Here is a 56,358-nt window from a genome sequence, read left to right as displayed (position 1 = left end):
CCTAAAAGATGCGGTCGAGCGGGGCGACTTTCGCGCCGACCTGTTCTACCGCCTCAATGTGATCCCGGTGAATGTTCCCCCTTTGCGCGAAAGGCGTTCCGATATCATCCATTTGGCGGATTACTTCCTGGCCAAATTCGGCGGTCGGGAGACACGCAAGATCGGTTCGGAGGTCAAACATCTCTTGCTGGATTATCCCTGGCCCGGCAATGTGCGCGAGCTGCGCAACATCATGGAATACGCCAGTATCTGCGCCAACGGAAGCGAGATCGAGTTGGCGGATCTTCCCCAGGATTTTGTCGAGCGGGTGCAAAAGCGCTCCTCCACCGCCGCAGGCAGCGAGCAAAACGGCGACGAAGAAAAGGATCTGCTCATCAACCTGCTGCAAAAGCACGGCAACAACCGGAGTGCGGTAGCCCGCGAGCTGGGCATCGACCGGGTCACGCTGTGGCGACGCATGACCCGACTGGGACTCAGCAACGTCAGTGAGGTCTAGTTCATTCAGGTTGAATCGCCGGATTCGGCGATCTTTTCGTCCGCGACAAAGGGATTGAGATCCTGAGGACAAGTTTCGCCGTACATCACATGGGCGCGACTCACGATGAGATTATCGACTCGACCGATCGTCTCCAACTCTTTGTTCTCATAGGGAACGGTGTGCAGCAAATGGCGCATGGCGTTGAGGCGCGCACGCTTTTTGTCGTCGGACTTGACCACAGTCCACGGAGCATAAGCCGTATCGGTATGAAAGAACATGGTCTCTTTGGCGCGCGTATAATCTTCCCAGCGATCCAGGGAGGCCAGATCCATGGGCGACAGTTTCCATTGCTTCAGGGGATGATGACGACGCTCTTCAAAACGGCGACGTTGCTCCTCCCGTGTGACGGAAAACCAGAACTTCACCAGATAGATGCCACTGTAGACTAGGTGGCGCTCAAACTCCGGAGCCTGCCGCATGAATTCCTGATACTCCTGCTCGTTGCAAAAGCCCATAACCCGTTCAACACCGGCGCGGTTGTACCAGGAGCGGTCGAGAAAGACCATCTCGCCCGCTGTGGGGAGCTGTTCGACATAACGCTGAAAGTACCACTGCCCCTTTTCTCTTTCCGAGGGCTTTTCCAGGGCCACCACGCGAGCACCGCGCGGATTCAGATGCTCCATGAAACGTTTGATGGTCCCGCCTTTACCGGCGGCATCGCGTCCCTCGAAGACGATAACCAGGCGTTGCCCGGTGTTTTTGATCCAAGCCTGCAGCTTGAGCAATTCGACCTGTCAACCCAAAGCTGAAATATCCTCTTTTCTCCCAGACTGAAATGTCCCCTTTCTCATGCCTGTCGTGGTGTCAGACGGCGGCGGAGGGTGAAGAAATGGCGCCTCGTCTCCACGGATGGTCGGGTGCGGGTTTATAGGTTTTGCGGTGGATCTGGATGGTCTTGGCTTGCTCGACGGTGGCATGGATGCTCTTCTCGTCGTCTACGGGACGGGGATGGGCGGCTCGCCTTCGTTGAGGATGCGATAAGGCAGGGCCTTCCCTAGGTAAAGCAAGGTCACCGTGCCATCGAAGGCCTCACAGACAGTGATCTGTGCCTCTTATGTCTTGGAGCCAGTCCGTGAGGATAGGTACCTTTCGGCTGATCACCTGAGCTAGGCAAGCAAGATTACGTGACCCTTAGGACTTGATCCTGTGTCTCAGATTAGTCGCCTGCCAGGGAAGGGGATGCATGCATCCTCTTCCCTGGAGAATCAGCCCTTGACCTGTGTCGTGGTGGTATAGCTGTTGATCAGGTTGCGGTAATCAGGGATGTGGTTGGCAAACAGTGCCCCCAGCCCGGCAACGTCGTTGCGCCAGTCGCGGTGCAGTTCGCAGGCCACCCCGAACCAGGTCATCAGCTGCGCACCAGCGGCCGACATACGATCCCAGGCGGAATACCGGGTTACCTCGTTAAAGGTGCCAGAGGCGTCAGTGACGACAAAAACTTCGTAGCCCTCTTCAAGCGCCGACAGTGTTGGAAAGGCCACGCAGACTTCGGTGACGATGCCGGCGACGATCAGTTGCTTCTTGCCGGTAGCCTTGACCGCCTTGACGAAATCCTCGTTGTCCCAAGCATTGATCTGGCCGGGCCGGGCGATGTATGGCGCATCCGGGAAGGTCTCTTTCAACTCCGTCATCAACGGACCATTGGGGCCATTCTCGAAGCTGGTGGTCAGAACGGTCGGCAGATTGAAGTACTTGGCCAGATCCGCTAGAGCCAGCACATTGTTGCGAAACTTGTCGGGATCGATATCGCGGACCAGAGAGGACAGGCCGGCCTGGTGATCGACCAGCAGGACAGCAGCGTTGTTCTTGTCCAGTTTGACGTAGGGATTACTCATGGTTTCTCCTTCGGATGGTGGGCGGTGAGGTTCAGTGTCCGATCTGCCCAAAGCGGCCACTGTTGAAATCGTTGATCGCCTGCGCAATTTCTTCCCGAGTGTTCATCACGAAGGGACCGTGGCCGACAATGGGTTCGTTCAAAGGAGCGCCATTGAGCAGCAGCAAGGTGGTGTCTTCCTCGGCATCAAAGACCATCTGGCTGCCGGTGCGCTCCATCACCGCCAGTTCGGCAGTGCGCACCGTGTGTTCCCCACCGATGCGAATAGCACCCCTGAGTACAAATAGCGCGGTGGTATGATTCTCGGGTAGATCGATGGCAACGCGATGGTGGGCGGTCAGGCGCAGATCCCAGACGTTCATGGGGGTGAAGGTGCGCGCCGGGCCTTGCTTACCCTCGTAGTCGCCAGCGATGATACGCACTTTGCCCGAGTTATCCGGCAACGCGACTTCGGGGATCTGGTCGCTTGTGATGCCCTGATAGCCGGGAGCTGCCATCTTGTCGCGGGCAGGCAAGTTGACCCAGAGTTGCACCATCTCGAACGCGCCGCCTTTCGCTGCGAAGTCCGGGCTGTGGTACTCCTCATGGATCAGGCCAGAGGCGGCGGTCATCCACTGCACGTCACCGCGGCCGATGGTGCCACCGCCGCCCGACGAATCATAGTGCGAGACGCCGCCCTCATAGACGATGGTCACAGTCTCAAAACCACGATGAGGATGTTGGCCGACACCGAGCTTGCGCGCGGTTGGTGGAAAATTCGTGGGACCAGCGTAGTCCATCAGCAGGAAGGGGGACATTTCCTCAGCGATGTCGATGTAGGAAAAGATGCTCTTGACCGGGAAACCATCGCCGACCCAGTGGCTGCCGTTGCTGCGCTTGATGAATGCCAGTTGTTTCATGACTGCTCTCCTATGAGTCGATAGCGTCATCATAGAAAGTAGCCGTTTCGCGCACTAGATGCTTAAATGCAAAAAAACTTTCTATTGGATTGGAAAAATGGATTTCAACCAAGTCGCTGCTTTCATCAAGGTAGTACAAGCGGGCAGCTTCAGTGCCGCGGCCCGCCTGCTCGGCTTGCCGACCTCAACGGTCAGCAACCGCGTCGCCATGCTCGAAAAGCGCTTAGGGGTCACGCTCTTGCAGCGGACGACGCGCCGCCTGCACCTGACGGATTCCGGCCAGATCTATTTCGATCACGCGTCAGCCGGGTTACTGCACATACTCGATGCCGAGGCTGCGGTGACCGAGGCTGCCGCAGAGCCTTGCGGTTTGTTGCGAGTCACGGCCCCCGTTGATGTTGGCGACGAGATTCTTTCCTCTATCTTGTGCAAGATGCGTATGCAATGGCCCAAGGTTCAGATCGAACTGATCTTGACGAACCGCTATGCGGATCTCGTAGCCGAAGGGATCGATGTAGCAATTCGCACCGGTCCATTGAAGGATTCGACGCTGGTTGCCAAGAACGTCGGCATTGCGCATTGGGCCGCGTTTGCTAGCCCGGACTATCTTTCCAGCGCGGCCCCTCTCGATTCACCACAGGCGTTGCGGCATCACAGTTGCCTGCAATTCACCCCGCTAGGCAAGGAGAACTGGACGCTCCACGATGCTGCCAGCAGTTTCACCGTACCCATGCTCGGGCAGGTGCTGGCCAACGATATCGGGTTGATTGCCACCATGGCACTGGCGGGCAATGGCTTGGCGCTACTGCCAGTGTATCTCTGCCGACAAGCCTGCGCGGAGGGACGGTTGGTGCGCGTCCTTCCGGAATGGCATGCGAAGGCAGATCCCATTTATATCGTTTATCCGCGGCAACGCTTCATGCCGCCTAGGTTGCGGGCGTTTATCAACATTGCGGTCGAAGATCTACATTCCTGGTTGAAGGGGTAACAATCTCGCATAAGACACTTGTCAGAGAAGTCATTGACGTAACATTTGTCCATAAAGGCGCGAAATGGGCGAAACAGTTCCCTTATCGTGACCTCATCTCATCCGATACATACATCGTATGCAGTCGACTCTTGATATTCTGTGCGCTCGCCTTCTGAAAATGACACAAGGCGTTCGATATGCTGCGCGATGGCGATACGCTTGTCGTCTGGAAACTCGACCGTTTGAGGTGGTCCCCCTGGATTGGACAGCCTGCTGTGGTGATTAAGCTCTGAACCTGTTTCCATGGCAGGTCAGGCCACCAGCCTTTGTAAACCTTCTGCATAGACCACATCGGGTGTTCTGTCTCCCAGAGAGGAGTGCGGTCTTTCGGCATTATACCAGTCGAAGTAGGTCCTGAGGCCAGCTTTCAACTCGGTTCCTGTTTCTGCTGGCCGTAGGTAGACGTGCTCGTATTTGACGGTGCGCCAAAGCCATTCGACAAAGACGTTATCCAGGGCCCGGCCTTTGCCGTCCATACTGATTCGAATGCCGTGCTGGCGGAGTACAGAGAGGAAGGACTCCGCGGTGAACTGAGCACCCTGATCCGTGTTGAAGATCTCGGGGGTGCCATAGCGGCGTATGGCCTCTTTCAGGGCCTCTACGCAGAAACCCGCATCAAGACTGTTGGAAACCCGCCAGGACAACACCTTACGACTGAACCAGTCCACTACGGCTACGAGGTATTGAACCGCCCCGGCATTCGCGGAGGCTGTTGTGTTGAAGTTAAGCGGCAACGGACTTCCGACATGCTGCTCTCCTTGGCTGATCGGTAGCGATACTATAGCGAATCAATATGAACCTTTTGTGACACTGTGGCAGGTCCAGTAAAATTTCCGCCGCAACTGTGATATACTAGAGTCCTAGAGAGTTTCGATTATTGGAACTCCAGATCGACTTGGAGGGATCACCGTGCATACATCCGCAAAACTGGGATTGGCCTCGCTCTTTGCCCTGAGCCTCGGCAGCCTGCCCTTGGTGGCCGACGCCAGTACTACTGCCGCGCCCATGAACGGGCAGGCACAGATGTCGCCAAATGGCGCGCAGAGGGGCGAAGGGAACTGCTCCCGCATGATGGGGGAAGGCAACTGCTCGCGCAGTATGGGAGAGGGAAATTGCTCGCGCAGCATGGGCAAGATGGCGGAATCCCACTGTACCAGCAAAGCCCAGATTCGCGCCCATGACGGTAAGTGCGGCAAAGCACAGATGAAAAAGATGGAATCGGCAAAGTAATAGACCGCTCGACGATGTCCTGGGGGCTCGGACTGCGACGGGAGTTCCTGCCGGAATTCGCCGAGCGTTGCGCGACGCTGCCCGTCGACTTCGTGGAAATTGCGCCGGAAAACTGGCTGGATTTTGGGGGTCCGCCTGCCAAGGATTTGCAGCGGGTACTGGAGCACAAGTCACTTTTTTGCCATGGCCTGTCACTGTCGATCGCCGGCCCCGAGCCTCTCAATCAAGCTTTCCTCCAGCGGCTGCGTGACTTTTTGCGCGGGCATGGTGCGGTCGTCTACAGCGAGCACTTGGCGTATTGTCAGGACGCTCAGGGCTATCTCCACGATCTGCTTCCCATCCCCTTCCACGAGCAGAGCCTGCGCTGGACCGTCGAGCGTATCGGGCGCGTGCAAGATTTTCTCGGACAGCCGCTGGTTCTGGAAAATACCGCTTTCTATGGCTGCTTTCCCGAATCGGACCGCAGTGAGCTCGATTTCCTGCTGGCGGTACTGCAAGAAAGTGGCTGCGAGCTCTTGCTCGATCTCAATAACCTTTTCGTCAACAGCCAAAACCATCACTACTCCGCCGGCGATTTCCTTGCTGCTTTACCGGCAGAACGCATCCGCTATTATCACGTCGCGGGCTTCTATGCCCATCCGAAAGGTTGGTTGATCGACACCCACGACAGCGGCGTAAGCCCCGAAGTCAGTGCTTTGTTGCGAGAAGCATGGCAGCGTTTTGGTCCGCGCCCTACCCTGCTGGAGTGGGATAATGATATTCCCCCTCTGGAAATCCTTCTCGACGAACTGCAGCGCCTACGTCATGAGATCGACGACGCTGCCTAGCTACCCGGAGCGCCTGCGTGACCTATCCAGATGCGTGCGCCAGGCGGATGGACCCGTGCCAGAGGGATGGTCCCCGGAGATTTTTGCACTGTATCGGGAGATGTTTCGCGCGAGTTTTGCGGCGAATCTCCAGGATGCCTTTCCCGAGAGCCAGCGTCATGTCGGAAACGAATGCTGGGAAACACTGCTCAACGATTTTCTTACCCGGTGCGACTGCCCCAGCCCCAGCTTTCATGCCGTACCCAGCGCCTTCTGCCAGTTCGTATTGGAGCATTCGAGCGACTATCCGACACTGCCGGAATTCCTGCCCGCGCTGCTGCACTGGGAATGGCTCACCCTCAATCTTGCCATTGCCGAGAATCCGGCAGAATTAGGCGAAAGCAATCTTGCCGATCGATGGGTCCAACTCGCCCCCAGCGCAAGCCTGCAACACTATCCCTTTGCCGTGCACTGCAGCACCGCCGAATCTCAGCAGCCGGCCAAACGCGACTGCTATCTGCTGATCCATCGGGACGGCCAAGGCCAGGTTTTCAGCCGCGAACTGGAGCTGCAGGAGGCGCGTCTTGCCGCCGCATTGGTCGACGCTCCGCGCGCTCCATCCGAGGCTCATGCCTTGGCCTTCCCCGCGGACGAATGTCCCTTCGACTGGTCGCGAGAACTCCTGGAGGCCTGGGCTGCCGCTGGGATTGTCTGCGTTACGAACCCGAATCCTTCGCTGGCTGGGACTTCGCCATCTCCGCCTTGAGCCGCGCCAAGTCATCATCGACGCCGCTTTGCTCGCGTAGTTGCGCCATCTCTTTATCGGTCTTGCTGCGATGATCGAGGGGATCATCGATGGCGCCCGAGTCCATCAGCGCTTCCATTGCCTCGGCCTTGCTCTGCGATTGCCCCAGGCGATCCTGTACCCGCTGCATCGCTTCGCCGGCATCGTTCATGCCCTTACCCAGTCCCGAGAGCGAATTTTCCGCTTGGATCTCGGCCTGCGAAGCCGCCAACTCGCCTTTCATCACCTCTTTCTGGGTACGAAAGGACTCGATCCTGTCCTGCAGTTTGGTCTCGAATTCCGTCAGTTTGTCGACTTGGGCAGCAATTTTGTCGTGCGCCTCCTGCAGCGACTGCAGCTTGGCCAACGCAGCCTGCTTCTGGGTGAGCTCCGCCTTGGCGAGGTCTTCCCGGTTGGCTTGCAACGCCGTGCGGGCATCGGCATCGGCCTGGTCCGCAGCCTTTTTGGCATCGGCCATCTGATGCTCCAGACTGAGCTTTTCGGTGGCAACGTCGGCCAGATGACGTTTGGTATCCTGCAGATTGCTCATCATCTTTTCGTACGAAAGATCCAAGGTCTCCGACGGATCCTCGGCGTTGTCCAAAAAATGATTGATGCGCGCCTGCACGATTTCCGATGCGTGCTTGAATAATGACATAGTCGCTCTCCTGCAAATTTAATCGTTGACGGGCAATACGAGCTGCGGACGCAGGGCATCCACCCGCGTATCTGCATCCTCCATTGCCTTCACGGCGGTACCTACCGCAAAAAACTCGATGACGTGCGGCTTCCAGTTATGGCTTCCTTCATGCAACTGGACGCCGGTGATGCCATCCGCCTGGGCATCCGCCGCTTCCTGTTGCATGCGCTCCATGGCGAGTTCGCGGGCGTCGTACATGGCTTGAGTAAACTGCTCCAGCTCGGTATTGCGCCCGATATTCCCCATACTCCGCAGCACGCCCTGGTGGGCAACGTGGTACACGCAGGAACCCATCACCATTTCCATCGGTCGATACCCTGCCTCCAGCAACATCCAGAAGTCCTGCCCGGAGAGATCGCTGGTAAACGGTTTGCCGCCCACACCCTTGAACCCGGGGACGCCGGAGCGGTGAGCAATCGCCGTACCGATAGCCATAAATTCCAGAATATCCTGGTCCCATTCCATACGCTTCACTTCCAGGCGCACGCCCACCACGCCGTCGGCCTGCAGGATGATGGCTTCCTGTTCCATACGGCTCATGGCCAGCTCACGGGCCTGATACATCGCCTGCGAAAGTACATCCATCTCCATGTTTTGATTCCAACTGCCGTACTGAATACCCATGTGATAGATGCACGAGCCGACCACCAGACCCAGGGGCTCGAACTCCGCCTTGCGTACCATGACAAATTCGTTCACAGAGAGGTCGGAGGTAAAGATGCCCTCGTGACTCCCTTGGGAGCGGAGGCCCTTCAGACGTTCTACGGCGTGGGGAGCAATCACTTCTTTAGTCATAGGAGATCCTTGCGATGAGGACGGAAAGAACGCAACGGGCCACCCAGGGAAACCGTGGGGAGCAATTCGTGCTGCGGCGCGCGGGAAGGCTCGTAGCTGACGGCGGTGCCAATGGCAATGTGCCGGCAGAGAAAACCCTCCCCTTGTTCGTTATTGACGCGGAACACCTGGGAATACTGGGTATGGGCGAGGACCCCCGCCCCCAGCTTGCGGCCGTCTTCGCGCAGGTTATAGAGCGCGCGGCGGCGGACGTTTTCCTGAAAGCTCGAGAGATCGGGGATCTCCATGTTCCAGTAGCGCGCGGCAAAGGGTGCCGCCTGGTTGGCCTGATCCAGCATCGTCCCACCCCAGGGCTGATACCAGTCATACTCGGCACCAATGGCAATGCCTACCGGCACTACCCCCTCTTCCAGCAGGCGCACGAACTCCAGCGACGACACTGTCGCCACGGCGGGCTCCCAAGCCGGGGGCAGGTCCTGGATACGCACTGCGGTACCCATCAGGGCATAATCCATGTCTTCGCCATCGCCGTGACGCACGCGCATATCGACGTTGAGGACGGCGTTGGCGCCCATCGCCACGGCCTCCAGGCGCAGGCGATCGATGGCCTGGTGCCACCCATCGTAATGTCCCTGGGTCCAGGAAAAACCGAAGTGATACCAACAATTGCCCCCCACCATCCCGAGCGGGTGGATACCGTGACTGCGTTCCATCAGCAGGGCAGCGACCGGCCCGCTCTGGATCCAGGGCCGTTGTCCGGCTGCCGTAGCGCGCAGACGTTCTTGCACAAAACTCGGCAAACGGCGCTGTTGCAGGGCCACCTGCCACTCTGCGGCACGCTGCTGCGCCGCCGCACTGGGAGCCACATTCACTGCACCTACTTGGCTCGCAACATTGGCAACCGTCTTTTCCAGGTCTTCGGTAACTTCGTGTAGTCCTTTCTGAATCTTGTCCCACAGCGACATAGGCACCTCGCTTTACTGCAGCAAAAAATCGTGCAGGGTCTGGCTGGCTGCCTGCATTTCCGTAGAGATCGCTGCCGTGTCCTGCAACAGCGACTTCAGCCAGTCTGCCAAAGGGAGAATCTCGCGTTTCAGCACGACGTTGCGCACCACCCGAGCGCGCAGGGTTTCGACATGGGTGCCGTTGAAATTCAGGTGGTAATCGAACTCGCCGGCATGCACCACCAGGTGCTCGAGATGCTGATGATGGGAGAAGAGCCCATCCTTTTTGCGATCCACCTCGACAAAACCCGGCATACCCTGCTCCAGCCGCTCGGCCAGAGCCTCCAGAAATGCCTTCATATCCGTCTGGGAGCGGCGAATCCAGGCCGCACTGTCATCAAAACTGATATCCACCGCATCTCCTCGCAGAACCGCGTTACCTTTACAGACCACGTGATTAGATTGTAGTTCGCTTTATGGCTGTCCGCGTTCCCGAACTAGATATTTCTACTAGACTGATGGACAGCATGGGAAAACACAGGAGTAGTCAATGCCAGAAAGCAAAGCGAAAGATTCCTTTTTGACCCCCACCTATGGCGCGCGGCGCATGGACGCTCCCATTCCGAAGGAGTACCTGCCGGAAGGGGATCTGGAACCGCAGGTCGCCTACCAGCTCATTCACGACGAGCTGATGATGGACGGTAACGCCCGCCTGAATCTGGCGACCTTCGTCACTACCTGGATGGACCCAGAAGCGCGCACCCTGATGGCGGAAACCTTCGACAAGAACATGATCGACAAGGATGAATATCCGCAGACAGCGGAAATCGAACGCCGCTGCGTGCAGATCATCGCCCATCTCTTTCACGCCAAAGACAAGGAGGAGCCTATTGGCGTTTCGGCCATTGGCTCCAGCGAAGCGGTGATGCTGGCGGGCATGGCAATGAAATGGCGCTGGCGCGAGTGGCGACACAAGCAGGGCAAGGACAGCAGTCGGCCCAACCTGATTTTGGGCAGCAACGTGCAGGTCGTATGGGAAAAATTTTGCCGCTATTGGGATGTAGAGCCGCGCTATATCCCTATCCACGAGGATCGCTATGTCATCAGTGCCGAGGAAGTCACGGCGCGCATGGACGAAAATACCATCGGCGCGGTTGCCATTTTGGGGACCACCTTTACTGGCGAATTTGAGCCGGTGCGCAGTATCCACGATGCCATGGTCAAGGAGAACAAAAAACGTGGACTACAGGTACCTCTACACATTGATGCTGCCAGCGGCGGCTTCGTCGCGCCCTTTTTGCATCCCGATCTGGAGTGGGATTTTCGCCTGCCCAACGTGGTTTCCATCAATGTCTCTGGACACAAATACGGGCTGGTATATCCGGGTATCGGCTGGGCGATCTGGCGGGGCAAGGTCTACCTGCCCGAAGATCTGATTTTTCATGTCAATTATCTGGGCGGCGACATGCCCACCTTCACCCTGAATTTTTCCCGGCCTGGCAACCAGGTGGTGGGTCAATATTATAATTTTTTGCGGCTGGGACGCGCCGGGTACACTCGGGTCATGAAAAACCTGCAGGACATTGCGCTATGGCTCAGTGGCGAAATCGCCAAAATCGGCCCATTTGCTCTATTGAGCACGGGCGAAAGTATCCCGGTTTTTGCCTTTCGCTTACGCGATAGCCAACGCTATTCTGTGTACGACGTTTCCGATCGATTGAAGATGCAGGGCTGGCAAGTACCTGCCTATACCCTGCCCAAGGACGCCGAACAGCTCGCGGTGTTGCGCATCGTTTTACGCGAGGGTTTCTCTCGTGACATGGGCGAAATCCTCTTGCGCGATCTGCGCGCTGCTGTCGACGATCTGGAAAAGGATCCCCCCAGTCACCCCAAAGAGCCGGGAAAAGAGTCCTTTCATCACTGACCGTTATCGGGGCAGAGGCTCGCCTTTCGCCAGCGGGTGGCGACCAATGCCCAGCCATAGCCAGGCGCCGGGTAAGCTGGTCAGCAATACCGTCGTCCCTGCCAGCAGGGACAGGGCGAGGGCTTGATCGTGGCCCATCTGCAGGGACCCCATGTAGAGCACCAAGAGCCCCTCCCGCAGGCCCCATCCGGCGAGGGATATGGGTAACGCCAAAAATAGGCTGACCACCGGCCAGACGACCCAGAATGCTACGGCGTCGGGATGCTCTCCCAAGGAATGTGCCAAGGCCCAGAACATGAAAATGGAGCAAAGTTGCACAAAAATCGACAGCAACAAGGTGGATAATAAAGCGCTGGGATTACGCAAGAGCATTCCCATTCCTGCGCGAATATCGTGCAGTTTGTGCCCCAATTTGCCGATACGATGTTCGAGAAAGCCGAGCCCCGGACTGAGAATCAAGGTAATGATTACGGCATAGCCGGCACTCAGGATCGCGACAGTCTCACCCATGCCGGGCAATAGATGTAATGCGTGCCCAGCGAACAAGTACCCCAGCAGTGCAATGCCGACCAAGGCCCCCATACCAATGAAACGATCGGCAAATACCGCGGCGAGAGCCAGAGTCGTGGAACCCGTTTGTGGTCGGGTATACCAGGCCCGTAGCACATCTCCGGATACCGAACCGGGCAACACCTGATTGAAATACGCACCTACCCAGTTCAGGCGCAGCAGCCAGGCTGCCGGGGCGTGCTTTTTGGCCGCGCGCAGGATGACCCCCCAACGCAGGGAAGACGCCGAAAGATTTACCGCATAGGCAAACATGGCCAGCAAAAACCAGGGAATACGAATCTGCAGAAAGCGTTGCGTGAGGGCAGTCCAATCGGTCTTGTGAAAGAGCCAGACAAAGATTGAAATGGTGACAACGATCTGCAGCAGCAGGCTCCAGGGAATCTTGCGATGTTTTTCTGCCTTCATCGGACGAGATTGTGGTTCAACAGGCATTGGCTAAGGGCTCCAAATCAGCGCGCCACTGTAGCGCAGGTCGCGTCCTGCGGCAAAAACGCCTCCAGCGTCTCACGAATCATCGCCACCTTGTCGAGGCTTTCGGCATATTCCGCCGCACAGTCGGAGTCGGCGACAATGGCACCACCGCCGAAAAAGCGTAATCCCCCCTTGCTATCCAGTTCCAGACTGCGAATGAGAATATTCCAGTCCATCTCCCCGCCCGCTGTGACATAGCCAAAACTTCCACAATAGATGCCGCGCGCTCCAGCCTCCAGCTCGGCAATAATTTCCATCGCCCGCCGTTTTGGCGCGCCGGTGATCGAGCCCCCGGGAAAAGCCGCCGCCAACGCATCCCAGGCATCGAAGCCAGGGGCCAAATCCGCCTCGATACTGCTGACCAAGTGATGTACCTGATCATAAGACTCCAACGAGAATAGTTCTGGTACCTGCACCGAGCCCAGTGCCGCCACCTTGCCAAGATCATTACGCAACAGATCGACAATCATCAGATTTTCTGCGCGATCTTTGTGGCTGAGCAGCAGCTCCTCGGCACGTTCTCGGTCACGGCGCGGGTCCGGGTGGCGCGGGCGCGTACCCTTGATAGGTCGCGCCTGCAAGCGCCCGCCCCCAAGACGCAGCAGGCGCTCGGGCGAAACGCTGAGCAGCGTGCCCCAGGGATGGCGAAAAAATGCAGAAAAAGGTGCCCGGCTTACGCTGCGCAAGCGCTGGTACAGAATCCAGGGGTCGCCTTCCCAGCTGGCGGAAAAGCCCTGCGCCAGATTGATCTGGTAACAGTCACCGGCCAGGATATATTCCTGCGCGCGCGCATAGGCAGCGGCATACTCTGCATAGCTCCAGTGTGGACGAATACCAGCGGGAGACAGCTGAAATGGCAGAGATTCAGGAAGCGGACGCGCCAATACAGCGGTCCAGGCATCCTCGGCGCCTGGGCTAGAAATGATCCATGCGCGTCGTTGCTGATGATCCTGCAGCAAGGCTTGATCATAGAGCGCGAATACCGCGACGGGCTGATCGTCTTCATTTTTATCCCGACTTCTGTTCCCGCCGACCGCCCAGTCGTATGCCAAAAGTCCGCATACCAAAGGCACAGTCACCCCGTTCCCTAGCTCTGGGCCACCCGCTTGCTTTTCCACCAGCCGGCGAAGAACGGAGAAAAGAGTACCCGTCTGACGCTGCGTTTTGCCGCCTCGGTCTTGCCGCCAGACGCCACCGGCATCTTCCCAGATCCAGGTCAGCGGCTGCCGTAGCAAGAGATCCTGTCGCCGATGGGGTCCAGAAGCGGTACCACTGTCCAGGAAAACTGCGCCAATTTCCATTGCGCAGCGGGCAAAAAGCTCTCCGCTATCCTCTCGATACTCGATTTCACAAAGTCGCATTCCAACCCCAGTAGCGCATGTACCCTAGCGAAAGTCTCCCTGTGTCACGCTTTGCTGTCCACTAGCCCGATGGCGGCGCAGGTCGGCGGCCCTGATCTCTCTGCAGAGATGTCACCGAGATCTCACCGCAGGTCGGATCTGGCAGAAAACCACCGTAGGGGCGTAGCGAGATCCGCAAAGGCACGGGACCTGTGACGCCCGTCAAGTGGATCATGATCTGCTCTGCCCACGGACACTCGGCATTCCCATAGCCAGTCTGGGTAGCGTAATGAATGCGAAAACTGGCGGACCGTCCCGGATGCAGGAAAATTTCTTCGTGTTTGACCGGCGCTGCCCCCGGAACCGAATATTTCTGCTGATGAGTCGCGATCGGTTCCCTGCCATCGCCGAGCAATTGTATTTCCGGCACTTCCGTCGCCAGCAGACAGATACGTTGGGATATATTTTTGATGTATATGCGACGGCTGCTATGCCCCATGCCCGCACTCGCCATACCGGACTCGGCCCGTAGTTGTTTTGCTTGGCAACGTGCAGGTGGCCCATCCTGCAGAGAGGAGAGCGCACATGCCCCAAGAAGGATCATTAAAGGCAGGGTTAATAGCCGACGCCAGGAATAGAACCTGTCTGCATCGGTCATGCCTTTCGCCAACAAGACGGAACGTAAATATGCTTTCGCGATCTTACATATCCCAGCGCTTGCCGCCGATTCTTTTGAGATGAACATTGTGCGCCAAACGAATCGTTGGGCGAATCAATAGCTGGGCGCTACCGATCACAAAAAGCCAAACACCCGCGTTTTCCGTCGATGCATAAAAGAAAAAAACGCTTCCCACAAGAAACAATACACCGATCAGGAAATCATTGACGATACTCAGAGTTTCGTAGCGTTGATTGATGACCAGCTCATCATTTTTTCCTAAATGCAGATCCAATTCGTTCTCTTCCGACTTACCACTTGCAGTCATTTATCTGAGCCTCCAGGAAAAGGGGAGATAATATCAGAATCTTCATTCACGGCGCAGCGTCTGATAGTTGCGCCGACAAGGTACTACATCCCAACGAAATTTGTCAAAATGATACCATGATTTCTTTTCGCCAAAGTCTGCGATTCGCAAATACAAGCGGAGCAATTACTAACGCCATCAGCAAGGCGCAGGATGAAATTGAGACATAGCGTAGGCAAACCACCCAGCGTTATGAGCGCCTTGATTTTGCATCTGGGCGCACATACATTACCTTCTGCAATTGAGAGGTGAAATCTGATGCAGATTCGCGGCGCACAGAAACAGGATCTATCCAGCATACTGCAACTTTACGCGCAACCAGGAATGGATAATGGCGTTTTCCTTGATATAGCGACTGCGGAGGCAATTTTTGCGCGGATGGCGCACTACCCCAGCTATCGTCTGTTTGTGGTAGAGACCGAAGATGCAATCGTCGGCAGCTATGCCCTTTTGATCATGGACAACTTGGCCCATCTCGGTACTCCTTCTGCCATCGTCGAAGATGTCGTGGTTCATCCCCAGTGGCAGGGACAAGGGATTGGTAAGCACATGATGGCCCACGCCATGGATCTGGCGAGAAAGGCGCGTTGCTACAAGCTGATGTTATCTTCCAATGCCAAGCGCGAGGCTGCCCATGCGTTTTACGAATCCCTCGGCTTTGCGCGTCACGGCTACAGCTTTCGTATGGACCTGTCAAGGCACATTAGAAATGTCCGGTGTTGGGCAAGATAGAGATGTCCGGTTTCCTGGGTGTTGGTTTCTTTCAAGGACAATCTGAGGTGGGGTAACGACGCCAAGGGTGGTCGGCAGCAGGTCGGGATTTTTCGGACCAGCGGCGGGACGCCAGGATCGTGTCGACACGTGCGTTGAGGCCTTTGTCATCGACAGGACGAGGGATTTCCTGGGCGGGATCGAAGACCTTGTAGGGCAAGACTGCCTGGGCGGCTACTAGTTCTACTTGCCCGTTGGCATGGACCACGACATCGACTTTCCGTCCGCGCAGTGCATAACGTGGGGCACCACCGGTCTGGATGATGTAGCGTTGTCTCTGGAAAGACAGCACCAAGTCTTTGGATAGGGTACGGCGGTGGTGGATGGCGCAGATCCGGGCGAGAGTTTCTGGACTTCCATCATAGGGTTGGTGGGCGTCCTCGTCGTCGCATGCCGCCACGGCAAAGCGCGCATTGTGTTGCTGCAGGTACTGGGGGAGCCAAGCGTTGGCGGTATCCTGATCGCTGATACCCTTCAGGCGCAAGGCCTTGACCAGGCGATCCTGAAGCGTTTGGAACAGGCGTTCTACCCGACCTTTGGCCTGTGGGCTCAAGGCCTGGATGGTGGCAATTCCCAAGGCTTCGGTGGCACGCTGAAACTGCGTGGGTTCGTTGTCTTCTGGGTTGTGTTTGGTGAAGATGCTGTGCCGATCGCTGTAGAGCGCCACGGGGCAGCCATGAGTCGTGACGTAGGTCTGTAGGGCGGACAGGTAGGCCTGACTGCTTTCTACCGGCGCAAAACGGGCATACAAGACCCGACTGGTGGCATCGTCAATGAAGGCGATCAGGGTGCAGCGCGGCCCACGGCCTTCGAACCAATCGTGGGGACTGCCATCGATCTGGATCAATTCCCCCAGTCGCGCTCGGCGCGGCCTGGGTGGGTGCAGGCGCGTGCGCCGCTTGCGCTGGGCTTGCCACAGGCCCGCAGTGATCATCCAGCGACGCAGCGTCTCCTTGGATACGGTATAGCCATCTGCGCGCAGATATTCCGCTGCCAGGGTGGGACCAAAGTCCGCATAGCGTGCCCGCAGCCGCGCCAGGATGGCCTCCCGGGTCGTCGTCTCCGTGCTTCGGTTGGAGGGTCTGCCGCGGCGTCGGCTGATCAATGCCGGTGCCCCCTCCCGCTCCATTCCGCGCTGCAAGCGTCGAATCTGCCGCTGCGACAAACCCAATACCTGCGCCGCCTGCCTCTGGCTTCGGCTCCCATCGATCACCTGCTGCAGCACCGCAAACCGCTTGAGTTCCCGCTCGCTCATCTCTATCCGCTCCTGCATCACTCGTCCTTGCCTCTCTTCTCTTCCAGGCGGACATTTGTAACGTGCCGAAAGCGGACATTACTAATTTGCTGCTACACAGCTTTCGTATGGACCTTGTAAACTGACCGGACGGTCAGTACACTTGCAGCAGACTTCGACGGAGCTACTTGCCCATGTCCGCTTTGCGTCGTGCCATCATCACTGGCTTTGCCTTGTTTCTCACCAGCCCCGCGATCTTTGCGGAGGACCTGCTCAGCGTCTATCAGCAGGCGATACAGACCGACCCGCAGTTGGCAGAGGCCCGCGCGAACCTGCAAGCCGCTGAGCAGGATAAACCCCTTGCACGCTCGGCCTATCTGCCGCACCTGGGCTTAGGTGCCAGCGTCGGTTTCAACACTGGCCACTTCTCCGGCTTCGCTGGCCTCGATATCAGCAAGGCCTATCTCTCTAATAGTTACAGCGTCAGCCTGACCCAGGCGGTGTTCAATGGCCCGGCCCTTTCCGCAATAAAGCAGGCGGGTAGTCAAATCCAGGCAGCCGCAATGGGTCTTGCCTACACCGAGCAGGATCTGGCATTGCGGGTCGCCAAGGCCTACTTCGCGGTGCTCGAGGCAGAGGCGCAGGAAGCCATCGCGAAAAAGCAAACTAACCTGCTGGACAGCATCTACAAGCAGACGGAAGCGCAGCTGCAGATTGGCACTGGTGACATCATCTCGGTGCGCGAAGCCCGGGCACGACTGGACTCCGCCAAGGCCGACCAGATTCAGGCGGAAAACGCCACGCAGGTCGCCCTTCGGCAATTGCAGCGACTCACCCATGCGCCGGTCGGTCAACTGGCACCGCTCCACCAATTCCAGGCCCTTGGACCACAACCCGACAACATGCAGGACTGGGTGGCAACTGCCATGAAATCCTCGCCGCAGATCCTGCAGGCCGAGGCACAGACACAGAGCGCCCAGGATGCCGTTGAGGTACAACGCCGCGCGCGCTGGCCGAAGCTGGATTTGCAGGGGATTGCGCAGCACGTGCATGGCAATCCCTTCCCCGGCTTTACCGAGAATCAGGCGGGAGTGAGCTTGAACCTGTCCATGCCCATCTTCGAGGGTGGCCAGATCTCCAGTCAGGTGCAGAAGGCGCAGGCGCAGAGCATGGCGTCGAGCGATCATCTAGGGAGCGTACGTGATGCCGTCAAACTCAATGTTGAGAGCTCCTTTCTCGATCTTCAGAACAGCGTCGCGCAGCTGCAGGCAGCGAAAGAGTCGGCTCAGTCGGCCAAGGTATCCCTGGCAGGCACCCGCAAAGGCTACGAGGTCGGCACCCGCTCCATCATCGATCTGCTACAAACCGCTACCGACTATATTCGCGCGGAACAACACTATAATGTCGCTCTCTACCGTCAGGTCACCGCCCGCGTCGCCCTCAAGGCCGCCGCTGGACAGTTGAACATCGGCGATCTCACCTCGATCAACGCCCTCCTGCAACCGTAATGACGGCTGCGCGAGCCGATCGTTCGGCGTATAGTGTCTGCTTGCAGTGCAGATGACAAACGAGGAGATGACGATGGCGGAACTGAGCAACCTGGCCCTGGATCTGCGCGGGCTTCCCGATGCCAAGGCCGGTCCTTTGCTTTTCAGCGCGGCTCAGCGCCTGGGACTGGGACAGAAAATATCGGTGCAGATCGATCGCGATCCCCATGCCCTGCTACGCGCCACGGCCTTCCAGTTACGTGATGCGATTTCCTGGACGGTTACGGGTGCGGAGCACGACTGGCAAGCCGAAGTGCGGCCGCGCAAGGAAGCCGAGGCAAAGGATGTTGTCGACCTCCTCACCTGGGATCATTATCGCCTTGATCGTCAATTTGCCGACGTCCTCGCCGCTGCCAATGCGAACAGGGTAGAAGAGGCAGAGACTATTTTCCAGGACTACTGGATTGGTCTGCGCCGTCATGTGCACATGGAAAACTATATCCTTGGGCCCGTGCTGGGCGGTGGCGAGAAGAAAGGGCCACTGGCGGACATGCTCTTTGAGCACGACAGCATCATTCAGCAGTCGCGGATTGTGGACGAAACCTTCCAGGAAAAGGACTACGGCATGCTGCCGGCCATCTGCGCCGTTCTTTCGGGGTCGCTGGCCAAGCACGAGAACCGCGAGGAGAACACGCTGTTCCCAATCTGGCAGGCAGCCAACAATCAGGACAAGCTGCGGGCGGAGGAATTTCTCGTGCAGACTAGGGCGCTCTTGGCCGGCGCCGACGACGCGGTCGTCAAGGAACGTTTCCCCGACTAAAATTCAGTGCAGCGATTTGCCCGGCGCAAAGAGCGCTGCGACGTCCGTAGAATCGAGCAGGTAGACTTTTTGGCAATACTCGCAAGTCACCTGCACCTTACCCTCGGCTGCCAAGGTCTCTTCTACCTCTTTCTCCCCCAAGGCAACGAGCATGCGCTCGACCCGTTCCTGCGAGCAGCTGCACTGAAAGTGTAGCCCTTGGGCATCGCGCAGGCGCACGCCGACACTGGGAAAGATTTCCGGCAGAAACTGCTCCGGTCGTGCCTGCAACAGGGATTGATCCGAACCCACGGCAAAGAAGCCCGTAGCGATTTCCCATTCCTCGGCGGTGAGCACCCCGGGCAGGCGTTGTAGAAAATAGCCACCAGCGATCCCGCTGGTAGCGTCCACTAGCAGACGAAAATAGGCCGGAGCCTGCACCGACTCGGTAAAATATGCCTGTAGAGACTCCGTCAGAGTGTTGCGCAGCTGGATCAGCCCCTGATAGCGGTCGCGGTCCATACCCATATCCACGGTCAGGGCGAGCAAGGCCTCAGGCAGTGCCGCAAGGTCTAGATTTTCCTCTGCCCCACGCCAACGGGCATAGGCGCGCATGCCACCACCAGCCATCATCTCGGCGACCAGGAGTTGCAGACTGCCCTGACTCTGGGCCTGGAGAATCAGTCGTTCGAAGTGCTTCTGGGTGCTGGAGATCAGGGCCAGGCCAACGAGAATTTCGCCGATGAGCTGGCGCAGCTCCGCTGGCCCCTCGAGACCCTGGATTACCCGCGCAAAGATGCCGTCGACCCGGCAACGGGCACCCCGTAACGGTAGGCTCTCCCAATAAAAGCTCTGCAGAAAATCCGCCGAATCGCTACTCATGCAGGCACCTCCCGCGCCATCAAAGGTTCCATTGCCCGCAATAACTGCTTGAAAAGCCGCGGATCCCGTTCCTCTTGCGCGGCGAGCAGCTCCTTCATGCGCTGGCGTTCGGTGGGATGGCGAAAGCAGGCGGGACAATTCTCGACGATGATCGGTAGGCCTTTATCCTCGGCATAGGCGCGAGTCTGCCGTTCGCGACAGTAGACCAGGGGACGGATGACGCGCAGGTCGCCTTCGCGTACGGCGTAATGGGCCTTCATGGTGCGCAGTTCGCCATTGTAAAACATCGACATGAAAAAACTTTCCGCGAAGTCGTCGAGATGCTGGCCGAGGGCGATGACGTTGTAGCCCTCACGGCGCGCGCAGGCATACAGTACACCCCGCCGCATTCGCGCACAAAAGCTGCAATAGGATGGGCGCCCTAGGTGTTTCTGGGCACGACCAAAGATATCCTGCCGCTCCCAGAACCACGGCAGCCCGAGTGCATGAACATGGAGTCCAAGCGGCTCGGGATCAAAATCCGAGCTCTGCGGGTCGACGGTTGCCACCCCCAGTTCGAAGGAGAGAGGGCTGTGCCGTTGCATTTCTGCGAGCAAGGCCAGCATGCTGAGGGAATCCTTGCCACCCGAAAGTGCCAGCAGCACCCGGTCTCCTGGGCGAATCATGCGGAAATCATGGATGGCCTTGCCCATGCGTCGCGCCAGGAGGCGAGGCACAGGCAATCGATGCCCCTCCCGCGCCTCTGCGTCTGGCAACGTGGCCAGTTCAGCCATGAACCGCCTCGAAACTGGCGGCGAGCTCTAGCGGGGATACGGTCGCCGCCCCGAGCTTGCCAACCACGATACCCGCAGCACGATTACCCAACTCCACTGCCCGATCCAGAGGCCAGCCGGCCGCCACCGCCGTGGCAATGGTGGCAATCACGGTATCTCCAGCACCGGTCACATCGAATACCTCGCGCGCCTGGGCCGGATGATGATGCATCCCATCGGCAAGAAAGAGGGTCATGCCCTCCTCTCCCCGGGTCACCAATAAACCCTCCAGCTGCCACGCCGCGCGCCAGTGCCGCGCCAGCGCGTGAAACTCCTCTTCCGTTTTCCAGCCACCCGCAACCGCCTGGAATTCGCTCTTGTTGGGCGTCAAGAGGGTCGCCCCGGCATAGCGGGCAAAATCGCGCCCCTTAGGATCGACGAGAACGGGTATCTGGCGTTCGCGCGCCAAGCGAATCCACGCCTGCGGATCGTGTACCGCGCCTTTGCCATAATCCGATAGCAACAAGGCGGCCATGCCGACAAAAAAATCTTCATCGTCGAGCAACAGGCCGTGCAAATGCTCCTCATCGGGACGTTCCTCAAAATCGAGGCGAAGCAACTGCTGCTGCTGTCCAATTACCCGCAACTTGACGGTGGTAGGAAGCCCCTCGAGCGCCACGAGGTGGGTCTCCACGCCCGCCCTGCGGAGCAAGGAGTCGAGACTGTCTGCTGCGGCATCCCTGCCCACCGGCGCCCGCAAACGACAGCTCGCACCCAGGGCAGCGATATTGAGGGCGACATTGGCAGCGCCACCGGGCCGCTCTTCTTCGCGCCCAACCTGCACCACTGGCACTGGTGCCTCGGGCGAGATGCGCTCGACTCTGCCGAACCAGTAGCGGTCGAGCATCACGTCGCCGAGCACGGCAACGTGGGCCCGGCGTAATTGGTTCAGGGAATCAGGGGCGGCCGATGGCACGGTATTGCAGTCCTGCAGCTTTAAGTAAACGGGGATCGTAGAGGTTACGACCGTCAATGATCAAGGGATGCCGCAGGCGGCGCTTCAAATCGGCAAAATCCGGGCTGCGAAAGATCTGCCATTCGGTACAGATCATGAGGGCATCGGCGCCGTCGCAGGCTGCATAAGGATCCTCGCAAAAAGAGATCTCCGGCATCTTGGCGTAGATCCGCTTTGCTTCTGTCATGGAAACGGGATCGTAGGCGCGGATGGTGGCACCACGCCGCCGTAATCCATCGATCAGGGTGCGACTGGGGGCCTCGCGCATGTCGTCGGTATTGGGCTTGAAGGCCAGTCCCCACACGGCGATCTCTTTGCCCTGCAGATCCGCGCCCAGTTCTTCCACCAGCTTGCGCTCCAGCACCTGCTTTTGCGCATTGTTGACGCTTTCCACCGCACGGATCAGGGGGGCATCATAGCCAAGCTCCCTCGCCGTGTGCTCCAAAGCGCGCACATCCTTGGGAAAACAGGAACCACCATAACCACAACCGGGGTAGATGAAGTCAAAGCCGATGCGGGGATCTGAGCCGATTCCGATGCGCACATGCTCGATGTCTGCGCCCAGACGCTCGGCCAGACCGGCCAGCTCGTTCATGAAGGAGATCTTGGTCGCCAAGAGGACGTTGGCGGCATACTTCGTAAGCTCCGCCGAGGGAATGTCCATGACCAAAACCCGGTCGTGATTGCGGTTGAAGGGCGCGTACAGGTCCCGCATGCGCTGCGCCACGGCTTCCTCGTCGGTACCGACGATGATCCGGTCCGGCTTCATGAAGTCGCCGACCGCTGCCCCCTCCTTCAGAAACTCTGGATTGGAAACCACGGAAAAGGCGATTTTCGCGCCGCGGGCATCCAGCTCTGCCTGGATTGTGGCACGCACCTTTTCTGCCGTCCCCACCGGGACGGTGGACTTATTGATGACGATGCGCGGCTGGTCGAGATGTTTCCCGATGTCGGAAGCCACCTGCAATACATAGCGCAAATCCGCCGAGCCATCCTCCTCTGGCGGGGTACCAACGGCGATGAAGAGAAATTCACCATGGGCCACGCCCTCGGCAATGTCGGTGCTGAAGTGCAGACGCCCGCCGTCGATGCCACTGCGCACGATCTCCGGCAGATCCGGCTCATGGATGGGGATTTCGCCAGCCCGCAGACGCGCCACCTTTTCGGCATCGATATCGATGCAGAGCACCTGATTTCCCACCTGCGCCAGGCAGGCGCCAGTGACCAGCCCTACATAGCCCGTACCCACTACTGTTATCCGCATACTTCCGTCCCCATCACTTCCGGCGCCAGCTCTTCGATCACTACCGTGGCCATGGCGTATCGATGTTCATCCGTCAGACTCAACCACAGGCGCGGCTGGCGCGCACAATGCAGAAGTTGCCTTTGCGCGGCACCGCGCAGAGAAAGCGTTGGACGTCCAAGAGGATCATGACGAACCTGGATATCCTCCAGACAGATACCATTGCGAAATCCGGTACCCAGAGCCTTGACCGTGGCTTCCTTGGCGGCAAAGCGGCGCGCCAAAAAGGCGGCAATCCCCTGCCCCGCTGGCAGCTCAGCGTATTCCTGTTCGCCAAGAACACGAGACAAAAGGCGATCGCCCCAACGATCAAGCAAGGATGCCATGCGCTCGACCGAAACCAGGTCCGTACCCAACCCAACGATCACCGACGCGCCTGCCGCATCAGCCGTTTCATCTCCCGGACGGCATGGTCCAGACCATGAAAGATGGCATGCGCAACGATGGCATGCCCGATGTTCAACTCTGCAATTTCCGGGATGGCGGCGATCGCTTCCACATTGCTGTAATCGAGGCCATGGCCGGCATTGACCTGCAGGCCCAGGCTGCTCGCCAGCCGTGCAGCGCTGCGTAGTGACTCCAGCTCCCGGCTGGCTTCGACGCGGTTGCGCGCATTGGCATAGCTGCCGGTGTGCAGTTCGATGACCGGCGCACCCGTAGCCGCTGCGGCCTCAATCTGTCGCGGATCGGGGTCGATGAACAGCGAGACCCGCACCTCCGCCGCTGCCAGACGCTCGCAGGCCCCTTGTACCCGCGCCTGCTGTCCGGCAACATCCAAGCCCCCCTCGGTGGTCAGCTCGGCGCGCCGCTCGGGCACCAGGCAGCAGTCGCTCGGACGCAGACGCTCGGCTATCGCCAGGACCTCTTCAGTAACCGCCATTTCCAGATTCAGACGGGTCCGCAAGGTTTGCTGCAGGAGTTCGACGTCGCGTTCCTGGATGTGACGACGATCTTCCCGCAAATGTGCGGTAATGGCATCGGCGCCGGCGCGTTCCGCAACAAAGGCCGCCTCCAGAGGATCCGGGTAGCGGGTTCCCCGCGCCTGGCGCAGCGTCGCGACATGATCGATATTCACACCTAGAGCTATCATCTGCTTTCTACGCCTCCACTGCGCCTGCGCCGCAAGTATGCCGCAAGTAGGCGCCGACTCTCCAGTGTTCGCCCACCAAGAAGCTGGTCGAGTTCCATGGCCAAATAAGCGCGCAATTCGCCCCACACGCTCCGCTCCGGCGGCAACTGCAGGTCCCCCGCCAGCCAGGTCAACGCCGCCCGGGAAACGGGCTGCGCCAGGGCCGGGGCATGCCGGGAACAGAACAACCCCTCTCCAGGGCGGGCGTAGGCGCTGTCCTCCAAAAGGGCGCCGCATTGCGCGCAACGGGCAACATCTGCAGCCCAGCCAAGGGTTTCGAGCAGACGCCGCTCAAAACGTCGCAGCAACCAAAAATCCTCAGGCCTGGAGGCGAGCGCTTCCAAGATCTGGGAATATTCGACAAATAGTTCGTCCTGCGGATCCGCTCGCCCGGTCAGACGCAAGAGAAGCTCGTTGAGGTAGAACAGCAGCAACGCCGGCACCGGCTGTTGCACGAGCCGGCTCGGAAGCTCTTCGGCACCCTGCAGGGCTGGAAGATCGCCGCGACCGGCCCAGCGCACCCAATAGGGACGCCCGGCTTCCAGGCGACCCCGTCGCCGCTTGCCCCGCGCCAGGATCCCCAGACGCCCGTGGTGTTCCGTAAACAGTTCGAGTATCAGACTGCCATCGCCAAACGGGTGAGAATGCAGTACCCAGGCCCGCTCTCCCTGGTTACGCTCCATATCCCATTTCGCGCAGAATACCCGGCTGCCGGTCCCAGTCTTCGCGTTCCTTCACCCACAGCCCCAGCCGCACCCGCGCACCGGTCTGCTGTTGGATACTTTCCCGTGCCCGCGTGCCAATGTGCTTGAGGCGCTGTCCTTTTTCTCCCAGCAGAATTGCCTTTTGCCCCGGACGCCGACAGTAGATGGTTGCCTCGATTTCATGTCTGCCTTCCGGACTGATCGTGTATTTTTCGATGGCGACCGCGGTCTCATACGGGAGTTCGGCACTGAGCTGGCGAAAGATCTGCTCGCGCACAGCTTCCGCCGCCAGAAAACGCATCTGCCGATCCGTCACCTCATCTTCGTCATATTGTGCTGGCCCCTCCGGTAGAAGAGGAAGAATGACTCCTGCCAAACGCTCGACGTCATCCGGCCGCCGCGCACTCATCGGCAGGATCTGTGCAAAGCGCGCATGCCCGCTGAGTTCGTGTAGATACGGCAGCAGACGCTCTTTCTGCGGCACGCGATCGACCTTGTTGGCGACCAAAATCAGGGGTAGATCCCGTTGCTGCAGCCAGCGCAGGGCCTCAGCATCGCCCGCCGTCCACAGCGGCGCCTCGACCACCAGAACGCCCAGGTTTGCGGCATCCAGGGCCGAACGCGTGGCACGCAGGATATGCCGATTGAGACTGCGGTATCCTTGATGCACACCAGGCGTATCGAGGAACAGAATCTGCCCGTTGGGGCGGGTGTAGATACCGAGAATCTGATCGCGGGTGGTCTGCGGACGCGGGGCGGTGATGCTGATTTTCTGGCCGATCAGGTGATTGAGCAGGGTGGATTTGCCAACATTCGGCCGGCCGATCAACGCTACGCTACCACAGCGATGCGCTACGGGGGGGCTCTCAGACGGCATGACGTTGCTCATGCAGCCGGCCCTGCAGCTGTTCCAGCATCAGTTGTGCCGCCTGCTGTTCGGCCTTGCGCCGACTGCTGTCCTCGGCTTCCGTGGGCGGCATCCCTGCGACAGTACAGCGGGCCACGAAACGACGCTCATGCGCCTGCCCTTTTTCTTCCACCAGTTCATAGAAGGGCAACGCCCGCCCCTTGCCCTGCAAGAACTCCTGCAATCGGGTCTTGGGATCACGCAGTTCCTCCGCACCCAAGGTATCGGTAATCAGGGGCACGATGACGTGATCGACGATGGCTTCCGCGGCGCCAAAACCGCCATCCAGATAGGCAGCACCAATGATAGCCTCCACCGCGTCGGCACGAATGGAGGCGCGACGCGCACCACCACTACGCATTTCTCCTGCCCCGAGAATCAGGGCATCAGCAACACTGATGGTTTCCGCTACCTGTGCCAGGGTTTCCTCCCGCACCAAACGTGCCCGCATGCGCGAGAGATCTCCCTCACTCACCTTGGCAAAACGCTTGTAGAGTCGCGCCGCAACGATAAAATTCAGCGCCGCATCGCCCAAAAACTCCAGGCGCTCATTGTGAATGGCCGCGGCACTGCGATGCGTCAGCGCCTGACGCAATAGAGCGAGGTTCTGGAAGCGATAGGCAATACGGTCTTGCAGTCGATCTAGCGTATTCATGTGCCAAGTATACCTGCAGCTTCATAAAAGCGGGAGATAGGAATGCAACATCGTTATGTGGGGTGTCTTTTCTCTACTACGACTGAACAGATCATCCCTGCCGTCAACGGTAAATCCCGAGGCTTTTGCAGCAAGCGGATACGGACCGGGATACGGGCCGGCAAACGGACCCAATTGAAACTCGCCCGCACGTCTGCCTGCAGACGCTCGCCGGTGTGACTTTCGCGATCGGCGATGGCGGGGGCGATACCTTCTACTATCGCCGGCAGACTTTGCCGTGCCCCCAACAGGGTGACCCGCGCCTTGTCGCCGACATGGACCCCGGCCAGGCGGGTCTGCTCCATGTAGGCATCCACCCAGTAGCTATCAGACTCCACCAGCGCGAGCAACGGCTTGCCAGTTTGCGCATAATCTCCGGTCCGCAAACGCAGATGGGTAATGGTTCCCGCTACTGGCGCCCGCACCAACGTCCGCGACAGGTCATATTCCGCCAGATTCAGGCGGGCGCGGGCAGCCGCCAATTGCGCCTGCGCGGTGCGCACCGCGAGCAGGGCATCGGTGCGCGCCTCTGCGGATACGACATCCGCTGGCAAGTCGGCACGTCGCGCCGCCTGTTCCTGGCGAAGAGCGAGTTGCGCGCTGGCTTCGGCCAATGCCGCCCGCGCCTTGGCCACGGCGAGCCGGTAACGTCGGGGATCGATGCGAAACAGTACCTGTCCGGCTCGTACCGGCGCATTATCCGCAACCTCAAGATCCACCACGCGGCCACTGACATCGGCATTCACTTCAATGATCTGCGCTTGCACGACGGCATCCCGGGTCCACGGACGATCCATATAGGCATGCCAAAGACGCCAGCCAAGCCATCCCGCCAGGAGCAGCACTACCAAAGTCAGCAAGACACGCAACAGACGCCGGATCACCCGTATACTCCCAGTCCCAACAGAGAAAAGAGACAAACAAATAGCGCAAGGCGGAACAGTGCCGGATGCCAGACCCAGCGATCGAGATTCCAGCGACTCGTCAGTTTATCGGCAATCAGATACAAAATGACCGTCAGCGCAAAAATTGGCAAAAGAGTCGGTACGACTGCACCAAAAAGAACGATGTCAACCGGCATCTTGCGGCTCCAGCGCCTGGGAAAGGCGTCGGGATACGCTGGCGATGACGTGTACATAAACGCGAAACAAGGCGTCCGGCGGCAAGATCGGATGTAGCGCAGGGTCAAGCCTTTCCTCGGGAAGATGCTGTACCGCATCCAGTGTGGCGCGTAGACGCTGCCGATCCTCTTCGCTCATGGCTTCGGAACGGCGCTGCCGGATACTTTGCAGGAGTGGCTCGACATAGTCCTGGTCATATAGTTGCAAGGGATGCTCTCCTGCCTCCTCGCCACGCGCGTGCAATAAAATCCGTAGCTGCAGAATACCCTCTGCGAGTTCGTCCAGGCGCATGGCCTCGCGTAGCACCTCAGCATCGCCCTGTTGTTGCGGTGTGAGAGTAGCGGCAAGCAGACGCAGATATTCCCGACTCTCGGCGGCATAGCGATTGCGCAGATTGGTCAAAGGCGCACTCGCCACAGTGCGTACCAGGGTACGAAAGCGCTCGAGCAAACGGCTACGCTCCCAGCGATTTCCCAGCGGAAAGATCAGGAAAAAGGCGATGCCCACCAGGAACACAGCAATCAGCTCAGCAAATCCGGTATTGAGCATGTTGACATAGGAGAATGGCTGATCATTGTCCGGGACCGCCAACTGCGGGAAGAAAATGCCAAAACCGGCGGCGGTTCCCGCCCAGCGGCTTTGCGTCAGCAGCCACGGTGAAACCAGAAAAAATGGGAATAGCGCAAGCGCAAGCAGGAGAAATCCTTGCAGACGCGGCAGAAATTCCAGGGAAAAGAGCATGGCCGCGAGAAAGGCGAGGAGAATGCCAAACCCCATCTGTCGCGTTGAGGCTACCGGATTGGGAAAGGTGGAGAAGAGTGCGACCAGCACCACCGCAATGATCAACGCCGATGGACCAGAAGGCCAGGCCGTCCACAGCCAAAAGCAGGAGACCAGCGCCACCACCATGAGACTGCGCGCTGCCGCAGTGAGAGGTTGAATGATCTCAGTGGGCGGGCGATCAAAAGATACTCGCCAGCGCTTATCGTGCACTTCGTCGATGGTCATGGGTAGCGGTAGGGAAGCCGTCTTCTGCTCTGGGTACAGTAGACGATGATAGCTTTCCAGATAGCGCCGAAATTCCGCCAGGTAACGAGTGAGTAGCAAAATCAGACTATCCAGAGCCAAGGCCTGCGCCGCATCGAGACGAGTATGCAAGTCCTCGCGTAGCCGCGAAAGCTGATCTATGACCCTTTCCTGCACGCCTTGGAGATGCGTGCGGGCCAGCGCACTGTCACCAGCCTGAATGGTCTGTCGCAGCCCTTCCAAGTCCTTGCGCAGTTGCTCCAGTAGCTCTCGGCTGGCTTCCTGCACCGGACTGAGAGCGACCCGGCGCAGACGCCGGATATGACTGTTTAGTAGATGGAGGGTACCCGAAGCAAACATCATATCGGCAATCATCTCCCCAACCAGCTCATTGTGGAGACGACCCGCTGCGCTCTCAAAAAAGGAACCTGAGCGATAATTGTCGAGTTGCAAAGTTTCCTGGGTGGCGGCGAGATGCAAAACGATCCAATCCGCGCGCGCAACTCCGCCATTTAACACCCGCAGAGAATTCCCCAGAAAATGTTCCAATCTGCTTTTGGCAGTGCTCTCCAGCAGCTCACGCAGGGATTGCGGAAAGACCACCGCACTCACAATCGATGCCACCAGGATACCCAACATAACATCACTGAGGCGCGCAATGCCAATATCCACCGCATGTCCAGGATCAAGGGCAGCAGGTAGTCCGACCAAGGCCGCAGTGTAGCCGGCGAGTACAAAGGCGTAGGCTTGAAAGTTGCGGAAATAGCGCGCACCGGCCGTACAAAAAGCGACCCATAAGGCCAGGCCGGCAAGGAAACCGATACGCGCGTCCGGGAAGAGCGCGACCAGTAGCAGCGCAACGATACTACCGACAATGGTCCCGATAGCGCGATAGAAACTCTTGGCCAGCACCATCCCATTACGGGATTGCATGACGATAAAAACGGTAATGACCACGGTACTTGGTGAATCGAGCTGGAAGCGATAAGCCAGCCATAGGGCCAGCAGCGCCGCCAGTGCCGTCTTGCCTAAAAATAGCCACCTTTGCAGATCCTGACGGTAAAAATCTCGCCAGAACTGATAATGGGTAACGGCAGAACTAGCCATGGACAGCCGACTTCTCGGGCCAAGTCTGGGCGACCACCCGCCCCCCCAACGCCGCATAGAGAGCTACGAGAGTTTGTTCGGCATGGGTATCCAAGCGCAGACGCTCCAGTTGATTCTCGATCAGCGGAACTCGTACCTCCAGTGCTGGCAGCGCGTTGCTCAGCCCCGCCTGGTAGCGCTGCTGCTGCAATCGCACGCTATGTTCCAAAATGACTTCCCGTTGTTGCAGGCTGGCGCGTTCCTGCGCCGCGGCCTGCAGTGTCGTCAAATCACCGGCCACCTGTTGCAAAGCCTGTAGCAGGGTCTTGCGATACTGCGCCAAGGTTACATTGTAGTTTGCTTGGCTGGCGTCAAAGTTGCCGCGCAGCCGTCCGCCTGTAAACAACGGCAGATTGATCGCCGGCCCGATTCCGGCCTGCAAGGAACCGGGATGCAAAAAGGTGAACAAGCCACCAGCGGCGGCCAGTCCCCCGGCAAAGGCGACGAGATTGATGTTGGGATAGTAGGCATCTCGCGCCACTTGTATGGCTGCAGCTGCGGCCTCGATCGCATTCCGTTGCGCCACGACGTCCGGCCGCTCTCCCACCCACGCTGCTGGTACCTGCGTTGGACTCTGCCAATACGGTCGGAGCAATGACCGTCGGCCGGCATTCCGCAGCGTTGCGGGCAGACGAGTTCCTTGCCCACAGAGCACGGCAAGGGCCTCGCGGTTCTGTTCCTGCTGCGCCTCTTCGGCTTCGATTTCTCGTTGCAAACGCGAAAGGCGAGCGGCATTTTCCAGCGCTGCCAGGGAATTACTCAGACCATGTTGCTGCCGCTGTTCTTCGATGCTTTCGATTTGTTGCAATATCTGCTGCTCGTCATACAATTGCGCAAGGACTGCATCATTACCGGCAATCGCCAGTAGCTGCTGTACAACCGCAGCCTCCAATACAAGGGTTGCCGCCCTTTGCTTCTGCTGCATCATCAAAAGATGCAAGCGGGCCTCGCGAACCCGCTCGCGCTCCTTGCCCCAGAGGTCGAGATGGTAGGAAAAATCCAGTTTCAGGGCGTTATTCCAGGAGCTTTCGCCGGCATAGGGAGGCAGATAAAATTGATTTTGGGTCCAACGGCTCACCCCAATGTGTCCTGCCAAATCGGCCTGTGGCACGAGCTTAGCGCCAGCGCCGCGCAACTGCGCTGCTGCGAGCTGTACTCGTGCCTCGGCTTCCTCCAGATCCGGATTATTGCGTAAGGCGAGACGCAGAATCTCCCGCTGCTGTGCATCGAGCAAGGCCCGCCACCAATCGGTGTTGGCTGGCGTCTCTCCCTGCCCCTGCACCAGCCCCTTGCTGAGCTGCAAGTCCTGTAATTTGGTCGGCGCCGCAAGCTGCGGCATCTTTGGCGCACAGCCCGCGACCGCAGCGAGTACCAGGACGTAAGCAGCAATCTGCCAAACCCTCACGTATTCCTCCGCTGTTTCAATCCAAGTGCTCGCGTAGCATCATTCACCCATACCCTGCAGGCGCTGCCGGATCTCCGCCACTACCGCGTCCGCTTGCCTACCATCTGCGGATGACAAACGCCAGTCAGCCTCCTCGGCGCGGAACCAGGTTGCCTGCCGCTTCGCCAACTGCCGCGTAGCGTAAAGGGCTGCCTGTTCCGCCTCAGGCAGGGAGCACTCGCCCCGCAACCAGGCGAATAGCTGACGGTAGCCCACTGCCCGGCAGGCCGGGTAGTCCGCGTCTCCATAACGTCCAAACAGAGTCGCGGCCTCCTCGCGGAAACCCGCCGCATACATGGCTTGCAGGCGAACAGCGATGCGCTCGTGCAGTTCGGCGCGCGCGGGTTGCAGGACAATCTTCCAGAGCGGTCCGGACAGTCCGCCCTGCCAGAGCTCCATCGTCTTGCCCTCCGCCAGCAGCTCCAGGGCACGTTGTATCCGCTGTGCATCGTGGGGATGGATAGCAGCCGCCCGTTCTGGCGCCTGTTGTGCCAGGCGCTGATGTAAGGCGGGCCATCCCACGCGCTCGGCTTCTCTCTGAAGCTGTTGGCGAAGGACCGGATCGGCGGGCGGCAGATCGGCAATGCCACGTTCCAGGGCACGGAAATAGAGGCCCGTGCCCCCAACCAGCAAGGGGATTTGTCCATCTGCCCGGGCAGCGGCAATTTCCGCTCGGGCGTCGCGGGCAAAGTCACCGGCCGAATAGATCTCTTCCGGTTCGCGGATATCGATCAGGGCGTGGGGATAGCGGGCCTGCAGCGCGGGATCGGGCTTGGCGCTGCCCAGATCGAAATGACGATAGACCGCCAGCGAATCGACGCTGATGAGGCGAACCCGGAAGGTATCTGCCAGACGCAGGGCGAGAGCCGTCTTGCCGCTCGCCGTCGGCCCCTGGAGAAAGAGGGTGGGTAGAAAAGATATCTCGGTGTTCTCAGGGTCCATAGTCCCGGATAGCAGCAGCTCAGCGTCCACGCAGGAACAGGCGATCGAGCTCGGCAAGGTTCCACTGGACGATGGTGGGCCGGCCATGATTGCATTGGGTGTAGCGTGGCGTTGCTTCAAGCTGCCGCAGGAGGGCATTCATTTCTGCAAGACTTAGGGGATGATGGTCCTTGATGGCGGCGTGACAGGCCATCTCCGCCAGACGCTCATCCCCCTGCCCGGCCTGCCAGGTCGCCTGCTCCGCCAGGCAATCCGCCACCAGATCGGCAATGGCCGACTGCGGAAACCCCGGCGCGCAGGCGTGGATGCGCAGGCTGCCGGGACCGCTGCGCGACCAGTCGAGACTGGCCTCACGCAACAATTCCGCGCGCTCCTCCAGACGCTCGCCCTGAGCGGGGCTGAGCTCGATCTGCAGCGGCAGGAGCAGGGCTTGCTGCTGTCCCGTCGACCGTTGCGCCTTGAAGCGCTCGTAGAGAATGCGCTCATGGGCGGCATGCTGATCGATCAGGAGCATCCCTTCCTTGTTTTCCGCGACGATGAAACGCTGATGAATCTGCCCCAAAGCCCGTCCCAGGGGATAGCCCTTCCAGAGCTCCTCTGGATCAGAAACGGAGGATGACGAGGACTCAGGAGAAGGCGGCGGCGGGTAACGGAAACCAGGAGCGACCAGTTTCTGCCAATAGTCGTCGCCAGAGTCCTCCCGCACCCGGCCTACGGCAAGGTCTGTGAGAGGCGCCTGGGTACCGAAAAATCCCGCGCCCGAGCGCTGTTCGCTCCTCTCTGTAGGGGGTAGGTACGGCGCCCGCGGACGCGCCTGATCGGCGATGATTTCTGCCAGGGTATGGCGGACGAAGTCGTGGATCTGGCGAGCCTCGCGAAAGCGCACCTCGGTTTTGGCGGGGTGCACATTGACATCCACCAGCTCACTCGGCAGCTCCAGATAACAGATGGCGACAGGTTGGCGGTCCTGATACAACACATCCGCATAGGCGGAGCGCAAGGCATGACGCAGACCGGCGTCCTGCACCGCGCGGCCATTGACGAAGAAATACTGCTCGTCGGCGCGGGGTCGGTTGAAGCTGGGCAATCCGAGCCAGCCCCAGAGTCGCCAGCCATTATTTTCCTGTGCAAAACGCAAGGCGTTACGCAAGAATTCCTCGCCAAGGATGGCCGCCACCCGCGCGTCCTGATCGGCCTCACTTAGGGCCGCTGGATACTGCGCCAACAAGCGCTTTCCTTGTTGCAGGCGCAGATCCACCGGAAAGGCGCTGAGGGCGAGCTGACGCCAGAGTTTCTGGATACGGCCGAGTTCGGTGCCGGGGGCCTTCAGAAATTTGCGCCGCGCTGGCACATTGTAGAACAGATCTTCCACCCGCACCGTGGTGCCAGGCGCCCGCGCTGCGGGAGTATCTTCCTCGAGAATGCCCGCTGCCAGACGTAAATGCCGCGCCGCATTCGCCCCAACTGCCCGACTGGTGATTTCCAGGCGCGCGACAGAGGCAATGGCCGGCAGGGCCTCCCCGCGGAAGCCAAAGCTATGGATCTGCTCGAGCTCCCCGTCATCGTAGAGTTTGCTGGTGGCGTGGCGTGACAGGGCCAACGGTAGGTCTTCCGCCTCGATACCAATGCCATCGTCCTGCACCTCGAGCAGCTCGATGCCCGCCCCTTCGATCAGCACATCGATGTGCCGCGCGCCGGCATCGAGGCTGTTTTCGATGAGCTCTTTCAACACGGAAGCAGGACGTTCCACCACCTCCCCCGCGGCTATGCGGTCTGCCAGTTGCGGACTCATCACCTGCACCCGGCGTCGCGTCTCAGGCATGCTCAGCCAAGCTCTCGGACGCCGCGGTGAGAGCCGCCAGCCATTCGCTGCCGCGTGCGCTCAAGGCTTCGGCCTCCAAGCGATGCGCTCCCGCCGCTGCCAGCGCCATCTCGATCCGCAGATCGGCGGGCGGCAGGTACGCCAGGGCGCGCTCCGGCCACTCCACCAGCCACAGGGCATCTTTCTGCAGATAATCGCGCAGACCGATATATTCCAACTCCTCTGCCTCTACGAGCCGATACAGATCCAGATGCAGTACCGTCCCCGCAGCGGTGTCATATTCCTCTACCAGGGTATAGGTGGGACTGCGGACCACGGCGCTGTAGCCCAGGGCATGGATCAGGGCGCGCGCCAGGGCGGTCTTTCCCGCCCCGAGATCTCCCTGCAGATACATCACTCCCGGGATCGGCTTCAGACCGGCAAAGCCCTGCGCCCAAGCCTCGGTAGCCGCCAGATCGGGCAGTTCCCGGATCATGATGGGGACAGGAGACCCCGGAGGATATCGGAACGGCTGATCATCCCCAACAGTTTTCCTTCCGCATCGACCACCGGCAGGGCGTGCAGTTGATGTTCGAACATCCGGTCGGCCACCGTATCGAGGCTCTCTTCCGGGCGCGCCAGTTGCAGATGTCTCTTGGTGGCCAGCCCCCGCGCATCGACCGCGGTGACCTTGCGCAATTCTTCGCTGTATTCATGCATGCCAGAGATGGGAATTACACTGTCCAGAATCGAAATCACCGTGGGTAGATGCACCTGCCGGTGGGCATCGATCAGATCGCGTTCCGTGATGATCCCCGTCACACGGCCACTTGCGTCGATGACCGGCAGACTGTGGTGCCCAGAGGTCAACATCTTCTTGCCGACCTCCTCCACGCCGTCGCTCTCCCGCACCGAAATCACCTCTGTCGTCATCAGCGTACTGATATTTTTCATGCCGCAGTTTCCTCAGCCATACTGTCTTGCAATACCCGCAGGATAAGGTCAATTTCTGCGGCTGTCACCGAAAGTGGGGGCACGATGACAATGCTGTCGCCCAGCGGACGCAGATAGACACCCGCCTCGCGCGCCCGCCGACAGACAGCGTACTCGCGCCGGTCGCCATAGGGATAGGCATTGCCGCCCTGCGGATTGCGCAGGGGGACAGCCGCCATCAGGCCAAACTGCCGGGGCGCTGCCGAAAATGGCATCCCGGCGAAGCGCTGCAATCCTTGCTGCAGCTGCGCGATGCGCGCACGGACCGAGCTGAGCAAGTCGTTTTCGGCAAAAAGGGCCAGGTTTTCCAGCGCTACGGCACAAGCCAGGGGATTTGCGGTATAGGTATGGCCGTAATAAAACTGTTTGGCCTCGCCAAAGGGGGCCAGGAAGGCCGCATAGATCTGTTCCTGTGCGAGAGTGGCCGCCAGGGGCAGATAGCCGCCGCTGATCCCTTTGCCCAGCGCCAGCAGGTCAGGACGGACGCCTTCTTGCTCGCAATAAAACAGGCTACCACTACGGCCAAAGCCGCTAGCGACTTCATCGACGATAAATAGTACCTCATAGCGGCGGCAAAGCTCTGCCGCGCCTGCCAGAATCCCCCGCGGATAGGGCAGGATACCCGCTGCGCCCTGCACTCCTCCCTCCAAAATCAGGGCGATGATCTCGCGCGAGCTTTTCCGAAGCCTATCCTCCAGCGACTGCAACCAGCTTGCGCAGGCGGCTTCGGCATCGCCCTGCAGTCGTTGCTGCAGCAACCACGGGCTGGGCAGGCGCTCCACCGGGAAATGGAGATGGCCATAGACCCCATGAAAGAGCGGAAAACCGCCCAGCGAACTGGCACCAACAGTATCGCCATGATAGGCGTCATCTACCGACAGAAATCGGCGCTTGTCCTTGCGCCCCAGATTTTGCCAATATTGCGCCGCGATCTTGACCGCCACTTCCACCGCCTCGGCGCCGTCTTCCGAAAAAAACACCCGCTCGAGTCCCGCAGGAGCAATCTCCGTAAGACCCTTCGCCAGACGGATACCCGGCGGATGACTGGCGCCCAGGACCGTCGTGTGCGCCACCCGCTGCAACTGCGCCTGCAATGCGGCATCCAGACGCGGGTGCCGATGGCCGTGGACGTTGCACCAGAGGCTGGCAATGGCATCCAGGGCCTTGCGCCCGCGGATGTCATAGACATAATTGCCTTCGCCACGCGCAATGATCCAGGGATCGTCATCCCCCCAGCAGGACATCTGCGTAAAAGGATGCCAAAAATGCCGGCGATCCCAATCGCGCAACTCTTGTTCTTTCTTCAAGTGGCACTCCAGTTTTGCAATACGCGCGGGATCTGCGCCAGGATATCCCGCGCCAACAGGCTCGCCTCACCGAGTTCGTCTGCTGCCAGGTCGCCGGCCCGAGCATGAATACAGACCGCAAGGCCCGCCGCCCCAGCCGCATTCAAGCCCTGTGCCCAAAGACCGGCGATAAGACCGGTGAGGACGTCACCGCTGCCGCCGGTGGCCATGCCGGGGTTACCCCAGGGGCAACGTCCGAGCAGACTGCCGTCACTCACGAGGGTGCCTTCCCCCTTGAGTACCCAGACACCTCCGTAGCGTTGTACCAGCTCGGCAATCGCCGCCTCCCGGTCGGTCTGCACCGTCGTGGTAGTGGTGCGCAGCAGGCGAGCGGCTTCCCCCGGGTGCGGCGTGAAGATCCTCTCGGCCGCTCCGCGCAGGATATCCGGCCCAATGCGGGCGAGGATATTCAGGGCATCGGCATCCCAGATCTGCCGCTGCTGCAGTCCGCCCGCCTCACGGACGAGATCGTGGGCGGCCAGGCCCTGGCCCAGTCCCGGCCCTAGAGCAAGAACCGCATGGTCCGGCAGACGGCTGGCAAGGCGCGGTGGCCAATCCATCCAGGTCGCTTCTGGCAGATGCACGGCAAGATAGATCTGCGACTGGGGATGACCAATGCCGGTGACGAGGCCGGCGCCGGCGCGGTAGGCTGCCAGGGCCGCAAGGCTCAGGGCACCGCCCATCTCCGGGCTGCCGCCCAGGACATAGACATGGCCAAAGTTGCCTTTGTGCGCGGCAAGGGGACGCTTGGACAGGGCGGGGAGATTTTCCGGCAGCAGATCGCGATGCATGGGCATGGTCCTCAGGCCTTCTGAATGTCTTCCTCAGGATAGGCGCTGACATGATGGATCGCCAGATCCGGTCCCAGATATTCGTCTTCTTCATCCAGGCGAATGCCGACCGATTTGCGTAGCAGACCATAGACCAGGAGACTACCAAGCATAGCAATGGCAAGACCGAGCGCCGTACCGAGAATCTGCGAAACCATGCTGACGCCGCCGGCACCCCCCAGGGCACGCAGGCCAAAGATGCCGACGGCAATGCCGCCCCAGGCACCACAAACACCATGCAGAGGCCAGACGCCTAACACATCGTCGAGACGCAGGCGATGCTGCACAAAGGTAAAAAGGTAGACAAAGATAGCACCGGCGATGGCGCCAATCGCGAGCGCGCCAATCGGTTGCACCACGTCCGAGCCGGCACAGATGGCCACCAGACCCGCCAACGCGCCATTATGCACGAAACCCGGGTCTCCCTTGCCCAGGGCCAGGGCGGCCAGCATCCCGCCCACCAAGGCCATCAGGGAATTGAGCGCCACCAAGCCCTGCACTGCCTGTAGCTGCTGCGCGCTCATGACATTGAAGCCAAACCAGCCAATGATCAGAATCCAGGAGCCCAGCGCCAGGAAGGGAATATTGGAAGGCGGCATGGGATGAATGCTACCGTCACGGCCATAGCGGCCACGGCGCGGGCCCAAGAGCCAGACCGCGATCAAGGCCATCCAGCCACCCACCGCATGCACCACCACCGAGCCGGCAAAATCATGAAATGGTGCGCCAAACTGGTGGGTAAACCACGCCTGAATGCCATAATTTCCATTCCAGACGATACCCTCGTAGAAGGGATACACCAGCCCCACCAGGAACGCGGTTGCCATCAGTTGTGGCACAAAGCGCGCCCGCTCGGCAATGCCCCCCGAAATGATCGCCGGCACCGCTGCGGCAAAGGTGAGCAGAAAAAAGAAGCGCACCATGGCAAAACCCTGGTCGCTACCGGTGAGTTGCTGCACATCGCCGAAGAAGCTGATGCCGTAGGCAATGTGATAGCCGATGAAAAAATAGACGATGGTGGAGATCCCAAAATCACTGAGGATCTTGACCAGCGCATTGACCTGGCTGCGTCGGCGCACGGTGCCCAGCTCCAGAAAGGCGAAACCACCGTGCATGGCGAAGACCAGGATGGCCCCCATCAACAGAAAAAAGACATTATCCCCGGGCAAGGGCCCAGATGCAGTGATCATCGATCTCTTCCTCGTCGTCGTTTCTACGGTATTGTGATACGTTTCTTATGGTTGCAAGGGTCTTATGATTCCAGGGCAGCGCGTCCCTGTACGGCGCGCCCCAGAGTGCTGCGATCCAGATATTCCAGTTCTCCCCCCATGGGAATGCCGCGCGCGATGCGCGTCACGCGTAGTCCCTCCGGCACCAGCGCAGCCACGAATTGTGCCGTTGCCTCCCCTTCCAGGGTAGAGTTGGTCGCAAAAATCACCTCCTGCAGCCCCTCCTCCGCCAAACGTTTCTCCAGCAGATCGAGATGCAGGGCGTCTGGACCGATGCCATCCAGCGGCGAAAGGTGCCCCATGAGCACAAAGTACTCTCCCTGATAGGCTGCGGAATCCTCGATGGCCAGCAAATCTGCCGGCGATTCGACAATACAAAGGATGGTTCGGTCGCGTCGCCCGCTGCTGCAAATGGAACACAGCGCATCCTCGCAGAGATTGTTGCAGCGCTCGCAGTGGCGGATGGCCTGGTGGGCCTGTTGCAGGGCCAGTGCCAGTTGGGGCATCAACTCGCGTTTGCGCAGCAACAGATCGAGGGCGATCCGTTGTGCTGAACGCGGACCGATGCCCGGCAGACGTCGCAACAGGGCAACGATCTTGTCCAGGGAGGGAGTGCTACCCGCCATCGCTCAGAAGGGCAGGTTCAAACCCGGGATGTTCATACCGCCAGTGACGGTGGCGAGCCGTTCCGAACTGGTTTTCTCGGCATTCCGCAGGGCGTCATTGACCGCAGCAGCGACCAGATCCTCCAACATTTCCTTGTCGCCATCTTCGAGCAGGGAGGCGTCGATCCGTACGCGCCGCACATCGTTACGGCAGGTCATGGTCACTTCCACCAGATTGCCGCCGGCGTGCCCCTGCACTTCCACGTGCGCCAGCTCTTCCTGTACTTGCTGCAGACGCTCCTGCATCTGCTGCGCCTGCTTCATGATATTGCCCAAGCCACCTTTCATCATCGCTGTTCCTCCACTAAGAATTGCTCGCCTGATCCATGATCTCTACCCGCAGTACCCGCGCCTGCAAGACCTCTTGAAACTCTTTGAGACGCGGGTCGGCCAGGGCGCGCGCCTCGATCTCCGCCCGCCGCGCCTGTTCGCGCGCCGTCGCCTCCTGCGCCAGAGTCCCTTTCGCCGCACTGGAATCCAGTAGCGTCAGCCGCAGATCCGTGGCGGCCTGCCAGTGATTCTGCAAAGCCGTGCGCAGAGTACCCTCCTCTTTACGCAGCAAAGACTCATAGGCAGGATCGAGGGCGAGTTCCAGAGCGCTCCGATCACAACGCAGTGCCCGACTGTGCCGTAAAAATTCGCGCAGAGAAGGGCTCAAGGACAGCTTGGGCAGAAGCTCTTCCCAGGCACGTTGCGGATCGGCATGCAGGAGCGGAGCCTCCGGTGCGCGTCCTTCCGGCGCCTCTTCGCGTTCTACCGCCTCTGGCGTGGGCAACAGTTTGGCCGCGGGCGCTGTTGCCCGATTATCGGTTGGCAAATCGGCCGCGGCACCTCGCGTTGCTGCGACAGGATTCGGCTCTCTCGGCTCGGCCACGTTCTTGCTTCTCTCTGGCGGCCCTTCGGGAAGCAGGAAGACGAGAAGACGGAGCAGAGCCATCTCGATGGCCATACGCGGATTGGGATATAAGGAAAAATCCCGCCGCGCCGTAAGAAGAATGTGGTACCAGGACTGTAGCAGCAGGGGGGATTCCTGTTGCACGAGATCACGCAACTGCGCTGCCAAGGCCCCGCGCTGCTCCGGAAGCCACTGCGCCAGACTGCAGCGATGCAGCTCCTCAATGATGGCATCCAGTAGCGCGGCGGCGTCCTGCCCCAGCGCCTGCTGTTCGCGCAGCAACGCAAAGACTTGGCCGCTGTCGCGCTGCAGCAGGGCGATGAGAAAACTCGTGGCGACCTCCCCAGGACAGAGACCGAGCATGGCAGTAACCGTGTCGCCGTCCACCCGCCCGCCGCCTTGGGCAATGGCCTGATCGGTCAGACTCAGGGCATCGCGCAAGCTGCCATCTGCGGCTTGCGCGAGGGCCTCCAGGGCATCATCCGCAGCCTCTACTCCCTCAGCCACGAGGATCTGGCGCAGCCGCTGCACGATCAGGGGCGCTTCAAGGCGGCGCAGATGGAACTGGATGCAACGCGACAGGATGGTCGCCGGGATCTTCTGCGGATCTGTGGTGGCCAAGAGAAACTTTACATGCTCGGGGGGCTCTTCCAGGGTCTTCAACAGGGCATTGAAGCTGTGGGTGGAAAGCATGTGAACTTCGTCGATGAGATAGACCTTGTAGCGCCCATTGGTCGCGGCATACTGCACGTTATCCAGCAGCTCGCGGGTTTCATCCACCCGCGTACGGCTGGCGGCGTCCACTTCGAGCAGGTCGACAAAGCTTCCAGCAACAATGCTCTTACAGGCGCTGCACTCGCCGCAAGGCTCGCTGCTGACGCCTCGCTCGCAATTCAGGCATTTGGCCAGCAGGCGCGCCAGGGTGGTCTTGCCCACTCCGCGCGTACCCGTAAACAAAAAGGCGTGATGCAGACGCCCGCTATCCAGGGCATGACGCAGGGACTTGACCACCGTTTCCTGGCCGACAAAGTCGGCAAAGGATTGCGGTCGCCAGCGTCGCGCCAAGGCTTGGTAAACGCCAGCCATCAGTCGATCAATAGGGAGGCGACGCCAACCAGCCACACCCCGGCACCTGGATCAGTGACTGCCGCTGCTCCCTTCCGGGCCTGACGGGGTTCATCACCTACCACTGCGAGGGGACCGATCTTTGTCGCCATAGAGAAAACTATGCTGCGGAATCTGGAGGAGAGGCTGGAATTCACCCATAAATTTCAATATCCAATATTTACTCAATGAGTTACGAGGAATTCCATGAAACGCTTGCTTACCCTTGCCAGTGACAAAATCATCTCCTCTTCGATTGCGGACACTATCAGATTTCCCCGCACCCGCCAACAGGGAAGGCGTACCTGGCCTTTGCCACTCGGAAAATTGCTACAGGAGCCATGGTGAATTGCCCCCATCGGTTCGACTGTATTCCCCACCTTACGGGCAACAATTCGCCGGATGATGCGAAAACGGAGCGTCGCCAGCGCGTGTGCAAGCAAGTACAGCTCGTGGATGCTTGCGCGCCCGGCCCATAACGCCTAACTAAAGCCAAACATTCTTTTGGGACGAACAGCTGGAAGGAGAGAGTTCTTGCATAAACGTAGTGTCCAGGACTGGGCGGCACAACTAACCCAGCAAGAACTGCCCTTGTTTGGTGCAACGGTACAGCGGCTATTGGCTGCAACGCAGAACGAGTCGCGCTCTTTGACGGAGATCGGCCAATTGATCAGCCGTGACCCTGCTTTTTCTTCGCTGGTCTTGCGGATGGTCAATTCTGTGGCTTTCAATCCGAACTCGCAGCGCATTCTCACCATTCCCAAGGCGATCCTCATCCTTGGGCTGGAGCGCGTTCGCCTACTTTGTTTCTCCGCATTGATTCTAGAAAACACGGTCCAGGCGAAGTTCCAGGCGCAGGTTTTGGATCTTCTCCGAAAAAGTCTGGAGCTGGCGGCACAATCGGAGTTTCTGGCGGAAAAGGTTGGTGGTGAAAAAGAACAGCATTTCCTGGCTGGCTTGTTACACTATATTGGCCAAATCACCTTCTGGTGCGCAGGTGGACCCGAGGCTGCGGAGGTACTGGCGCAGATAGAGGAAGGTCTCAGTTCCGCGGAAGCAGCTCGCCAGGTACTGGGCTTTCCTTTTGAAGAACTGGATCGGTCCTTACTGCAACAGTTGGGCCTCGAATCCTTCTATCAATTGTCCCCTGTTGCGCAGATTGATCTATTGGAGGAGGCCAAGGTTTGGTTGCGACTGCAGGAGGAAAACCGCTATCCGGCACTGCAGGAGCGGATGCAGCGGTTGAATTCCGTTTTTCAACAGCGTACCCCGGCCCTGCTCCGTTCTTTGAAGGAACACCGGCAGCGAACGTTGTCCTTGATCCCGCCACAATGGTTGAGCGGTGATCACGGACCAGGCCCTGTGCCGCAGTGGAGTGAGGCGGACGCGACGGTGCAGGTCCAGATTCTTGCTGATCTACATGCCTTGCCAGTAACGGGAGCCCATCTGCCAACGCTGTTGCAAACGGTTTTGGACGGGATTCACCGCGGTGGAGGTTTTGATCGTTGCGCCTTTTTGGTCCGACAAAGCGATGGCTGGCGGCCCCGACTGCAGACAGGCGCTACACGGCAAGCATTTTCTCAGACCCCCATTATAGAGGATGAGGCTCTGCGCCTGGTCACTCGCGGATTCCTGCCGTTACGCTTGCAGGAAAACGAATCCGGCAGCCATTTTTTGGAAGGCTCGGGCGGATATTCGGCGCCGGTGCACTTTCAAGACAAGGTCATCGGCCTGCTCTATGCCGATCGCGCCCTATCCCAACGCAAGATCGGCCCAGACAATCGTCAAGCATTTGCGCTATTTTGGAAACAGCTCCAGCTTCTGCTGGTTTCTGTGTAGCGCAGGGATCGCCCCTATCCGCCCAAACAGTGCAGCCAGACGCTCAGAGCAAGCAGGGTCATGATCAATACCGGCGGCGTCAGGAGCAGGCCCGCTTTCATGTATTGGCCCCAGCCGATATGGACGCCTTTGCGGTCCAGTACGTGTAGCCAGAGAAGGGTAGCAAGGCTACCGATGGGGGTAAATTTGGGGCCGAGGTCGCAGCCGATGACGTTGGCATAGACCATCGCCTCGTGAATCTGTGGATGACTGGTCGCGAGACCTGTCTGATGAATGCTCAGGGCGCCAACCAAGACCGCCGGCATGTTGTTCATTACCGAAGACAGGGCCGCGGCGAGAAAGCCGGTGCCCAGGGTCGCGGTGATCTGATCCTGCCCAGCCAGCCACTGCAGGACCTGCGCCAACAACTGTGTAAGCCCGGCATTGCGCAGACCGTAGACCACCAGATACATGCCGAGCACAAAAACCACGATCTTCCACGGTGCTTCCCAGAGAATCTTGCGCACCGAGATCTCTGCGCCAGCCCCACCGCGCCACCAGCGCCCCGCCACCGTTAGCAAGACCAGCGCCGCAGCCACGGTAACCACGGACACCGGGATATTCCACTGCGCCGTGATGAAGTAAGCCAGCAATAGCAGCAGCAACACGGGGAAACTGGCACGAAAAAGCAGGGGATCGCGAATAGCGGAACGCGGCTCGGGCAGATGAGCCGTACCATAGCGCGCCGGGATCTGCCGGCGAAATGCCAGCGTCAATACCAGAAGCGTGGCGAGAAAGGCAACGATGTCCACCGGTACCATCACCAATGCATAACGATCAAAGCTGATGTCGAAGTAATTGGCGCTGACGATATTGACCAGATTCGAGATCATCAGCGGCAGGCTAGTAGTATCCGCAACGAAACCAGTAGCAATAACAAAGGCAAAGGTCGCCGCCGGACTGAATTCGAGTTGCAGGAGGATGGCCAGCACGATGGGCGTGAGCAGTAAGGCCGCTCCATCATTGGCAAAGATCGCCGCAATGAGAGCTCCAAGGAGAATAATCAAGGGGAATAGCCGGTGCCCTCGCCCCCCTCCCCAGCGCGCCACATGCAGGGCGGCCCAATGGAAGAAACCAGCCTCGTCGAGGAGCAGGGAAATGATGATCAGGGCGACGAAGGTAAAGGTGGCATCCCAGGTGATTCCCCAAACGATGGGAATGTCCCGCCACTGAATCACGCCCGTCGCCAGCGCCAGGGCTGCACCGCCCAACGCAGTCCAGCCAATGTTCAGCCCTCGTGGCTGCCAGATGACCAGGATCAGCGTGAGTAGGAAGATACCAAGCGCCAGCATGCGCTACCTCGTCAGGATAAAAACAGAGAACCAGAGTCTTGACGATACGCGGATATCTGTCAATACTACGAATATCATTGAATCGTAAAGTGCGCATTACCTGATGACGGACAGCTCCGAAGAACTTCTACGACGCGTTGCCCAGCTCGACGCCCTGGCCTCGCCACAGCGCCTGGAGATCTTTCGTGTATTGGTAGAGCAGGAGCCCGAGGGCCTGGTAGCTGGCGAAATTGCCGAGCGCATCATCCAGGCGCCAAATGCCGTCTCCTTTCACCTCAAAAGCCTGCAGCATGCAGGGCTGGTGAGTGTGCAGCGCGAGGGGCGTTTTCAGCGCTATCGTGCGCGCATGCCAGAAATCCGCGAGCTGATTGCCTATCTCACCGAAAATTGTTGTCGCGGTACCCAAAGTTGCAGCCGTTGATCTTTGCCTGGGGGCCTCCAAAATGTCTGTTCCTGAAATTCTGTTCCTCTGTACCGGCAACTCTTGCCGCTCCATTCTCGCCGAAGCCATTCTCAACGGCCTCGCGCACGGCCGCCTGCATGCCGTCAGCGCCGGCAGCCACCCGACGGGCTACGTCCATCCACGCAGCATTGCTCTACTGCAGCAGGAAGGCTTTTCTACCGAAGGCCTCTCCAGCAAGTCCTGGGACGATCTGGTAACTACCCCCGATATCGTCATCACCGTCTGTGCCAGCGCCGCAGGGGAAACCTGCCCCGCCTACCTAGGGCCGGCCCCGCGCGCCCATTGGGGGGTAGAAGATCCGGCAAAGGCAGTAGGTACAGAGGCAGAAATCGAAGCTGCTTTTCGCAAGGCGTATGAGATTTTGCGGCTGCGCATCGAGGCCCTGCTGGCGCTGCCGATTGCTGAACTGCTGGCCAAAGACCCGGCGATACTACGCTCCGAGCTGGCCAACATTGGACGACTGGGAGAACATGAATGATGGAAGCCATAGTTCCTGGCAGCCTGGAGTTTCATATCAGCATTCGTGTAGCTGATCTGGCACGCAGCACGGAGTTCTATACCCACTTGTTTGGAGTGGAGCCCAAGGATCGGAAGGAGCGCTTCAGCACTTTCCTGGTGCCGAACCTGCATCTGAATTTTGTCATCCTGGTCAATGACCGGGATAACGCCCTCGACACCTACAGCCTCTACCACCTGGGTTTGGGAGTGCCAGATCGAGCCGCGGTGATCAAGAGCTATCATCGTGCCCTGGCCGCTGGCGCGGAGATCGTCAAGCCACCGCGCAGCACCTGGCGCGGCACTCCTTTGCACGAACTTTGGCTGCGCGATCCAACGGGGTACTTGATAGAGATCTATGCGCGCATGAGCGCGGAGGAGCTGGCCGGGATGCCTGTCGACCAGGAGCCTACCTATCTTGTGCCTGGAACCGAACCAAGCGGAGGCTGACGGAATCTGTTCTGATCTGTCATTCCCATAATGCTACCGGTTTTGTGCAGACAGCCGTCTGCAAAACTGCTTGGTCGCGCATCTGAGATGTTTGTATACTTTCATCGGTTGCCGTTAATGGCTTGACTCTCCCTCTTGCTCCTTGATTGGCACTTGGGATCTACCCATGGCCGCCCGGTCGTACGCCCCACTGCGTTGGAGAAAGGAATACCTTCATGATCCGCAACAAGAAGCGCCTGATTCTTCTGATCATTCTGCTGATCGCAGGGGCAGCGATTGCCTTCTTTTTCCTCCACCGCAGTCCAGCCCCTACCGACCACATCACCCTGTATGGAAATGTGGACATTCGCCAGGTACAGGTGGCCTTTGATGACAGTGGTCGCATTCAGCGCCTTCTGGTTCAGGAAGGCGATCGAGTGAAGCACGGTCAACTGCTGGCAGCACTCGATCCCACGCGCTATCAGGATGTCGTGGATCGGGACACAGCTTTGCTGAGCGCGCAGAAACAGGTACTGGCCAGACTTTTGGCCGGCTCTCGACCGGAAGAGATTGCCGAGGCTCGGGCACGGGTGGCGGCTGCGCAAGCGACACTGCAGAATGCAGAATTGGTCTGGCAGAGGCAAAGTGCTCTGGCCAAGGAGCAGTACGTCTCCAAACAAAGTTCTGACAATGCCGCCGCAGCGCTGAAGTCAGCAAGGGCCAATCTGGAACAAAGCCAACAGGCCCTGGTCATGACCATCAAGGGGCCACGCGCGGAGGATATCGCTGCCGCCCGCGCCCAGTTGCAGGCAGACCAGGCCGCCTTGGCGCTGGCAAAGCGACAACTGCATGACACCAAGCTCTATGCGCCAGCCGATGGTGTGATTCAAGACCGCATTTTGGAAGAGGGCGACATGGTTGCGCCTGGTAACCCGGCATTTTCCCTGGCTTTGGACAATCCAGTCTGGGTGCGTGCCTATCTCCCCGAACAGTCCCTGGGGCAGGTGCGCCTTGGGATGCAAGCCTGGATCGAAAGTGACTCCTTTCCAGGCAAGCGTTTCCCGGGTTGGGTAGGATTCATCTCCCCGACAGCAGAATTTACCCCCAAAACCGTGGAAACCACGGAGTTGCGCACCGAACTGGTCTATCGCGTACGGGTCTATGCCTGCAATCCCGAGCATCGCCTGCGTCTGGGTATGCCGGTAACCGTTCAGATTGCCCTGAGCAACAACCCGCCGCAAACGCTCTCTGCGCATCCTTGCGGGGAATAAAGCGTGGCCGCGGCCGATACCCCCCTGCTTTTTCGTGCGGTTAGCAAAAGCTTTGCCCGCGGTTCACAGCGTGTGCAGGCCCTTGACCAAATCGACCTTGGCCTGGTTCCCGGCACCATCACCGCTTTGGTAGGGCCAGACGGAGCCGGCAAGACGACCTTGCTGCGTCTGGCGGCAGGCTTACTGCGGCCGGATGGCGGGGTCGTGACGGTCCTGGGTGCGGACCTCGGCAGCCAGGGCCATAGCCTGCAGCAGGAAATCGGCTACATGCCGCAGCGCTTCGGGCTGTACGAAGATCTTACCGTGCAGGAGAACTTGGACCTCTATGCCAACCTGCAGGAAATTCGTCCAGAGGATGCCAGCACCCGACAACAGGACTTGCTTAAACTGACCGCCCTCGGCCCCTTTCGGACACGCCGTGCAGGGGCCCTTTCCGGTGGCATGAAGCAGAAGCTTGGTCTCGCCTGTGCACTCCTGCGCGCGCCACGTCTGCTGTTACTGGATGAACCCACCGTCGGCGTCGACCCCATCGCGCGCCGCGAACTCTGGCAGATCGTCCAAGGCTTGCGTGACAAGGGGGTAACGATCTTCCTGAGTACGGCCTATTTCGATGAAGCGGAGCGTTGTGACGAGATCATCCTGCTGCATCAGGGCAAACTCCTCAAAAAGGATACCCCCAAGGCCCTCAGCGCGCCCTTGCAGGGACGCTGTTATCTGGTAACTGACGAATTTCGCAGCAAACGGCAACTACGCGAGGCGTTGCAAGCCCGGCCCGAGGTACAGGATGCCCGCATTCTCGCCGAGGGCGTACGGGTACTCTGTCGGAGCGGCGCGGCGGCAGCAGCGGAAGGCGAGCGATGGCAAGCCGTCGAACCGGCCTTTGCCGACGCATTTGTGGATTTGCTGAGCGACCCACAAGAAAACGAGGCCTACCATGCCGAGCCCCCCAATCAGACGCCCGCCGACGGCAGGCCAGCAAGCCGGGCAGAAACCCCGGAAACCGTAGTCGATGTGCACGATCTCGGGAAATTCTTCGGTTCCTTTGCGGCCGTCAAAGGTACTAGCTTCCAGGTGCAAAAAGGACAGATTTTTGGCCTGCTGGGGGCCAATGGCGCCGGCAAGACGACGACCTTCCGCATGCTCTGCGGCTTGTTACCGGCATCCTCGGGCAGCTTGCGCGTTGCCGGTGTGGATATGCGTCGCGCGAGCAGTCAGGCGCGGGCACGCATTGGCTACGTGTCGCAGAAATTCTCTCTGTATGGCAACCTGAGTTGTGCGCAGAATCTGGCCTTTTTCTCGGCGGCCTACGGCTTGCGCAGTAGCCGACGCCGCCAGCGAATCGACTGGGCTCAACAGGAATTTCAGTTGCACGACTATGCCAACGTCAACGTCGACGAACTGCCCTTGGGCATCAAGCAACGTCTGGCCCTGGCCTGCGCCCTGTTGCACAGCCCTCCTATCCTCTTCCTTGATGAGCCCACCTCCGGCGTCGATCCCCTGGCCCGTCGGGAGTTCTGGCAGCGCATCACTGGCCTGGCGGAAGCAGGGGTCACCGTACTGATCACCACCCACTTCATGGAAGAAGCCGAATACTGTGACCGCCTGATTCTGATGTCCCTGGGAGAAGTCCTCGCCCAAGGCAGTCCGGAGGAGATTCGCAGCCAGGCGCGGGACGCTGAACATCCCAGTCCCAGCATGGAAGACGCCTTCATTCGACTGATCGAAGCGCACGAGAGCCAGATCCGGAGGGCTTCATGAGTCTCCAGCGCCTGCGGGCACTGATCCACAAGGAGTTTCTCCAGATCCTGCGCGATCCGTCGGCCATCGCCATCGCTTTTCTCATGCCCATGTTTTTGCTGTTTTTGTTTGGCTATGGGGTGTCACTGGACGCCCGGCATGTACCGGTGGCCGTGGTCGTCGACCATCCAACCCCGCAGACTAGCGCCTTCGTTGGCGGTCTACAGGAGTCGCCGTATTTTCGCCCACAACGATATGACAGCATACAGCGTGCCCAGCACGCCCTCCTCGACCGCCAGGTCAGCGCCATCCTCTGGCTGCGTGGGGACTTCAGCCGCCAGGTCCTGCAGGGAAACACCGCGAGCATCGGGGTTCTGGTCAACGGCGTCGATGCCAATGATGCGCGCATCGTAGAAGGCTATCTGCAGGGGGTCTGGCAGAATTGGCTGCAACAGACCGCTGCAGATGCTGGAAAGCCTTTGCTGGTCCCCGTTCGGGTGGAAAGCCGGATCTGGTTCAATCCCGCCCTGCGGAGCCGCGACTATCTGGTACCCGGCCTGATCGCTGTCATCATGACCCTCACCGGGGCACTGCTGACTGCCCTGGTAGTGGCCCGGGAATGGGAGCGCGGTAGCATGGAGGCGCTGATGGCAAGCCCGGTGACCATGGCGGAGATCCTTCTGGGCAAGCTGATTCCCTATTTTCTGCTCGGCATGGGCGGCATGCTACTCTCGGTGGCGCTCGCCGTCTGGCTGTTCGCCGTACCGCTGGTCGGGAGCTTCTGGGTGTTGTTGCTCTGTTCATCGCTCTTTCTGCTGGCGGCGCTGGGCATGGGCCTGCTGATCTCGAGCGTTGCCCGCAATCAATTCGTGGCCGGGCAAATCGCCATCATCGTCACCTTTCTGCCTGCTTTCATTCTTTCGGGCTTCATCTTCGATATCCAGTCGATGCCCGCGCCCATCCAGTTCATAACGCACATCGTTGCCGCCCGCTATTTTGTGAGCATCCTGCAGACGATCTTTCTGGCCGGCGATGTCTGGCCTATCGTCCTCTGGAACAGCCTCGCCTTGCTGCTGATGGCGATGTTTTTTCTGGGTATCACACTGTTGCGCTCGCGCAAGAGACTGGACTGATGCTGGCACGAATCTGGGCGCTCGTCATCAAGGAGTTCCTTGCCATCCTGCGCGACAAAAAGAGCCGGTTGGTGCTCATCGGCCCGCCCCTCATCCAGCTGCTGGTTTTTGGTTATGCGGCGACTTTCGATCTAAACCACATCCCCTATGCCGTCTACAATCAGGATACGGGTTCTGCGTCACGGGAATTGCTCGGCGATTTTCAGGGCTCCCATGCCTTTCGCCAAGTCGCCGTGCTCCATAGCACCGGGCAGATCGCCCCTTTGATCGAGCAAGGGAAGGCCCTGCTGGTGCTGCAGATCGGTCCCAACTTTACCGCCGACCTGTTACGCCACCAGCAGGCCCCGCTGCAGGTGATCATCGATGGGCGCAATTCCAATACCGCCACCCTGGCGTTAAATTATGTCAATAGTGTGCTGCTATCCTTCGACAATCGTTGGGCGGCAGCGCAGCAATGGGGTCGCCCACCGGCGCAACTGGTGGTGCGTGCCTGGTTCAACCCCAACCTCTTGTCCCGATGGTTCATCGTCCCTGGCATCGTCGCCCTCCTGACCCTGGTGGTAACGCTCCTGGTAACCGGTCTTTCGGTCGCGCGGGAACGGGAACAGGGGACTTTTGATCAATTGCTGGTCACCCCGCTGACGCCGGGAGAGATCCTCCTGGGCAAGGCTCTACCCGGTATCATCATCGGTGCGTTGGAGGCTGCCTTCATCAGTCTGGTGGCAGTGTTCTGGTTCCAGGTGCCGTTGCTCGGCAGCATCCCCGCTCTGGCACTGGGTCTCCTGCTGTTCCTGCTGGCCGCCGTGGGTATCGGACTGATGATTTCGTCGTTGTCCCTGACGCAACAGCAGGGCCTGCTCGGAGTATTCCTGTTTCTGGTGCCCGCCATCATCCTTTCCGGTTTTGCCACCCCCATCGCCAACATGCCGCCATTGGTGCAGGACCTGACCTATCTCAATCCCATGCGCTATTTTCTGGTGATCGTGCGCGGAGTCTTTCTCGAGGGGGACAACATCTCCCTGCTCTGGAACCAGTATTGGCCTCTGGCACTGATCGCTCTCGCCTCCATGGCGGCAGCGAGCTGGCTCTTTCGCCATCGTATGCACTGATCTTGTCGGTACCGAGGGAACGATTCCCCTCCGCCACGGTCCCAAATACAGAATCCATCCGAGGGGGCGCAATGCAAGTACGTATCGTCAGCACAAAAAATCTGACCTGGTGGCAAAAGCTCGGCATCACTGCCGGCGTTGCCGTCCTGCTCGTTGTCGCCATCCTCTTCTTTGCCATTTTCGCCGCGCTTTTCGCGCTGGCGCTAGTCGTTGGCAGTCTCTGGCTGACTTGGCGGCGCTGGCGCTTGCGTAGTCGGCGCGACCTGCATGAAGATGGCAGCATCCGCGCCGAGTATCGCGAAATCCGACGGCGTCCGGAGTACTTGCCCAGAGAACGGGATAGCGATCAATAACGCCATTCTGGAAACTGGGCGGCTACTGCTCGCCAGCTGCACCTGATTGGTGCAGATATTGTCCAGGGGCGCACAGTTTTGGCGCAGAAAACATCACAAACTGTCCAACAACGCACAGAACCAGCTTCCTCAGGACTTCGCAAAGACAACAATGCCCAATAATGGGGTCCACTTGCGGTGCAAGCTGTCTGGCACAAGATATGCTGAACCACTGACGAAGCGGAGAGATGAGGAAACGTTGCTTCCATCCCGACGTCTAAGGAGTAGTCTGGTTGCCATAAGCCCACGGGCAAGGAGAGTGGCAGATGAGTCTGTTCGACAAGTATCAAGAGCGTTTCTTGCGTCAGCAGGAGAGTATCCTTTCTCTGGATGAGTACCTTGCCCTCTGCGCCAAAGAGCCATTGACCTATGCCAGCGCGGCCGAGCGGATGCTGGCGGCGATTGGCGAACCCAGGGTACTGGATACCCAGGCGGACCCCCGCCTGGCCCGGATCTTCCTCAATCGCAAGCTCCTCACCTATCCCGCCTTCGAAGATTTCTACGGTATCGAAGACGCCATCGAGAATCTGGTGGCCTATTTTCGCCATGCCGCCCAAGGTCTGGAAGAACGCAAGCAGATCCTTTATCTGCTGGGTCCTGTCGGTGCCGCCAAATCGTCTCTGGCGGAACGCCTGAAAAGCCTCATGGAAAAGCATCCAATCTACTGCCTTGCCGCTGATGGCAAGGTCTCGCCGCTCTTCGAGTCCCCGCTTGGCCTCTTCGATCCCCAAGAAGATGGAGAGATTCTGGAGGACCGTTTCGGTATCCCCAGACGCGCCCTGCAAGGGGTGATGTCCCCATGGGCGGCCAAACGCCTGCGCGAATTTGGCGGTGACATTCGCAAGTTCACCGTCCACCGCTTGATGCCTTCACAGCTACACCAGATTGGCATTACCAAGGTCGAGCCCGGGGATGAGAACAATCAGGATATCGCCAGCCTGGTCGGCAAGGTGGATATCCGCAAGCTCGAGGACTTCTCGCAGGACGATCCTGATGCCTACGCCTACTCCGGCGGCCTCAATGTCGCCAATCAGGGGGTTTTAGAATTTGTCGAGATGTTCAAGGCGCCGATCAAAATGTTACACCCCCTGCTGACCGCCACGCAGGAAGGCACCTACAATGGTACCGAGGGTTTCGGTGCCATGCCCTTCCAGGGCATTGTCCTTGCCCACAGCAACGAATCCGAATGGTCGGCTTTTCGCAATAATCGCCGCAACGAGGCCTTTCTCGATCGGGTATACATCGTCAAGGTACCGTACTGCCTACGGGTTACCGAAGAAACCCGAATCTACCATAAATTGCTGGAAAACAGTGCCTTGGGAAGTGCGCCCTGCGCCCCGGATACCCTGGACATGCTCGCGCGCTTTTCTGTGTTGAGCCGATTGAAGGAACCCGGCAACAGCAGCTTGTGGTCCAAAATGGAGATCTATGACGGCAAAAGCCTGAAAGACAAAGACCCCAAGGCCAAAAGTCTGCAGGAATATCGCGATGCGGCGGGGGTGGACGAAGGCATGGATGGGATTTCCACCCGCTTTGCCTATAAAATCCTGTCTCGCACTTTCAACTACGACGCGGATGAAGTCGCCGCCAACCCCGTGCACCTGCTCCACATTCTGGAAACCCAGATTCGTCTGGAGCAATTTCCCGAGGACATCGAAGGCCGCTATATCGGATTTTTAAAGACCGAACTGGCGCCCCGCTATGCGGAATTTCTGGGTCTCGAAATCCAAAAGGCGTACCTGGAAAGTTATGGTGAGTATGGGCAGAATCTTTTCGATAGATACATCCAGTATGCCGACTTCTGGTTGCAAGACACGGAATACCGCGATCCCGACACCGGTCAGTTGATGGATCGATCCTTGCTCAATGAGGAGCTCGAAAAAATCGAAAAGCCGGCAGGGATTGTCAATCCGAAGGACTTTCGCAATGAGGTGGTGAATTTTGTTCTGCGCGCCAAAGCGGCTAATGATGGCGTCGGACCGGCGTGGACCAGCTATGAGAAACTGCGCTCGGTGATCGAGAAAAAAATGTTTGCCAATACGGAAGATCTTCTGCCGGTGATTTCCTTCGGTAAGAAAAGCTCGTCCGAGGAAGAGCGCAAACATCAGGATTTCGTCAGCCGGATGACCGCCAAAGGCTATACCGAAAAGCAGGTACGCCTCCTGGTCGACTGGTACATGCGGTACCGCAAACATCACTGAGCCCATGATCGGGCTCGGGGGGATTCTGCATGAGCAGCATCATTGATCGTCGTCTCTCCGGATCACGTTCCAATGCCAATCGAGAACGACTGCAACGGCGAGTACGCGGGCGCCTGCAAGAAGCGGTTGAAAAAATGGGCCGATCCGGCGCCATCGAGTCTCTCAGCAAAGGCGACAAGGCGGTTGTCATTCCCGCCAACGACCTGCACGAGCCCAGCTTTCGCCATGATTCCGCCAACGGCAGTTGGGATCGCGTGTTGCCCGGCAATAAGAGCTTCCACCGGGGTGACGAGATTCCCAAGGGAGGTGGCGGCGGTCAAGCGGGTCGCGAGGGGGCGCCCGACGGTGAGGGTGAGGATGCCCTTGGTGTCTTGCTCTCGCCAGACGAATTTCTGGATCTACTCTTCGACGGTCTCTCCCTGCCCAACCTGCGCCAGGGTACTGGCGGCGAGATCGAGGCGGAGCAGTGGCGACGCAGTGGCTTCGTGCGTGACGGCAGCCCCTCGCGCATGCATGTTGCGCGCACCATGCGTGCTGCCCGCGCACGACGGCTGGCCCTCCGCGCTGGCAAACGGCGCGCCCTGGAGGCATTACAGGAAGAACGGGAACAATTGCTGGCAGACATTGCCGCACGAAAGCAACAGCAGGGTGACGTAAGCATCGAAGAGGAACACCTACGCGACATAGATGCGCAAATCGCCGTATTGCAGCGCAAAATACGGGCAGTGCCTTTCATCGACGATTCCGATTTGCGCTTCGCCCATATGGACCGCCATACCCAACCACGCAGCCAGGCCACCATGATCTGTATCATGGATGTTTCCGGGAGCATGGGGGAAACCGAAAAGGATTTATCCAAGCGCTTCTTTCTGCTTCTGTACCTGTTTTTGCAACGACAATATCAGAACGTCCAGATTGTTTTCATTAAACACCACAGTGTCGCCCAGGAATGCACGGAAAAGGAATTCTTTGCTGCCCGCGAGGGCGGCGGCACTCTGGTGTCGCCGGCCTTGGCCCTTGCCGAAGAGATCATCACCGCGAGGTTTCCCGCCGACGAGTGGAATGTCTATCTGGCACAGGCATCCGATGGCGATAATTATTTTGCCGACAACGCGGTAGTGGAAGAAGTCGCCAGCCGTCTCTTGCAGCGGCTTCGGGCATTTTATTATCTGGAAGTCAACCGGGATGACGAGAGTCATTTGCTGCAGGCCTATCAGGAACTCGCGGAATTCTTTCCGCAGATGGTCTGCACCCGCGCGCAGCAGCGGGAAGATGTTTACCCCCTGTTCCGCGAACTTTTTTCCAAACCGCAGGTACTCGAACATGGTTAATCGTCTCCTGTTCAGCGACAATGACTGGTCCTTTTCCCGTCTCGATGCCGTGGATCGCGCCTGCGCACAGATCGCACAGGAGGAACTGGGCCTGGATACCTATCCCAACCAGCTCGAATTGATTAGTGCCGAGCAGATGCTTGATGCCTATGCCTCCATTGGCCTGCCGGTGTACTACGCCCATTGGTCATTTGGGAAACAGCATGCGATCGAATCGGGGCAATACAAGCGGGGGGAAATGGGCCTCGCCTATGAGCTGGTCATCAACAGCAATCCCTGCATCAGTTATCTCATGGAAGAAAATACCATGACGATGCAGACCCTGGTCATTGCGCACGCCGCCTATGGGCACAATGCCTTTTTCAAAAACAATGTATTTTTTCAGCAATGGACCGATGCCGAAGGGATTCTCGATTATCTCAGTTTTGCCCAGTCCTATATTGCTGCCTGTGAGGAACGCTACGGTATACCGGAAGTCAGCGCGGTACTGGACGCGGCCCATGCCATCGCCAGAAATGGCATCGATCGCGCACGCCGGCCGCGCAAACTCTCCGCGCGCGAGGAAGAAATGCGCCGGCAGGAAAGGGAACGCTACCTGGAGCAGCAGCTCTCCGAGATTTGGCGCACCCTGCCCCCATCCAGCAGCTCTGAGCGACCGGAGAAGGAATCGCGATTTCCGGCGGAACCTACCGAAAATCTGTTATATTTCATCGAAAAAAATGCGCCACAGATGCCCAGTTGGCAGCGTGAAATCTTGCGGATCGTACGCAAGATTAATCAGTATCTCTACCCGCAAGGTCAAACCAAGATCATGAATGAAGGCTTTGCCTGTTTTGTGCATTATTACCTCATGCACCGCCTGCACGAGACCGGACAAATTACCGACGGCAGCTTGTTGGAGTTTTACGCCAGTCATACAGCAGTGGTTTTTCAGCCTGACTACGACGATCCCCGCTATAGCGGAATCAATCCCTATGCCTTGGGCTTTGCCATTTTTCGCGATATCCAAAGAATCTGCGTCGCCCCCACGGAAGAAGACCGGCGCTTTTTTGCCTTTGCCGGCGATCCAGACTGGAAAAAACAGATCCTCTTCGCCATGCGAGAATTTCGCGATGACAGTTTTATCCTGCAATACCTCTCGCCCAAGGTCATTCGCGACCTGCATCTCTTTGCCTTGCACAATGATCCGGAAAGCGAGTCCTACCGGATCACCGCCATTCATGACGATGCGGGCTATCGAGAAATTCGGGAACGCCTCGCCCAACAAGTTGCGGAGAGCAGTCGCCCGCCCAGCATTGTGATCGACAAGGTTGACCGCTGGGGAGATCGACATCTCGAGTTGCATCATCTGGACGCAACGCCCCTCTCCGAAAAGGACGCGCAGTCTACCCTCGAGCTTATTCAACGGCTCTGGGGCTATGACGTCTTGCTCACGAGTAACAACTCTGAATTCCGCCTCGCGGCGCGCAGGGACTGAGCACAACCTCAATTCTTTGCTATGCTTCGCCACTCTGTGAC

General features: G+C 59.0%; 58 protein-coding genes and 1 other RNA gene (1 of these 59 running past the window's edge). 21 read left to right on the top strand and 38 right to left on the bottom strand.

Annotated elements, in window-relative coordinates; all coding sequences use genetic code 11:
- Positions 1-496: the 3' portion of a sigma-54 interaction domain-containing protein gene (locus ACQAYK_RS06035; RefSeq protein ID WP_215871253.1), read on the top strand. 857 nt of this gene lie to the left of the window's left edge; the window shows 496 of its 1,353 coding nt (coding positions 858-1,353); the start codon falls outside the window, past its left edge; its stop codon occupies positions 494-496.
- A gap of 5 nt (positions 497-501) precedes the next feature.
- Here ACQAYK_RS06035 and ppk2 read toward each other — a convergent pair whose 3' ends face one another.
- The 3 genes from ppk2 to ACQAYK_RS06020 all read right to left on the bottom strand — a co-directional run bounded on the left by ppk2 (position 502) and on the right by ACQAYK_RS06020 (position 3,271).
- Positions 502-1,263 (bottom strand): polyphosphate kinase 2, encoded by a 762-nt coding sequence (gene ppk2, locus ACQAYK_RS06030; protein WP_226827159.1) that lies wholly within the window; start codon positions 1,261-1,263, stop codon positions 502-504.
- Positions 1,264-1,743: 480 nt separating this feature from the next.
- Positions 1,744-2,373, bottom strand: coding sequence for an isochorismate family cysteine hydrolase YcaC (gene ycaC, locus ACQAYK_RS06025; protein WP_215871254.1), 630 nt, complete (start codon positions 2,371-2,373; stop codon positions 1,744-1,746).
- A 31-nt stretch (positions 2,374-2,404) separates the two neighbouring features.
- Positions 2,405-3,271 carry a pirin family protein gene (locus tag ACQAYK_RS06020; RefSeq protein WP_215885786.1) on the bottom strand — a complete coding sequence of 289 codons (867 nt, stop codon included), beginning with the start codon at positions 3,269-3,271 and terminating at the stop codon, positions 2,405-2,407.
- Between the two features lie 97 nt (positions 3,272-3,368).
- Between ACQAYK_RS06020 and ACQAYK_RS06015 the strand changes: the two genes are divergently transcribed.
- A complete protein-coding gene (locus ACQAYK_RS06015) occupies positions 3,369-4,259 on the top strand; it encodes a LysR family transcriptional regulator (RefSeq protein ID WP_215871222.1) in 891 nt (296 codons plus the stop codon).
- A 293-nt stretch (positions 4,260-4,552) separates the two neighbouring features.
- On the opposite strand, the gene ACQAYK_RS06010 is transcribed toward ACQAYK_RS06015, so the two are convergent.
- Positions 4,553-5,068: a transposase gene (locus ACQAYK_RS06010; RefSeq protein WP_483168024.1), complete on the bottom strand. Its 516-nt coding sequence runs from the start codon at positions 5,066-5,068 to the stop codon at positions 4,553-4,555.
- A gap of 142 nt (positions 5,069-5,210) precedes the next feature.
- Here ACQAYK_RS06010 and ACQAYK_RS06005 point away from each other — a divergent pair, with 142 nt between their 5' ends.
- Genes ACQAYK_RS06005 through ACQAYK_RS05995 form a run of 3 tightly spaced genes read left to right on the top strand, consistent with a single transcriptional unit; the run spans position 5,211 to position 7,103 of the window.
- Positions 5,211-5,531: a hypothetical protein gene (locus ACQAYK_RS06005; RefSeq protein ID WP_215871435.1), complete on the top strand. Its 321-nt coding sequence runs from the start codon at positions 5,211-5,213 to the stop codon at positions 5,529-5,531.
- A 14-nt stretch (positions 5,532-5,545) separates the two neighbouring features.
- Positions 5,546-6,358: an MbnB/TglH/ChrH family RiPP precursor modification enzyme gene (locus ACQAYK_RS06000; protein WP_215871436.1), complete on the top strand. Its 813-nt coding sequence runs from the start codon at positions 5,546-5,548 to the stop codon at positions 6,356-6,358.
- The gene (locus tag ACQAYK_RS05995) at positions 6,336-7,103 is read left to right on the top strand and encodes an HvfC/BufC family peptide modification chaperone (RefSeq protein WP_483168017.1); all 768 of its coding nucleotides are present in this window, start codon (positions 6,336-6,338) and stop codon (positions 7,101-7,103) included. Before ACQAYK_RS06000 ends, ACQAYK_RS05995 begins: the two co-directional genes overlap by 23 nt.
- Here the strand turns inward: ACQAYK_RS05995 and ACQAYK_RS05990 are convergent.
- The 4 genes from ACQAYK_RS05990 to ACQAYK_RS05975 are packed head-to-tail and all read right to left on the bottom strand — an operon-like array spanning position 7,054 to position 9,974.
- Complete coding sequence (locus ACQAYK_RS05990; RefSeq protein ID WP_215871438.1) at positions 7,054-7,779, bottom strand: PspA/IM30 family protein; 726 nt, start codon at positions 7,777-7,779, stop codon at positions 7,054-7,056. The genes ACQAYK_RS05995 and ACQAYK_RS05990 overlap by 50 nt on opposite strands.
- Positions 7,780-7,797: 18 nt before the next feature.
- A complete protein-coding gene (locus ACQAYK_RS05985; RefSeq protein WP_215871439.1) occupies positions 7,798-8,616 on the bottom strand; it encodes a heavy metal-binding domain-containing protein in 819 nt (272 codons plus the stop codon).
- Positions 8,613-9,581: a heavy metal-binding domain-containing protein gene (locus ACQAYK_RS05980; protein WP_215871440.1), complete on the bottom strand. Its 969-nt coding sequence runs from the start codon at positions 9,579-9,581 to the stop codon at positions 8,613-8,615. The genes ACQAYK_RS05985 and ACQAYK_RS05980 overlap by 4 nt, the downstream gene beginning before the upstream one ends.
- 12 nt (positions 9,582-9,593) lie before the next feature.
- Complete coding sequence (locus tag ACQAYK_RS05975) at positions 9,594-9,974, bottom strand: hypothetical protein (protein ID WP_215871441.1); 381 nt, start codon at positions 9,972-9,974, stop codon at positions 9,594-9,596.
- A 136-nt stretch (positions 9,975-10,110) separates the two neighbouring features.
- Here ACQAYK_RS05975 and gad point away from each other — a divergent pair, with 136 nt between their 5' ends.
- The gene (gad, locus tag ACQAYK_RS05970; RefSeq protein ID WP_215871442.1) at positions 10,111-11,484 is read left to right on the top strand and encodes a glutamate decarboxylase; all 1,374 of its coding nucleotides are present in this window, start codon (positions 10,111-10,113) and stop codon (positions 11,482-11,484) included.
- A gap of 3 nt (positions 11,485-11,487) precedes the next feature.
- Here the strand turns inward: gad and ACQAYK_RS05965 are convergent, their stop codons facing one another.
- The 4 genes from ACQAYK_RS05965 to ACQAYK_RS05950 form a co-directional block, all read right to left on the bottom strand.
- The gene (locus tag ACQAYK_RS05965; protein WP_226827156.1) at positions 11,488-12,486 is read right to left on the bottom strand and encodes a lysylphosphatidylglycerol synthase transmembrane domain-containing protein; all 999 of its coding nucleotides are present in this window, start codon (positions 12,484-12,486) and stop codon (positions 11,488-11,490) included.
- 17 nt (positions 12,487-12,503) lie between these two features.
- Complete coding sequence (pabB, locus tag ACQAYK_RS05960; RefSeq protein ID WP_215871443.1) at positions 12,504-13,886, bottom strand: aminodeoxychorismate synthase component I; 1,383 nt, start codon at positions 13,884-13,886, stop codon at positions 12,504-12,506.
- A 61-nt stretch (positions 13,887-13,947) separates the two neighbouring features.
- Positions 13,948-14,523 carry a DUF4232 domain-containing protein gene (locus ACQAYK_RS05955; RefSeq protein ID WP_215871444.1) on the bottom strand — a complete coding sequence of 192 codons (576 nt, stop codon included), beginning with the start codon at positions 14,521-14,523 and terminating at the stop codon, positions 13,948-13,950.
- Positions 14,524-14,566: 43 nt separating this feature from the next.
- Complete coding sequence (locus ACQAYK_RS05950) at positions 14,567-14,851, bottom strand: YrhK family protein (protein ID WP_215871445.1); 285 nt, start codon at positions 14,849-14,851, stop codon at positions 14,567-14,569.
- 297 nt (positions 14,852-15,148) lie between these two features.
- On the opposite strand from ACQAYK_RS05950, the gene ACQAYK_RS05945 reads away from it, so the two are divergent.
- On the top strand, positions 15,149-15,622 hold the full coding sequence (locus ACQAYK_RS05945; RefSeq protein WP_483168016.1) for a GNAT family N-acetyltransferase: 474 nt from the start codon (positions 15,149-15,151) through the stop codon (positions 15,620-15,622).
- 31 nt (positions 15,623-15,653) lie between these two features.
- On the opposite strand, the gene ACQAYK_RS05940 is transcribed toward ACQAYK_RS05945, so the two are convergent.
- Positions 15,654-16,916, bottom strand: a complete 1,263-nt coding sequence (locus ACQAYK_RS05940) for an ISNCY family transposase (RefSeq protein WP_483168015.1) — start codon at positions 16,914-16,916, stop codon at positions 15,654-15,656.
- A gap of 173 nt (positions 16,917-17,089) precedes the next feature.
- On the opposite strand from ACQAYK_RS05940, the gene ACQAYK_RS05935 reads away from it, so the two are divergent.
- Positions 17,090-18,403 carry a TolC family outer membrane protein gene (locus ACQAYK_RS05935; protein WP_215871447.1) on the top strand — a complete coding sequence of 438 codons (1,314 nt, stop codon included), beginning with the start codon at positions 17,090-17,092 and terminating at the stop codon, positions 18,401-18,403.
- Between the two features lie 73 nt (positions 18,404-18,476).
- Positions 18,477-19,202, top strand: coding sequence for a DUF2249 domain-containing protein (locus ACQAYK_RS05930; protein WP_226827153.1), 726 nt, complete (start codon positions 18,477-18,479; stop codon positions 19,200-19,202).
- Positions 19,203-19,205: 3 nt separating this feature from the next.
- Here the strand turns inward: ACQAYK_RS05930 and hslO are convergent, their stop codons facing one another.
- From hslO to ffs, 24 genes are all read right to left on the bottom strand, one after another.
- On the bottom strand, positions 19,206-20,063 hold the full coding sequence (gene hslO, locus ACQAYK_RS05925) for an Hsp33 family molecular chaperone HslO (RefSeq protein ID WP_215871449.1): 858 nt from the start codon (positions 20,061-20,063) through the stop codon (positions 19,206-19,208).
- Positions 20,060-20,836, bottom strand: coding sequence for a tRNA 2-thiocytidine biosynthesis TtcA family protein (locus ACQAYK_RS05920; protein WP_215871450.1), 777 nt, complete (start codon positions 20,834-20,836; stop codon positions 20,060-20,062). The genes hslO and ACQAYK_RS05920 overlap by 4 nt, the downstream gene beginning before the upstream one ends.
- A complete protein-coding gene (rfaE1, locus tag ACQAYK_RS05915) occupies positions 20,829-21,791 on the bottom strand; it encodes a D-glycero-beta-D-manno-heptose-7-phosphate kinase (protein ID WP_255790254.1) in 963 nt (320 codons plus the stop codon). The genes ACQAYK_RS05920 and rfaE1 overlap by 8 nt, the downstream gene beginning before the upstream one ends.
- Positions 21,772-23,094 carry a UDP-glucose dehydrogenase family protein gene (locus tag ACQAYK_RS05910; protein ID WP_215871451.1) on the bottom strand — a complete coding sequence of 441 codons (1,323 nt, stop codon included), beginning with the start codon at positions 23,092-23,094 and terminating at the stop codon, positions 21,772-21,774. The genes rfaE1 and ACQAYK_RS05910 overlap by 20 nt, the downstream gene beginning before the upstream one ends.
- On the bottom strand, positions 23,085-23,501 hold the full coding sequence (gene acpS, locus ACQAYK_RS05905; RefSeq protein WP_215871452.1) for a holo-ACP synthase: 417 nt from the start codon (positions 23,499-23,501) through the stop codon (positions 23,085-23,087). Before acpS ends, ACQAYK_RS05910 begins: the two co-directional genes overlap by 10 nt.
- Positions 23,498-24,223, bottom strand: a complete 726-nt coding sequence (gene pdxJ / locus ACQAYK_RS05900; protein ID WP_215871453.1) for a pyridoxine 5'-phosphate synthase — start codon at positions 24,221-24,223, stop codon at positions 23,498-23,500. The genes acpS and pdxJ overlap by 4 nt, the downstream gene beginning before the upstream one ends.
- Positions 24,220-24,945, bottom strand: a complete 726-nt coding sequence (recO, locus tag ACQAYK_RS05895) for a DNA repair protein RecO (RefSeq protein WP_215871454.1) — start codon at positions 24,943-24,945, stop codon at positions 24,220-24,222. The genes pdxJ and recO overlap by 4 nt, the downstream gene beginning before the upstream one ends.
- On the bottom strand, positions 24,935-25,843 hold the full coding sequence (era, locus tag ACQAYK_RS05890; RefSeq protein WP_215871455.1) for a GTPase Era: 909 nt from the start codon (positions 25,841-25,843) through the stop codon (positions 24,935-24,937). Before era ends, recO begins: the two co-directional genes overlap by 11 nt.
- Positions 25,833-26,528: a ribonuclease III gene (rnc, locus tag ACQAYK_RS05885; protein WP_215871456.1), complete on the bottom strand. Its 696-nt coding sequence runs from the start codon at positions 26,526-26,528 to the stop codon at positions 25,833-25,835. Before rnc ends, era begins: the two co-directional genes overlap by 11 nt.
- A 53-nt stretch (positions 26,529-26,581) precedes the next feature.
- Positions 26,582-27,451, bottom strand: a complete 870-nt coding sequence (locus ACQAYK_RS05880; RefSeq protein WP_215871457.1) for an efflux RND transporter periplasmic adaptor subunit — start codon at positions 27,449-27,451, stop codon at positions 26,582-26,584.
- A complete protein-coding gene (locus tag ACQAYK_RS05875; protein WP_215871458.1) occupies positions 27,448-27,648 on the bottom strand; it encodes a DUF1656 domain-containing protein in 201 nt (66 codons plus the stop codon). The genes ACQAYK_RS05880 and ACQAYK_RS05875 overlap by 4 nt, the downstream gene beginning before the upstream one ends.
- The gene (locus tag ACQAYK_RS05870) at positions 27,638-29,821 is read right to left on the bottom strand and encodes an FUSC family protein (protein WP_215871459.1); all 2,184 of its coding nucleotides are present in this window, start codon (positions 29,819-29,821) and stop codon (positions 27,638-27,640) included. Before ACQAYK_RS05870 ends, ACQAYK_RS05875 begins: the two co-directional genes overlap by 11 nt.
- The gene (locus ACQAYK_RS05865; RefSeq protein WP_215871460.1) at positions 29,814-31,265 is read right to left on the bottom strand and encodes an efflux transporter outer membrane subunit; all 1,452 of its coding nucleotides are present in this window, start codon (positions 31,263-31,265) and stop codon (positions 29,814-29,816) included. Before ACQAYK_RS05865 ends, ACQAYK_RS05870 begins: the two co-directional genes overlap by 8 nt.
- Before the next feature lie 39 nt (positions 31,266-31,304).
- On the bottom strand, positions 31,305-32,246 hold the full coding sequence (gene miaA / locus ACQAYK_RS05860; RefSeq protein WP_215871461.1) for a tRNA (adenosine(37)-N6)-dimethylallyltransferase MiaA: 942 nt from the start codon (positions 32,244-32,246) through the stop codon (positions 31,305-31,307).
- 19 nt (positions 32,247-32,265) lie between these two features.
- A complete protein-coding gene (mutL, locus tag ACQAYK_RS05855; protein ID WP_215871462.1) occupies positions 32,266-34,068 on the bottom strand; it encodes a DNA mismatch repair endonuclease MutL in 1,803 nt (600 codons plus the stop codon).
- Complete coding sequence (tsaE, locus tag ACQAYK_RS05850; RefSeq protein WP_255790253.1) at positions 34,061-34,543, bottom strand: tRNA (adenosine(37)-N6)-threonylcarbamoyltransferase complex ATPase subunit type 1 TsaE; 483 nt, start codon at positions 34,541-34,543, stop codon at positions 34,061-34,063. Before tsaE ends, mutL begins: the two co-directional genes overlap by 8 nt.
- A complete protein-coding gene (locus ACQAYK_RS05845) occupies positions 34,540-35,001 on the bottom strand; it encodes a CBS domain-containing protein (protein WP_215871464.1) in 462 nt (153 codons plus the stop codon). The genes tsaE and ACQAYK_RS05845 overlap by 4 nt, the downstream gene beginning before the upstream one ends.
- Entirely contained in the window at positions 34,998-36,347 is a 1,350-nt protein-coding gene (gene bioA, locus ACQAYK_RS05840; protein ID WP_215871465.1) for an adenosylmethionine--8-amino-7-oxononanoate transaminase, read from the bottom strand. Before bioA ends, ACQAYK_RS05845 begins: the two co-directional genes overlap by 4 nt.
- Positions 36,344-37,177: an NAD(P)H-hydrate dehydratase gene (locus ACQAYK_RS05835; protein ID WP_226830582.1), complete on the bottom strand. Its 834-nt coding sequence runs from the start codon at positions 37,175-37,177 to the stop codon at positions 36,344-36,346. Before ACQAYK_RS05835 ends, bioA begins: the two co-directional genes overlap by 4 nt.
- A gap of 11 nt (positions 37,178-37,188) precedes the next feature.
- Positions 37,189-38,406 carry an ammonium transporter gene (locus tag ACQAYK_RS05830; protein ID WP_215871467.1) on the bottom strand — a complete coding sequence of 406 codons (1,218 nt, stop codon included), beginning with the start codon at positions 38,404-38,406 and terminating at the stop codon, positions 37,189-37,191.
- A gap of 62 nt (positions 38,407-38,468) precedes the next feature.
- Entirely contained in the window at positions 38,469-39,071 is a 603-nt protein-coding gene (gene recR, locus ACQAYK_RS05825; RefSeq protein WP_215871468.1) for a recombination mediator RecR, read from the bottom strand.
- A 3-nt stretch (positions 39,072-39,074) separates the two neighbouring features.
- On the bottom strand, positions 39,075-39,401 hold the full coding sequence (locus ACQAYK_RS05820; protein ID WP_215871469.1) for a YbaB/EbfC family nucleoid-associated protein: 327 nt from the start codon (positions 39,399-39,401) through the stop codon (positions 39,075-39,077).
- A 13-nt stretch (positions 39,402-39,414) separates the two neighbouring features.
- The gene (gene dnaX, locus ACQAYK_RS05815) at positions 39,415-41,127 is read right to left on the bottom strand and encodes a DNA polymerase III subunit gamma/tau (RefSeq protein WP_255790250.1); all 1,713 of its coding nucleotides are present in this window, start codon (positions 41,125-41,127) and stop codon (positions 39,415-39,417) included.
- Positions 41,115-41,211: signal recognition particle sRNA small type (gene ffs, locus ACQAYK_RS05810), an RNA gene on the bottom strand. Before ffs ends, dnaX begins: the two co-directional genes overlap by 13 nt.
- Positions 41,212-41,643: 432 nt before the next feature.
- On the opposite strand from ffs, the gene ACQAYK_RS05805 reads away from it, so the two are divergent.
- Entirely contained in the window at positions 41,644-42,948 is a 1,305-nt protein-coding gene (locus ACQAYK_RS05805; protein WP_215871470.1) for an HDOD domain-containing protein, read from the top strand.
- Positions 42,949-42,962: 14 nt separating this feature from the next.
- Here ACQAYK_RS05805 and ACQAYK_RS05800 read toward each other — a convergent pair whose 3' ends face one another.
- Positions 42,963-44,279 (bottom strand): arsenic transporter, encoded by a 1,317-nt coding sequence (locus ACQAYK_RS05800; RefSeq protein ID WP_215871471.1) that lies wholly within the window; start codon positions 44,277-44,279, stop codon positions 42,963-42,965.
- A gap of 103 nt (positions 44,280-44,382) precedes the next feature.
- On the opposite strand from ACQAYK_RS05800, the gene ACQAYK_RS05795 reads away from it, so the two are divergent.
- The 11 genes from ACQAYK_RS05795 to ACQAYK_RS05745 all read left to right on the top strand — a co-directional run bounded on the left by ACQAYK_RS05795 (position 44,383) and on the right by ACQAYK_RS05745 (position 56,317).
- The gene (locus ACQAYK_RS05795) at positions 44,383-44,700 is read left to right on the top strand and encodes an ArsR/SmtB family transcription factor (RefSeq protein WP_215871472.1); all 318 of its coding nucleotides are present in this window, start codon (positions 44,383-44,385) and stop codon (positions 44,698-44,700) included.
- Positions 44,701-44,722: 22 nt separating this feature from the next.
- Entirely contained in the window at positions 44,723-45,220 is a 498-nt protein-coding gene (locus ACQAYK_RS05790) for an arsenate reductase ArsC (RefSeq protein ID WP_215871473.1), read from the top strand.
- Positions 45,217-45,687, top strand: coding sequence for a VOC family protein (locus ACQAYK_RS05785; RefSeq protein WP_215871474.1), 471 nt, complete (start codon positions 45,217-45,219; stop codon positions 45,685-45,687). Before ACQAYK_RS05790 ends, ACQAYK_RS05785 begins: the two co-directional genes overlap by 4 nt.
- A 215-nt stretch (positions 45,688-45,902) precedes the next feature.
- Positions 45,903-46,937, top strand: coding sequence for an HlyD family secretion protein (locus ACQAYK_RS05780; RefSeq protein WP_215871475.1), 1,035 nt, complete (start codon positions 45,903-45,905; stop codon positions 46,935-46,937).
- A gap of 3 nt (positions 46,938-46,940) precedes the next feature.
- Positions 46,941-48,695, top strand: a complete 1,755-nt coding sequence (locus ACQAYK_RS05775; protein WP_215871476.1) for an ATP-binding cassette domain-containing protein — start codon at positions 46,941-46,943, stop codon at positions 48,693-48,695.
- The gene (locus ACQAYK_RS05770; protein ID WP_215871477.1) at positions 48,692-49,807 is read left to right on the top strand and encodes an ABC transporter permease; all 1,116 of its coding nucleotides are present in this window, start codon (positions 48,692-48,694) and stop codon (positions 49,805-49,807) included. The genes ACQAYK_RS05775 and ACQAYK_RS05770 overlap by 4 nt, the downstream gene beginning before the upstream one ends.
- Positions 49,807-50,916 (top strand): ABC transporter permease, encoded by a 1,110-nt coding sequence (locus tag ACQAYK_RS05765; protein ID WP_215871478.1) that lies wholly within the window; start codon positions 49,807-49,809, stop codon positions 50,914-50,916. The genes ACQAYK_RS05770 and ACQAYK_RS05765 overlap by 1 nt, the downstream gene beginning before the upstream one ends.
- 71 nt (positions 50,917-50,987) lie before the next feature.
- A complete protein-coding gene (locus tag ACQAYK_RS05760) occupies positions 50,988-51,269 on the top strand; it encodes a hypothetical protein (RefSeq protein ID WP_215885785.1) in 282 nt (93 codons plus the stop codon).
- A gap of 305 nt (positions 51,270-51,574) precedes the next feature.
- Positions 51,575-53,509: a PrkA family serine protein kinase gene (locus ACQAYK_RS05755; protein ID WP_215871431.1), complete on the top strand. Its 1,935-nt coding sequence runs from the start codon at positions 51,575-51,577 to the stop codon at positions 53,507-53,509.
- Positions 53,510-53,538: 29 nt separating this feature from the next.
- Positions 53,539-54,840, top strand: coding sequence for a YeaH/YhbH family protein (locus ACQAYK_RS05750; protein WP_483168014.1), 1,302 nt, complete (start codon positions 53,539-53,541; stop codon positions 54,838-54,840).
- Positions 54,833-56,317, top strand: coding sequence for a SpoVR family protein (locus tag ACQAYK_RS05745; protein ID WP_483168013.1), 1,485 nt, complete (start codon positions 54,833-54,835; stop codon positions 56,315-56,317). Before ACQAYK_RS05750 ends, ACQAYK_RS05745 begins: the two co-directional genes overlap by 8 nt.
- Positions 56,318-56,358 lie beyond the last annotated feature (41 nt).

It is taken from the genome of Acidithiobacillus sp. AC3 (genome assembly GCF_050261095.1).
Lineage (GTDB): Bacteria > Pseudomonadota > Gammaproteobacteria > Acidithiobacillales > Acidithiobacillaceae > Igneacidithiobacillus > Igneacidithiobacillus copahuensis.
This window is presented reverse-complemented; position numbering and strand designations above follow the sequence as displayed.

Coding starts and splice junctions, on each gene's coding strand:
- ACQAYK_RS05830 (WP_215871467.1), bottom strand. CDS start 38,406: ATGATCACTGCATCTGGGCCCTTGCCCGGGGATAATGTCTTTTTTCTG.
- pabB (WP_215871443.1), bottom strand. CDS start 13,886: ATGCGACTTTGTGAAATCGAGTATCGAGAGGATAGCGGAGAGCTTTTT.
- mutL (WP_215871462.1), bottom strand. CDS start 34,068: ATGCCTGAGACGCGACGCCGGGTGCAGGTGATGAGTCCGCAACTGGCA.
- ACQAYK_RS05790 (WP_215871473.1), top strand. CDS start 44,723: ATGTCTGTTCCTGAAATTCTGTTCCTCTGTACCGGCAACTCTTGCCGC.
- miaA (WP_215871461.1), bottom strand. CDS start 32,246: ATGGACCCTGAGAACACCGAGATATCTTTTCTACCCACCCTCTTTCTC.
- ACQAYK_RS06020 (WP_215885786.1), bottom strand. CDS start 3,271: ATGAAACAACTGGCATTCATCAAGCGCAGCAACGGCAGCCACTGGGTC.
- ACQAYK_RS05965 (WP_226827156.1), bottom strand. CDS start 12,486: ATGCCTGTTGAACCACAATCTCGTCCGATGAAGGCAGAAAAACATCGC.
- ACQAYK_RS05870 (WP_215871459.1), bottom strand. CDS start 29,821: ATGGCTAGTTCTGCCGTTACCCATTATCAGTTCTGGCGAGATTTTTAC.
- ACQAYK_RS05765 (WP_215871478.1), top strand. CDS start 49,807: ATGCTGGCACGAATCTGGGCGCTCGTCATCAAGGAGTTCCTTGCCATC.
- ACQAYK_RS05930 (WP_226827153.1), top strand. CDS start 18,477: ATGGCGGAACTGAGCAACCTGGCCCTGGATCTGCGCGGGCTTCCCGAT.
- ACQAYK_RS05875 (WP_215871458.1), bottom strand. CDS start 27,648: ATGCCGGTTGACATCGTTCTTTTTGGTGCAGTCGTACCGACTCTTTTG.
- ACQAYK_RS05755 (WP_215871431.1), top strand. CDS start 51,575: ATGAGTCTGTTCGACAAGTATCAAGAGCGTTTCTTGCGTCAGCAGGAG.
- ACQAYK_RS05820 (WP_215871469.1), bottom strand. CDS start 39,401: ATGATGAAAGGTGGCTTGGGCAATATCATGAAGCAGGCGCAGCAGATG.
- ACQAYK_RS05955 (WP_215871444.1), bottom strand. CDS start 14,523: ATGACCGATGCAGACAGGTTCTATTCCTGGCGTCGGCTATTAACCCTG.
- ACQAYK_RS05995 (WP_483168017.1), top strand. CDS start 6,336: ATGAGATCGACGACGCTGCCTAGCTACCCGGAGCGCCTGCGTGACCTA.
- ycaC (WP_215871254.1), bottom strand. CDS start 2,373: ATGAGTAATCCCTACGTCAAACTGGACAAGAACAACGCTGCTGTCCTG.
- hslO (WP_215871449.1), bottom strand. CDS start 20,063: ATGAGTAGCGATTCGGCGGATTTTCTGCAGAGCTTTTATTGGGAGAGC.
- ACQAYK_RS05785 (WP_215871474.1), top strand. CDS start 45,217: ATGATGGAAGCCATAGTTCCTGGCAGCCTGGAGTTTCATATCAGCATT.
- ACQAYK_RS05845 (WP_215871464.1), bottom strand. CDS start 35,001: ATGAAAAATATCAGTACGCTGATGACGACAGAGGTGATTTCGGTGCGG.
- tsaE (WP_255790253.1), bottom strand. CDS start 34,543: ATGATCCGGGAACTGCCCGATCTGGCGGCTACCGAGGCTTGGGCGCAG.
- ACQAYK_RS05795 (WP_215871472.1), top strand. CDS start 44,383: ATGACGGACAGCTCCGAAGAACTTCTACGACGCGTTGCCCAGCTCGAC.
- ACQAYK_RS05935 (WP_215871447.1), top strand. CDS start 17,090: ATGTCCGCTTTGCGTCGTGCCATCATCACTGGCTTTGCCTTGTTTCTC.
- ACQAYK_RS05985 (WP_215871439.1), bottom strand. CDS start 8,616: ATGACTAAAGAAGTGATTGCTCCCCACGCCGTAGAACGTCTGAAGGGC.
- ACQAYK_RS05910 (WP_215871451.1), bottom strand. CDS start 23,094: ATGCGGATAACAGTAGTGGGTACGGGCTATGTAGGGCTGGTCACTGGC.
- ACQAYK_RS05940 (WP_483168015.1), bottom strand. CDS start 16,916: ATGAGCGAGCGGGAACTCAAGCGGTTTGCGGTGCTGCAGCAGGTGATC.
- ACQAYK_RS05745 (WP_483168013.1), top strand. CDS start 54,833: ATGGTTAATCGTCTCCTGTTCAGCGACAATGACTGGTCCTTTTCCCGT.
- ACQAYK_RS05800 (WP_215871471.1), bottom strand. CDS start 44,279: ATGCTGGCGCTTGGTATCTTCCTACTCACGCTGATCCTGGTCATCTGG.
- pdxJ (WP_215871453.1), bottom strand. CDS start 24,223: ATGATAGCTCTAGGTGTGAATATCGATCATGTCGCGACGCTGCGCCAG.
- recR (WP_215871468.1), bottom strand. CDS start 39,071: ATGGCGGGTAGCACTCCCTCCCTGGACAAGATCGTTGCCCTGTTGCGA.
- rnc (WP_215871456.1), bottom strand. CDS start 26,528: ATGAATACGCTAGATCGACTGCAAGACCGTATTGCCTATCGCTTCCAG.
- ACQAYK_RS05950 (WP_215871445.1), bottom strand. CDS start 14,851: ATGACTGCAAGTGGTAAGTCGGAAGAGAACGAATTGGATCTGCATTTA.
- ACQAYK_RS05750 (WP_483168014.1), top strand. CDS start 53,539: ATGAGCAGCATCATTGATCGTCGTCTCTCCGGATCACGTTCCAATGCC.
- era (WP_215871455.1), bottom strand. CDS start 25,843: ATGCCGTCTGAGAGCCCCCCCGTAGCGCATCGCTGTGGTAGCGTAGCG.
- ACQAYK_RS05945 (WP_483168016.1), top strand. CDS start 15,149: ATGCAGATTCGCGGCGCACAGAAACAGGATCTATCCAGCATACTGCAA.
- ACQAYK_RS05920 (WP_215871450.1), bottom strand. CDS start 20,836: ATGGCTGAACTGGCCACGTTGCCAGACGCAGAGGCGCGGGAGGGGCAT.
- ACQAYK_RS05780 (WP_215871475.1), top strand. CDS start 45,903: ATGATCCGCAACAAGAAGCGCCTGATTCTTCTGATCATTCTGCTGATC.
- ACQAYK_RS06000 (WP_215871436.1), top strand. CDS start 5,546: ATGTCCTGGGGGCTCGGACTGCGACGGGAGTTCCTGCCGGAATTCGCC.
- ACQAYK_RS05760 (WP_215885785.1), top strand. CDS start 50,988: ATGCAAGTACGTATCGTCAGCACAAAAAATCTGACCTGGTGGCAAAAG.
- ACQAYK_RS05770 (WP_215871477.1), top strand. CDS start 48,692: ATGAGTCTCCAGCGCCTGCGGGCACTGATCCACAAGGAGTTTCTCCAG.
- ACQAYK_RS05835 (WP_226830582.1), bottom strand. CDS start 37,177: ATGCATCGCGATCTGCTGCCGGAAAATCTCCCCGCCCTGTCCAAGCGT.
- ACQAYK_RS06015 (WP_215871222.1), top strand. CDS start 3,369: ATGGATTTCAACCAAGTCGCTGCTTTCATCAAGGTAGTACAAGCGGGC.
- recO (WP_215871454.1), bottom strand. CDS start 24,945: ATGGAGCGTAACCAGGGAGAGCGGGCCTGGGTACTGCATTCTCACCCG.
- ACQAYK_RS05990 (WP_215871438.1), bottom strand. CDS start 7,779: ATGTCATTATTCAAGCACGCATCGGAAATCGTGCAGGCGCGCATCAAT.
- ACQAYK_RS05980 (WP_215871440.1), bottom strand. CDS start 9,581: ATGTCGCTGTGGGACAAGATTCAGAAAGGACTACACGAAGTTACCGAA.
- gad (WP_215871442.1), top strand. CDS start 10,111: ATGCCAGAAAGCAAAGCGAAAGATTCCTTTTTGACCCCCACCTATGGC.